This window comes from Paucibacter sp. XJ19-41 (genome assembly GCF_028462495.1).
Classification (GTDB): domain Bacteria; phylum Pseudomonadota; class Gammaproteobacteria; order Burkholderiales; family Burkholderiaceae_C; genus Roseateles_E.
In genome coordinates this window covers 1-46,093 of record NZ_JAQOWX010000033.1, presented here as the reverse complement: position 1 = coordinate 46,093, position 46,093 = coordinate 1, and the positions used below count along the sequence as shown (strand labels likewise).

Sequence of the window (46,093 nt, the reverse complement as noted above, 5' to 3'; positions counted from 1 at the left end):
GTGCGACCGCTGCAGGTGCTGGCTTGGCGGCCGGCGCCGCCGTGCCCGGTGGCAGCGTCGCAACCCAGGGCGTGCCGCGCTCGCGCGCCAGCGCCTGGGCATTGTTTTGCGCCAGCTCCAGCGCATTCCCCTTGCACTGGGCCATGGCCAGGCGCCACAGCGTCTCGGCCTGCAGCGAGAGTTGCTGCTTGTCGGCGGCGGCCAGGCCGGCCGCGCTGTTGCGGAGTTTCTGCGAGTGCTCGCGGGCGCGCTCGAAGGGCGGGGCGCAGAACTCGGCGTTGTGGCCGTCGATCTCGGACTGCTGGCGGCGTTGCTGCGCGGTGGTCTGCTGCTTGCCGGTGCAATGCTCGGCGGCCAGGTCCCACATGGTCTCGGCCTTGCGGTACAGCGAGCCGGCCTCCGGCCAGCGGCGTTCGCCGAAGGCCTGGCGCGCCATCTCCTGCAGCGAGGCGGCGTCGCGATGCGAGAGCTCGCATTGCTGGCCGGCGGCCTGGCGCTCGGCAATGGCGGCGCGTTGCTTCTGGTTGTCGACCAGATGGCGCTCGGCACGCTCCTTGGCGCGCCCTTCGCAGCGCTGGGTCGCCGTGCTCCACAGCGCCAGCGCCTCGTCCAGCAGCCGGGCCTGGCCGTCCAGATCCTTGCCGAGCGACGGCGCGGTGGCCGCGCGCAGATCGGCGGCGATGGCGCGTGTCGTCAGCGCGGTGCAACCGGGGGGCTCGGCGGCCGGCGCCGACGCCGAGGCCGCGGGAGAGGCCAGGTCTTGTGCGCCCGCCGGCAGAGCCAGCATGGCGAGCAGGGAAAGAATTGGTGTGGCGCGCATGGGCTTAGGGCTTGCGGGGGGCGGACTCGGCCGGAATCTCCAGCATCGCGTCGATCAGGCCGCGGGCGAAACGACCACTGCCGGGATCGCCGGGGCTCTCGAAGGAGAAGGTGTCGGGCGCGGAGGCCAGCGGCATGGCGCCGATCTCGAAGCTCAGATCCTCGGGGCGCAGGCCGCGCAGGATCGCGACGACCTCGCTCTCCAGGCCTCTGGCCTGGGCGCGCTTGTTGAGTTCGGTCAGGCGCTCGGCATCGAAGATGAAGGCATTGCCGGTCAGGCTGCGTTCGACCATCTTCTGGTGCAGCGTGAAGCCGGCCAGCGGGTTGGCGCCGAGCTTGGCGGCACGCTCAAAGGCCCAGGCGTCCGCATGGTCGAACACGGTGGCCGCGATGCGGGCGACGCCGCCCAGCGAGCCGCGGGTGACGGCCGCCTGCTGCATCGCGCCGGCCACCTGGGCCTTGGTGAGCTGCGCGGCGGCATCGGTCAGGCCTTCGCGCAGGCGCTGCATGGCCAGGGCCTTGCCCTGTTCGATCAACTGTTGCTTGACGATTTCGGTCGCCACGCTGGCGGCCGCCGACTTGGCTGCATTGACGGCGGCATTGGCCGCCACCGCCGCGCCCTGCAGACCGGAGGCCAGCGTGACCAGGTTGTAGAGCGTGCCGGCGATCTGGGTGCCGTAGTGGTAGGTCTTCATGCGGGCCCCGCCTTCTTCGGACAGCCCTTGGGTCCACAGCACCGCCCACAAGGCCTCGTCCTCGCTGAGGTCGGCCTGCGTGATCTCCAGCGGGTGCAGGCTCAGCAGCCAGTGGTAGTCCTGCAGCTGCGGCGTGTTGGGCGGGGCCAGGCGGGCATAGCCGCGACAGACCTTCAGCGGCGTCAGGGGCACGGTCTTGCCGCCCAGCAGTTGTACGCTGAATGGGCGACCCGCGTCTCGCGCCGCGGCCAGGCGCTGCAGCAGATCGGCGCTGTCCTCGGTCTGGGTGCCGCCCACCTTGATGATCTTGTCGCCCAGCTTCAGCGGCGCATCGGCACTGACGCCGACCACGGTCAGGCGCTCGTCGACGCCCAGCGCGCGCACCCAGGCGACCCTGTCGTTCTCGGCCCAGCCCTGGCTGGTGGCCACGGCGAAAGGCAGCTCCCACTGGCTATCGCAGTGAGCATCCCGGAGCTGGGCGCTGCGCACGATGGCTGGGCGCAGCAGACGCTCACCGGCGCCGTAGGCGCGAATATTGCCCAGCAGGGCCTCATCGACCTTGCGGCCCTCGTCTACCGTGGATTGGGGCGCCGCGCAGGCGCTCAGCAGCACGGCGATCAGAGCGACGGCAACGGTGCGCCAGGGCAGGCGGGAACGGACGACATCCATGAATGGCGGCGGGCTTGGGACAGCGGGCCAGTTTAGGTGCGGGGTACCGCGCCTGCGTCGCTGTTGAGCCTCGCTAATGCAGCCATTCGCGCAGTTTTCACAGGTTTGCGACCGGATTCAAGGGCGCGAATTCCGCCGGCCGCTTGCTCTTCCAGGCCGAGATGGCCTGGCCCATCTCGGCGGTGTCGAAGACGGCGCTTTGCAGCAGGCTCATCTGGGCCAGTGCGGCGGCCGTGCCGTGGTCGCGGGCATGGTTCAAAGCCAGCTTGCTGGTGGCCACGGCCAGCGGCGATTTGTCGGCGATGCTGCGGGCCAGGCCCATCACATGGGCCAGCAGCGCGTCGGCGTCCGGCAGCACGGCATTGACCAGGCCACAGGCCAGCGCGCGCTCGGCACCGAGGCGCTCGCCGGTATAGGCCAGCTCGCGGGCCAGACCGGCCGGCATCAGATGCTGCAGGCGCTGCAGCACGCCCAGGTCGGCGGCCATGCCGATATTGATCTCCTGCACGCAGAAGAAGGCGTCGGCCGTGCAGTAGCGCATATCGCAGACGGCGGCCAGGTCCAGCGCGCCGCCGATGCAGCCGCCCTGGATGGCGCCCAGCACCGGGAAGCGCGCCTCGTCCAGCGCGGTGAAGCAGTCCATCAAGCGGCGCAGCGAGTCTTGAAAGCTCAGCCGGCTGCGCGCGCTGCGCGTGTCCAGCATCGCGTCGTCGGTGGCAAAGGTGTCCAGCGCCATGCCGGCGCTGAAATGCTTGCCGGTCGATGAGATCACCAGCGCTCGGGTCCGGCCGGCGTCGTGCAGGCCGCGCACCGCATCGCGCAGCGCCGGGAAGAAGGGCGGGCTCATGGTGTTCATGCGCTCGGGCCGGTTCAGGCTGAGATGGCTGATGCCCTGGGCATCGGTGGCGAGGTTGAAGAATTCGTTCATCGCGGCCCCTGTGGTGGCGAGTAGCTTAATCAAGGGACAGGCTCTGTCTATCCGATGGGCGACAGCCGATATGGCCCCATGGCTTGCGTACTTTCACCGACCGGGGAAGCCCTGGGGCGGGCGCTCCGGAGCGCTCCCTACACTGCTCGCATGCGAACGCTTCGAACCGATGACGGCCTGCCCTTGCACTGGCGGCAATGGGGGCTGCCCGGGCCGCAGCCCGCGCGCGGCACGGTGCTGATCGTCCATGGGCTGGGCGAGCATATCGGTCGCTACGAGCATGTGGCCGCGCGGCTGAACAGCTGGGGCTGGCAGGTGGTGGGCCATGACCAGCGCGGCCACGGCGCCTCTGGCGGGGCGCGCGGCGATATCGCCGGCCCCGAGCGGCTGATGCAAGACCTGGCCCTGGTGATCGACGAGCTGCGAGCCGATGCCGCCCTGAACAAGGGCCCGCTGCTGCTGCTGGGCCACAGCATGGGCGGCCTGGTGGCGGCGCGCTTCGTCGCCGGCGGCCTGTGCGCCAGCAGCGGCGGCGTGCTGCCGGCCTGGTTCAGGCCGGTTGACGGCCTGGTGCTCAGCTCGCCGGCGCTGGATGCCGGGATGTCGGGCATCCAGAAGGTCTTGCTGACGGTGGCGCTGCCGCTGCTGCCGCATCTGGCGGTCGGCAACGGGCTCAAGCCGGCCTGGATCTCGCGCGATGCTGCCGTGGTCGCGGCCTACGAGAACGACCCGCTGGTCCATGACCGCATCACGCCGGCCCTGGCCAGCATGATTGCCGAGGGCGGCGCCGAGGTGCTGGATCGGGCGGGGCAGTGGCTGCTGCCGACCCTGTTGATGTGGGCCGGCAGCGATCACTGTGTCGACCCGGCCGGTAGCGAGGCCTTTGCCGCCGAGGCACCGGCGACGGTGGTGCAGTCGCAGTGCTTCGAGCGCCTGTTCCATGAGCTCTTCAACGAGCCGGAGCGCGAACAGGTGTTTGCCCGCCTGCAGGCCTGGCTGGACGACAAGTTTTAAGATCGGGGCCTCACCAGCCACAAGCCGGACCCCCATCATGAATGCTCGCGACCCGTCATTGCCCCTGCAACCCGATGAAGCCACCGCGCTGGGCGACTATGCCGCCCGCGTCTGGGACGAGGAAATCGTCCCCGCGCTGACCGACTACATCGCGATCCCGGCCAAGAGCCCGATGTTCGACGCCGACTGGGCGGCGAACGGCCATATCGAGAAGGTGATACGCGACGCCGCGAGCTGGGTCGAGGGCAAGAAGGTCGCCGGGCTGAAGCTGGAGGTCATTCGCATCGAGGGCCGCACGCCCATCATCTTCTTCGAGGTGCCGGCCACCAAGGCCGGCAGCGATGACACCATCGTCGTCTACGGCCATCTGGACAAGCAGCCCGAGTTCAATGGCTGGCGCAACGATCTGGGCCCGTGGACGCCCAAGTACGAGGACGGCAAGCTCTACGGCCGCGGTGGCGCCGATGACGGTTACGCGGTCTATGCCTCGCTGACCGCCATCATGGCGCTGGACCGCCAGGGCATTCCGCGGCCGCGCTGCGTCGGCATCATCGAGACCTGCGAGGAAAGCGGCTCCTACGATCTGCCGGCCTATATCGACGCGCTGAAGGACCGCTTGGGCAATGTCAGCCTGGTGGTCTGCCTGGACTCGGGCGCCGGCAACTACGACCAGCTGTGGCTGACCACCTCGTTGCGCGGCATGGTCAGCGGCGTGTTGAAGGTCGAGGTGCTGACCGAGGGCATTCACTCGGGCGACGCTAGCGGCCTGGTGCCGTCGAGCTTCCGCATCCTGCGCCAGGTGCTGGACCGGCTGGAGGACAGCAAGACCGGCCGCCTGCTGCCCGAGAGCTTCCATTGCGACATTCCCGGCAACCGGATCGCGCAGGCCCAGGCCACCGCCGCCATCCTGAAGGACGAGGTCTGGAAGCGCTACCCCTGGGCCTGCGGCGCCGACGGCGGCGCGGTGCTGCCGGTGACGCAGGATCCGGTCGAGGTGCTGCTGAACCGCACCTGGCGGCCGACCTTGTCGGTGGTGGGCGTCGATGGCTTCCCGGAGCTGAAGAATGCCGGCAATGTGCTGCGTCCCTACACCGCCTTCAAGCTCTCGCTGCGCCTGCCGCCGCTGGTGGACGGCAACGAGGCGGCGCTGCGCCTGAAGGCTCTGCTGGAGGACAACGCGCCCTACAACGCCAAGGTCACTTTTGTGCCCGATGGCCGCGCCGGCGCCTACGGCGCCACCGGCTGGAACACGCCGGACCTGTCACCCTGGCTGGATGCCGCGCTCAACCAGGCCAGCTTGGCCCAGTTCGGCACCCCGGTCGGCTATATCGGCCAGGGCGGCACGATCCCGCTGATGAGCATGCTGCAGAAGGGCTTTCCGAAGGCGCAGATGATGGTCTGCGGCGTCTTGGGCCCGAAGAGCAATGCCCATGGCCCCAACGAATTCCTGCATGTGCCTTATGGCAAGCGGCTGACGGCGGCTGTGGCCCAGGTGATGGCAGCCCATCCTTGAGTACGCGTCAATCGTTCAGGGGCAGGCCGACATAGTTCTCGGCCAGCACCGTCTGGGCGGCGCGCGAGCTCATCAGATAGTCGAGATCGGCCTGCTGGATGCGCTGGTCGAAGCCGTTGTGGTCCGGGAAGTTGTGCAGCAGCTGGGTCAGGCTCCAGGAGAAACGCTCGGCGCGCCAGACGCGCCGCAGCGCCTGCTCCGAGTAGCGCGCCAGCCCGGCCTCGCTGCGGTCGCGGTAGTACTCGGTCAGCGCGCGCGCCAGATAGCGCACATCGGAAGCGGCCAGGTTCAATCCCTTGGCCCCGGTCGGCGGCACCAGATGGCCGGCGTCGCCGGCCAGGAACAGGCGGCCGAAGCGCAGCGGCTCGGTCACATAGCTGCGCAGCGGCGCGATGCTTTTCTCCAGCGAGGGGGCCGGCTCCAGCGCGGCGGCGGTGACCGGGTCGAGCCGGCTTTTCAGCTCGCTCCAGAAGCGCGCATCGCTCCATGCCTCGAGCCGGTCGCTGAGGCTACACTGGATGTAGCAGCGCACCCGCGTTCTGCTGCGCATGCTGCACAGCGCGAAGCCGCGCTCATGCTGGGCGTAGACCAGCTCGTCGGCGGGCGGTGCGGTGTCGGCCAGCACGCCCAGCCAGCCGAAGGGATAGCCGCGCTCATAGCAGTGGTAGGCGCTGGCCGGCAGGCCGGCGCGCGAGACGCCGTGAAAGCCGTCGCAGCCGGCGATGTAGTCGCAGGCCAGCTCGTGGTCCTGGCCCAGATGCTGGTAGCGCACGACCGCCCGGGGCTCGCCCAGGCCATGCAGGCTGACATGCCGGGCCTCGTAGTGCGTGGTCAGGCCGGCGGCCTTGCGGGCGTCCATCAGGTCGCGGCACAGCTCGTTCTGGCCGTAGACCAGCACCGACTGGCCGGTCAGCCCCTGCAGATCGATACGCTGGCGCTGGCCGCCGAAGCTCAGCTGGATGCCCTGGTGGACCAGGCCCTGGGCATGCATGCGCTGACCGACCCCGGCCTCGTCCAGCAGCTCGACGCTGCCGCGCTCCAGAATGCCGGCGCGCACGCGGGCCAGCACCTGTTCACCGCTGTGCAGCTCAAGAATCGTGTTGGCGATGCCGGCCTTGTGCAGCAAGGCGCCGAGCAAAAGACCGGCCGGGCCGGCGCCGATGATGGCAACCTGGGTGCGCTGCATTGTTGTCCCTCCCTGTGTGGATGACAGGCCGGGCAACGGCCTGTCCAGGGACGGAGCTTGCCACCGCTTGACGGCGGCGGGTCCCGTTAACTCTTACAGCAGCATGCGCAGATGCGCCTGGGCCTGCAGCAGCGGCGGCAGGCAGTGCTCGACCAGCTGGTCCATGCTCATGCGCGAGGCATGCACACTGATATTCATCGCCGCCACCACATCGCCGCGGTAGTTCTTCAGCGGCACCGCCACGGTGCGCAGGCCCAGCTCCAGCTCCTGGTCGATGCAGGCATAGCCCAGCGAGCGGGCGCGGGCGATCTCGATGCGCAGGCGCTCGGGATGGACGATGGTGTGGGGTGTCAGCGCGGCGAGCTCCTGGCGGGCGATCCAGGCGTCGACCTCGGCCTGCGGCATGGCCGACAGCAGCACCCGACCATTGCCCGAGCAGTGCGCCGGCACCCGGGTGCCGGGCGGGCGCGTGGGCGAGACGACCCGGCCGGCGCTGGTGGCGGCGATGCAGATCACATCATTGCCGTCCAGCACGCCGGCCGAGCTGGCTTCCTTCAGCGCATAGGCCAGCTTGTGCAGCTCGGGCTCGACGATGCGCGGCAGGCGGGCCGAGTGCATATAGCTCTGGCCCAGGCGCAGCACCTTGGGCGTCAGCGCGAACATCTTGCGGTCCTGCGAGACAAAGCCCAGATGGGTCAGCGTCAGCAGATAGCGGCGGGCGGCGGCGCGGGTCAGGCCGGTGCGGGCCGCCACTTCCGAGATGGTCAGGCGGGGACGCTCCTGGTCGAAGGCTTCGATCACGGCCAGGCCTTTTTCCAGGCCGGCCACCAGATCGCGCTTGAGCGGGCCGCTCTCGGCGGGGCTGGCGGGAGCTGGGGCAGGGACCGCGAGGGCGGCCAAATCATCGAGTGCGCGGGCAGCAGACATGGTGGCGTGTTTTGTGCGAATGGCGCCCAAATCGGCTGGGCGCAAGCAGGGAAACGCCGACTATAGGGAGGCCATCGGGGCCTGTCCAAGCCAAACCTGGCATTTTGGGCGATTGACGCACATCAATGCACTTGTTTGGTGCGTTTCGGATAGGGCTCAGCCCACGGCCTTGGCGAGGCGGGTGTGCGGCAAGGGATGTGCGAACCGAGGTCTCTGAGCGGTGTATTTTGAGGATGGGTGTCGCTGCTTCCCGGGACATCCGGGCGCGGTGCGATATTTGCGCGGTTTTTGCGCGGTATATGTGCGAGTTGCGAAATAAGACTGGATCCAGTATCCCACGCGACGCGCACAAAAAAGGGTGCCTTTCGGCACCCTTGTCCATGACAAATATTCAGCAGGGCTTGAGTTTTTGTCATGGCTGGCCTCGTGGCCAGCGGCAATCCCTGTTGCTCAGACGCGTTCAAGCACCAGGGCGATGCCCTGGCCGACGCCGATGCACATGGTGCACAGCGCGTAGCGACCGCCGCTGCGCTGCAGCTGGTTGACGGCCGTCATCACAAGGCGGGCACCGCTGGCGCCCAGCGGGTGGCCCAGCGCGATGGCGCCGCCGTTCGGGTTGACGCGGGCGTCGTCGTCGGGCAGGCCCAGATCGCGCAGCACCGCCAGGCCCTGGGCGGCGAAGGCCTCGTTGAGCTCGATCACATCCATCTGCGCCAGGCTCAGTCCGGTCAGCGCCAGCACCTTGCGGGCGGCCGGCGCCGGGCCTATGCCCATGATGCGCGGTGCGACGCCGGCGGTGGCCATGCCGACGACACGGGCGCGCGGGCTCAGGCCGTGGCGGGCGGCGGCGACCTCGCTGGCCAGCAGCAGCGCTACCGCGCCGTCGTTGACGCCCGAGGCATTGCCGGCGGTGACCGTGCCGTCCGGGCGCACCACGCCCTTGAGCTTGGCCAGGGCTTCCAGGCTGGTTTCGCGCGGATGCTCGTCCTTGGCGACGACGATGGGCTCGCCCTTTTTCTGTGCAATCGTCACCGGCGTGATCTCGGCATCGAAGACGCCGGCTTTCTGCGCGGCCACGGCCTTCAGCTGGCTGGCCAGCGCCATGCGGTCCTGGGCCTCGCGCTCGATCTTGAAGTCGGTGGCGACGTTCTCGGCCGTCTCGGGCATCGAGTCGACGCCGTACTGCGCCTTCATCAGCTTGTTGATGAAGCGCCAGCCTATCGTCGTGTCATAGACGGCATTGCTGCGCGAGAACGCGGACTCGGCCTTGGGCATCACGAAGGGCGCGCGGCTCATGCTCTCGACGCCACCAGCCAGCATCAGCTCAGCCTCGCCGGCGCGAATCGCGCGGGCGGCGCTGCCCACCGCATCCATGCCGGAGCCGCACAGGCGGTTGATCGTCGCGCCGGGCACGGCAATCGGCAGGCCGGCCAGCAGGCTGGCCATGCGGGCGACGTTGCGGTTGTCCTCGCCGGCCTGGTTGGCACAGCCATACAGCAGATCGGCGACGGCCTCCCAGTCGACCCGGGGGTTGCGGGCCATCAGCGCCCGCAGCGGGATCGCACCGAGGTCGTCGGCGCGCACCGAGGACAGCGCGCCGCCGTAGCGGCCGAATGGGGTGCGCTGGGCGTCGCAGATAAGGGCGTGGTTCATGAAATCTCCGTGGGTTTGTTATCGGTTCAGGGGCGCAGCAGCGGCTGGCCGGTCAGGTCTTGCAGGGTGTCGACGCTCAGGCCCTCGACCAGATCCAGCACCTGCAAGCCCTGGGGCGTGACGGCCAGCACGGCCAGATCGGTGTAGATGCGGCTGACGCAGGCCGGTGCGGTCAGCGGGTAGCTGCACTGGGCGACGATCTTGCTCTCGCCGGATTTGCTCAGGTGCTCCATCATCACAAAGGTGTGCTTGGCACCAATGGCCAGGTCCATCGCACCGCCGACTGCGGGGATCGCGTCGGGCGCGCCGGTATGCCAGTTGGCCAGATCGCCGTGAACCGAGACCTGGAAGGCGCCCAGCACGCAGATGTCCAGATGGCCGCCGCGCATCATCGCGAAGCTGTCGGCATGGTGAAAGAAGCAGCCGCCGGGCAGCAGTGTGACCGGCTGCTTGCCGGCATTGATCAGGTCGTAGTCCTCGGCGCCGGCGGGCGGTGGCGGGCCCATGCCCAGCACGCCGTTCTCGCTATGCAGTATCACTTCGAGCCCGGCCGGGATCTGGGCCGCCACCAGGGTCGGCAGGCCGATGCCCAGATTGACCACCGCGCCCTCGGGGATGTCGCGGGCGACGCGCGCGGCCATCTGCTCGCGGGTCCATTTCTTGTAGCTTGAGCTGCTCATATCAGGCTCCCGGCTTGAAGCCGCCGCCGCGGGTGCTCTGGCGTGGCACCCGAACCAGGCGCTGCACAAAGATGCCGGGTGTCACGACGGCCTCGGGGTCCATCTGGCCCAGCTCCACCACCTCGTGAACCGAGGCCACGGTGATCCTGGCGGCCATGGCCATGATGGGGCCGAAGTTGCGTGCGGTCATGCGGTAGTCCAGATTGCCCCAACGGTCGCCGCGCTCGGCCTTGATCAGTGCGAAATCGGCCCGGATCGGGTACTCGAGCACCTGGCCGCGACCGTCGATGAGGCGGCATTCCTTGCCCTCGGCCAGCGCCGTGCCATAGCCGGTGGGGGTGAAGAAGGCGCCGATGCCGGCCCCGGCGGCGCGGATGCGCTCGGCCAGATTGCCCTGCGGCACCAGCTCCAGTTCGATCTTGCCGCTTCTATAGAGCGCGTCGAAATGGTGGGAGTCGGTCTGGCGCGGGAAGGAGCAGATGATTTTGCGCACCCGGCCGGCGGCCAGCAGCGCGGCCAGGCCGGCATCGCCATTGCCGGCATTGTTGTTGACGACGGTCAGCTCGCGCGCGCCCTGGTCCAGCAGCGCCTCGATCAGCTCCGTGGGCAGGCCGGCCGTGCCGAAGCCGCCGATCATCACCGTCGCGCCATCGGCGACATCGCGCAAGGCCTGGGCGGCGGAGTCTTGTAGCTTGTTGATCATCGGCGGCAAGTCTCGAAAAAGTTCATATATAGAACCCGAGTTCCTGAATTGAACATGCTACGGTGCTGGCTTGGCGGCGGTCAAGCCGATGGCGTGACAATTCGCACATGAAAGTGTTTGTATCGTGTGGCGCCCCATAAGAGGGCCTGTTTTACTTAAGTTGGCGGGTGCATGTGCCGATGCTGGTGGCGAGGGCGCCTCAAAAACAGGGCGAAGGAATCCAATGAAGGACAGATCTTCCGATCCTTTGATCGACGTGGGCCAGTTGAAGGTGGGCATGTTCATCCACCTGGATCTGGGCTGGATGTCGCATCCGTTTCCGCTCAGCAGCTTCAAACTGAGCTCGGAAGATCAGTTGCTGATACTGCGCCGCTTGGGCCTCAAGCAGGTGCGTTGGAGCCCTGGCCGCAGCGAACTGCAGACCGAGGCGACGCCGAGGCAGGCCGCTGTGGTGGACGCCGCCGGCGCCGCTCAGCAAAGCCCCGAGCCGCAGGCGACGGAGGCGCAGCGGCGCGCGCTGGCAGCCCAGCGCGAGGCCCTGTCCTTGTGCGAGCGGCAGTATGGCGAAGCCGCCGGCGCCTTTCGCGAGCTGATGGAACTGCTGCCGCGCGAGCCGCGCAGCACGCGCGACCAGTCGATCGCGCTGACCAGCGCCTTGCTGGACAAGATGCTGATCGAGGGCGACCTGAACATCCGCCTGCTCAATGAAGGGGCGGGCGACCGCAGCACCGCCCATGCGCTGAATGTCGCGATCATCTCCTTGCTGCTGGGCCGGGCCTTCGGCCTGGGGCGCGACGAGATGATGGATCTGGGCGTCGGCGCCCTGCTGCACGATATCGGCAAGACCGAGTTGCCGGCCCGGGTGCGCAATCGTGACGACAGTTTCACGATGGCCGAGACCCAGCTCTACCAGCAGCATGTCAGCAAGGGCGTGGCCCTGGCCCAGGGCATGGGACTGGCGGCCGGCCCGTTGCTGGTGATCGCCCAGCACCATGAAAATGCCGATGGCAGCGGCTTCCCGCAGCGCATCAATGTCGACCGCATGAGTGCGGCCTCGCGCATCGTTGCGCTGGTCAACCGCTTCGATGGCCTGTGCAATCCGCTCTTGGCCTCCAAGGCGATGACCCCGCACGAGGCGCTGTCGCTGATGTTCGCCCAGGGCCGCAACCGCTTCGACGCGACCATGCTGAATGCCTTCATCCGCATGATGGGCGTCTACCCGCCCGGCTCGGCGGTGCAACTGACCGACGACCGTTATGCCCTGGTGGTGGCGGTCAACTCCTCGCGGCCGCTCAAGCCCAAGGTGATGGTGCATGACGCCAAGGTGCCGCGCGAGGAGGCCCTGATCCTGAATCTGGAGCAGCACTCCGACCTGGGCATACGCCGCAGCCTGAAACCCAATCTGCTGCCGCGCGCCTCGCTGGACTATCTGAGCCCGCGCACGCGGGTGGCCTACTTCTTCGAGAGTGCCGTAACGGGTAACGGGGAGTTGGCCGCGTGAGGCTGGTCAGCTTCAATCCGCCCACCGCTCCTCCCGCCGTCGATCTCTACCAGTCCCTTCTCGAAGGGCTGCAGGAGGCGGTCTGGCTGGTGGATGCGGCCACGCTGGAGGTGGTGGCCGTCAATCAGGCGGCCTCGCGCTTGCTGGGCATGGGGCCGGATCAGCTGCTGGGCTGCGGCATGGAGTCGCTGTCCAGCACGGCCGAGGACGCGCTGTTCTGGGCCGAGGCTGCGGGCGGCGGCCGCGAAGGCCTGCATACCGACACCTTGATGCGCCGCGCCGATGGTCAGGCCATCTGGGTGACTCGGCGTATCAGCCATGTGGTGCAGGCCGGCAGCGCCGGCCTGTGGCTGGTGGCGATGGCCGATCTGAGCAAGCAGCGCCAGCACGACGAAGAGCGCGAAACCCTGCTGGCCGAACTCAAGGCCACGCTGGAGTCGACCGCCGACGGCATCCTGGTCACCGATCTGGCCGGCCGCATGCGCAGCTTCAATCAGCGCTTCGCCTCGCTGTGGGGCTTGCCCGAGGACTTGCTGACCGAGCGCAATGACGAGGCTGTGCAGGCCTGGATGCGGCGCAGCGTGGTCGACGGGGCCGCCTATGCGATGCGGCTGAGCGCGATCCAGGAAGCGCCGCTGCTGCAGACCAGCGACGTCATCAAGCTGCTGGACGGCCGGGTGCTGGAGCGGGTTTCGCTGCCGCAGTGGAGCCGCGGCCGGCCGATCGGCCGGGTCTATTCCTACCGCGATCTCAGCGAGAAGCTGGCCGCCAGCCAGCGCATCGAGGAGCTCTCGCACACCGATATGCTGACCGGCCTGCCGAACCGGCGGGCGCTGGCCGAGCGGGCCGAGTACGCCCAGGCGATGGCGCGCCGCGAGGGCACGAGCTTCGCGTTGCTCAATGTCGATCTGGACCGTTTCAAGCAGATCAATGACACCCTGGGTCATGCCTACGGTGACCGAGTGTTGAAAGAGGTGGCCCAGCGCCTGAAGGAGTGTTTGCGAGAGGTCGATACCGTCGCCCGTCTGGGCGGCGACGATTTCGCGCTCCTTGTCCATCAGGCCGACGCGCGGGGCGCCGAACATGCGGCGCGGCGGGTGCAGGAGGCGATGTCGCGCCCCTTCAGCTTCGATACGCTGAGCTTCACCGTCACCTGCAGCACCGGCATCGCGCTGTTCCCCAGCGACGGCGGCAGTGCCGAAGAGTTGATGGTCAGCGCCGAGCGAGCGATGCACTGGGTCAAGGAGAGCGGTCGAGGCACGTTTCGCTTCCATCAGCCGCGCAAGGACGTGGATCTGCTGTCGCGCATGCGCCTGGATCATGCGATGCGCCAGGCCTTGCAGCAGCGCGAGTTCCGGCTGCATTACCAGCCGCAGATCGACCTGGCCAGCGGCGCGGTGATCGGCGCCGAGGCCTTGATACGCTGGCGCGACCCGCTGCGCGGCGAGGTTTCGCCGGCCGAGTTCATTCCGGTCGCGGAGGAGAGCGGTTTCATCGTCGCGATCGGCGAATGGGTGTTGCAGCAAGCGGTGGCGCAAGCAGCCGCCTGGCTGCGCCAGGGCTGGCGCATGCCGGTGGCCGTCAATGTCTCGGCTCTGCAGTTCCAGCAGGCGCATTTCGTCGACACGGTGGCGCTGGCGCTGAAGGCGCATGAGCTGCCGCCGTCGCTGCTGGAGCTGGAGCTGACCGAATCCATCCTGCTGCGCGACGCCGAGGAAGCGCTGCGCCGGCTCGAGGCCTTGTCCGAGCTGGGCGTGTGCATGTCTATCGATGACTTTGGCACCGGCTACTCCAGTCTCGGCTATCTGAAGCGCTTCCCGATCCAGCGCTTGAAGATTGATCGCAGCTTTGTCCAGGGACTGCCGTCGGATGAAAGCGATGTCGGCATCGTCAATGCGGTGGTCCAGATGGGGCGGGCGCTGCGCCTGCAGGTGATTGCCGAAGGGGTGGAGACCGAGGCCCAGCGCGACTGCCTGGCGCGTGCCGGTTGTCATGAGTTCCAGGGCTTTCTCTATGCGCCAGCGCTCGATCCGCGCGCGTTCGAAGAGAAGGTCTGGCGTCCGCTGACGCCCCCGCCACGGCCGGTGGTGCCGCCGATGCGTCTGGTGCGCGGCGGCTGAGACGGCGGTTACATTTCAAACGGCACAATGGTCGGCTCTGACACAAGGAGCATGGCCGTGATCTACAAATTCAAATCTGCGGCTGCGGCCGACGTGATCATGATGGGCCCCAACGGCGAGCAGCTGCTGCGGCTGATGGGGCGCGAGCCCGCAGCCCAGGGCATCGTGACCCAGGCCCAGCTCGGCGCCGCGATCTCGGCGCTGGAGCAGGCGGTAGCCGAGGACGAGGCCGAATTCGCCCGGCTGCAGGCCGAGGCCCAGGCGGCTGGCGAGCCGGCTCCGAAGCGCGAGGGCATCAGCCTGCGCCAGCGCGCCTGGCCTTTGCTGGAGATGATGCGGCTGAGCCTGGCGGAGCGGCACGACGTGGTCTGGGGCGCCTGAATGGGCCTGGACAGCGCCACGACGATTCTGGCGGTACGGCATGGCGAAACGGCCTGGAACCGCGAAAGCCGCATCCAGGGCCAGCTCGACATCCCGCTGAATGCACTGGGTCAGGCTCAGGCGCAGCGACTCGGGCGAGCGCTGGCCGGCGAGCGCCTGGACGCGATCTACAGCAGTGATCTGGCGCGCGCCTGGCAGACGGCCGAGGCCATCGGTGCCGCCACCGGCCTGTCACTGAGGGCCGAGCCGGCGCTGCGGGAGCGCAGCTTTGGCATCTTTCAGGGCCTGAGCTGGAGCGAGATCGAGCAGCAATGGCCGGCGCAAAGTGAGCGCTGGCGGCGGCGCGATCCCGATTTCGCGGCCGAGGGCGGCGAGAGCCTGCAGGACTTCTATCAGCGCGCCGTCACCACCGTCGAAGGCCTGGCCCAGGCCCATCCCGGGCAGACCGTCGTGATCGTCGCCCATGGCGGGGTGATGGACTGTCTACACCGCGCCGGCCGGCGGCTGAGTCTGCAGGCGCCGCGCAGCTGGGTGCTGGGCAATGCCACGATCAACCGCCTGCTCTACTCGGCGGCCGGGCTGAGCGTGGTCGGCTGGAACGACGACGGTCATCTCGAAGGGCTAAGCCTGGACGAGACGGCGGCCTGAGCACAGGGGAAGCGTCGCTAGCGCAAGTGCCAATTCGTACGTTTGCATCTTTACCACAGAACTGTTGCAATTTAGCGTCGCCCGCCACTCGGTCAAACCCTAGGACTTTTATACTGCGGCCACATTGCGAACAAGACCGGATGATCCAGTCCGGCAACTCTTCAACTCCTAAAAGGCAAATGATGAAAAAGATTGCTCTCGTCGCTGCACTGGCCGCCGTGTCGGCCTCCGCTTTCGCACAAAGCTCGGTGACCCTGTACGGTCGTATCAACACCACCGTGGAAAGCCAGAAGGTTGGCAACGGTGACCGTACGGCCGTCGTGCAGAACAACAGCTCGCGCTTCGGCTTCAAGGGCCAGGAAGATCTGGGCGGCGGTCTGAAGGCCTCGTTCAACCTGGAAAGCGGCCTGAACTCCGACGATGGCAAGGCTGCCGGCACTTTCTGGGGCCGTGAGGCCTGGGTGCAACTGGCTGGTTCCTTCGGTGCCGTCCGCCTGGGCAACTTCACACCCGAGTCGTACTTTGCCACCGCTGACTACATCAGCATGCACAACCACGATACCGGCACCTCGTCGGATGCTCTGTACGCCTTCAAGACCTACCGTTCGAGCAACAAGATCGGCTATTTCACGCCGACCGTTGGTGGCTTCAGCGGTAGCGCCTCGGTGTCGGCCGGTGAAGGTGCAGCCGGTAAGGAAAAGCTGTTCGACCTGGCAGCCAACTATGTCGGCGGCCCGCTGCACCTGGGTGCCGGCTTCAGCAAGGAAGGCGATGCCAAGCAAATCGCCGTGCGCGGTCTGTACGAGCTGGGTGCCTTCACCGTGGGCGCCTACTACCAGCGCGCCGACGACGGCGCTCAGAACCGCAACGTCTATCGCCTGTCGGGCATGTACACCATGGGCGCTTCGGAGTTCCACGTGAACTTCGGTGCTACCCAAGGCCGTGGCACTTTTGCCATTGGTCAGAACGACCCGGAAGACCGTCTGGTTGGTGCAGGCAAGACCACCCAGTTCACGCTGGGCTACAACTACAACCTGAGCAAGCGTACCAAGGTGTATGGCTTCTACACCGCTCAGAACGCCAAGGTCGAGTCCAAGGACTTCAGCTCGCTGGCAGCCGGCATCCGCCACAACTTCTGATCTCCGGATCAAAAGCAAAAAAACCACCTTCGGGTGGTTTTTTTACGCCTGTTTGGCGTCGATCTACTCGTCGAACAACTGCCCGGCCTGCTTCGGCGGCGCCACGCCCAGATGCCGGAAGGCGGCCAGGGTCGCGATGCGGCCCCGCGGCGTGCGCTGCAGAAAGCCCTGCTGGATCAGGTAGGGCTCGATCACATCCTCGATCGTGCCGGGCTCTTCGCCGATCGCGGCGGCCACATTGTCCAGGCCGACCGGGCCGCCATCGAAGCGATGCACCACCGCCTCCAGCAGCTTGCGGTCCATCAGATCGAAGCCCTGCGGGTCGACATCCAGCATCGCCAGCGCCAGATCGGCGATCTTCTTGCTGATGCGGCCATCGCCTTTCACATCGGCATAGTCGCGCACGCGGCGCAGCAGCCGGTTGGCGATGCGGGGCGTGCCGCGTGAGCGGCGTGCGATCTCCAGCGCACCCTCGGTATCGATCGGCGCATTCAGCAGGCCGGCCGAGCGGGTCACGATGCGCTGCAACTCGGCGGATGTGTAGAACTCCAGCCGGGCGACGATGCCGAAGCGGTCGCGCAGCGGGTTGGTCAGCATGCCGGCCCGCGTGGTCGCGCCGACCAGCGTGAAGGGCTGCAGATCCAGCTTGATCGAGCGCGCGGCCGGGCCCTCGCCGATCATGATGTCGATCTGGTAGTCCTCCAGCGCCGGGTAGAGGATTTCCTCGACCACCGGGGAGAGCCGGTGGATCTCGTCGATGAAGAGCACATCGTTCTTCTCGAGATTGGTCAGGATGGCGGCCAGGTCCTTGGGCTTCTCCAGCACCGGGCCCGAGGTCTGGCGCAGATTGACGCCCAGCTCGGCCGCGATGATGTGGCTCAATGTCGTCTTGCCCAGGCCCGGCGGGCCGAACAGCAGCACATGGTCCATGGCCTCGTCGCGCTTGCGGGCCGCGCCGATGAAGATCTCCAGCTGCTCGCGCGCCTTGGTCTGGCCGACATAGTCGTCCAGCAGCTTGGGCCGCAGCGCGCGCTCGATCGCCTCTTCATTGGGTGAGCTCGGGGCGGCGCTGACCACGCGCGGCGGCGTAGGGGCGTCGCCGAACTTGTCGGTCTGTATGCTCATGTGAGTTTCTTCATCGCCAGCTTGATGCCTTCGCTGACACCGATCTCGGCCGGCAGCGATTTCAGCGCCAGACCGGCTTCCTTGTCGGAGTAGCCCAGCGCGATCAGGGCCTGCAGGATGTCGCCATGGGCGTCATTGGCGACGCTGACCGGCAGCGCCAGATCGGGGCCGAGCTTGCCCTTGAGTTCCAGCAGCAGGCGCTCGGCGGTCTTCTTGCCGATGCCGGGCACCTTGACCAGGCGGCCGGTCTCCTGCTTGGAGACGGCCTGGGCGAGCTCGCCGACCGACAGGCCGGACAGCAGCGACAAGGCCATCTTGGGGCCGACACCGCTGATCTTGATCAGCTGGCGGAAGGTGCTGCGCTCCTCGGCGCTCAGGAAGCCGAACAGCACATGGGCATCCTCCCGGATGCTCAGATGTGTCAGCAGGCTGGCGCGCTCGCCCAATCCAGGCAGATTGTAGAAAGTGCTCATCGGCACGTCGACCTCGTAGCCGACGCCCTGCACATCGATGAGGATTTGCGGGGGCGATTTCTCCGCGATGACGCCTGTGAGTCTTCCGATCATGAACCGGATTATGTCGGCCCGTACCGACTGCGAGCACGCGACCCGGCCCGATCAGTCTCAGTTCCGACCAAACAAACCCAGGCGCTGCGCCTCCAGCGCAGCTTCCGCGCGTGAGCTGACATTCAGCTTGCGATAGATCTGCTTCACATAGTCGGCAATCGTGTGGCGGCTCAGACCCAGCTGCACGCCGATCTCGGGCAGGGTGTAGCCCTTGGCGACCCGCAGCAGCACCTCGGTCTCCCGGTCGGTCAGCGAGACCTCGTGCAGCAGGGCTGCGGCCTGGGGCCGACGCTGAGCGGCGAAATAGGCGATCACCTTGCGCGCGATCGACGGTGACAGCGGCGGCTCGCCCTGGCTGATGCGCTGCAACTGCTCGGCCAGCAGCTCGCGTGACTGCTCCTTCAGCAAATAGCCGAAGGCGCCGGCCTGTAGGGCCGGGAACAGGTGCTCGTCGTCGTCGTGGATGGTGACGATGACCGACTGCACCTCGGGCTGCTGCTCGCGCAAGGCCGCCACCACGTCCACGCCGGAACCGTCCGGTAGACCCAGGTCCAGCAGGGCCAGCGTGAAGCGCTGGGTCTGCACCTGCTTCAGAGCGTCCTGCACCCGCGAGCATTCGGTGATCTGGGCGTTGACGAAGATCTGCTTGACCAGGGCTTTGAGCCAGGCGCGGATCTCCGGAATGTCTTCCAGCAAAAGAATATGGTTCATGGTTTTGTACGGTGTGGACGGTGGCCCGATGGGGGACAACTTAGCCTTTATCGGCGCAAAAGCCAATGCCTCAATCCTTAGCAGGGGCTGTTCAGAGCGGAATCGTGAGGCGGATCACGGTTCCCCAGCCCGGACCGGACTCGACCAGGCACTGCCCATGCATCTGCTTGGCACGCGATTTCATGCTGGCCATGCCGTGGCCCTTGTCGAGCCGGCCGTCCAGCTCGGTCGTGATGCCCTGGCCGTTGTCCTGGATCACGACCAGGAAATCACCGTCGAGCACCGTGCAGCTGACCACGCAATGGGTGGCGCCGCTGTGCTTGATGATGTTGCTGACGGCTTCGCGGAAGATGCGCGTGGTCTGCACATAGGCGCGCGCCTGCAAGGTGTGGATCACTTCTTCGGCGGGCGCCTTCCACTCGGCCAGGATATTGGCCTGACCCAGGCGCGAGACGACCTCGGCGCGCCAGTCGCCCAAAGCGTCCAGCAGTTGCACCGGCTTGCCGGTCAGGCCGCGCACCGACAGGCGCATCTCCTCCAGCGCCTCACGCGCCAGGGTCGAGATGCGGTCGGACTCGCTGGTGTGCACGATGGTCAGCAGCTTGGCGCCCAGATCGTCGTGCAGATCGGCGGCGATGCGCTTGCGCTCGCGCTCGGTGACCTGCTCCAACTTCTGCTCGGCCATCTCGCTGAAGCTGCGCTCGATATCGGCCACCTTGGCCTGCGCATGCTGCTCATGTTCGAGCTGCAGGTGCTCGGCGTTGACGCGGGCATGGGCGATGTTCAGGATGATGCGCAAGCCCAGCGCCAGCAGCAGCAGCGGCAGCACGATGGTCGCCGGGCGCCACGGCGTCACCAGCTCCAGCAGCAGCGCGATGGCACCGAGCCCGAGCAGCACGGTGGTCTTGAGCCCCTGGTCGCGGCGCTCACGCAGATGCCAGGCCATGGCGGCCAGCACCTGCAGCACCAGCAGGGCCGACCAGGCCTGGCTCAGCATGGCCATCTGCGCCGGCAAGAGCAGCAGGCTCAGCGGCACCAGCACCGCCTGCAGTGGCAGGACCAGGTCCAGCCAGGGCCGCTGGCCACCGGTGGGCCGCAGCAGGAACTGGATCAGACACAGGCTCAGCCAGGGCAGCAAGGCGGTCGACAGCAGCAGGCGCCGGTCCCCGCCGAGCTGCGGCAGCGCGATCCAGTCCAGCGCCGAGCGCAGCACCCACAGCCCCATCAGGGCGGCGAGAAAGACCAGATGGCGCTCGCGCGCATGGATGCGTGACAGCAGGGCCAGGATCAGCCCCATCAGCGCCAGCATCGCGCACAGCAGCTGCGGCAGCAGCGTCTGCCAGAGGGCGGCCACAGGCGCCTGGTCCGGCTGTGCCAGGGCCCAGGTCGGCAGCAGCAGGGCGAGCGCACCGCCGCCCGGCATCAATGGAGGTCTGAATCGCATGGGGCGCGATTGTGCAGGAGGCGGCGGTGCGGCCGCCCTGGGGCATGTCCCGGCGACAATGCGCACCTTGCCTGCAGCTCTTGCGAAAGTCCCGCCTTGATCATCCGTCAGCTCTTCACCCCGACCGACAACAGCCGCCTGTCCCATCTGTGCGGCATGCTGGACGAGCATCTGCGCCAGATCGAGGCCGCCTTGGGCGTGAAGATCACGCGCCGCAACGAGCAGTTCCGCATCGAGGGCCCGAAGGCCGCAGCCCAGCGCAGCCAGCAATTGCTGATCGCCTTGTACGAGCGGGCCCGGCGCGCGATTCCTGCCGAGACCTTGCAGCTGGCGCTGGCCGAGGCCGTCGCCGACCTGGGGCCGGCGGTGAAGGGCAAGCCGGCAGTGGTCGCCACGCCCGCCGCCGACGCCATCGTGCTGCGCACCCGCCGCGCCGACCTGGCCGGCCGCACGCCGCGCCAGCATGAGTATCTGCGTCACATCCTGGCGCATGACATCACCTTCGGCCTGGGCCCGGCCGGCACCGGCAAGACCTTTCTGGCGGTGGCTTGTGCGATCGATGCGCTGGAGCGCTCGACGGTGCAGCGCATCATCCTGACCCGCCCGGCGGTCGAGGCCGGCGAACGCCTGGGCTTTCTGCCCGGCGACCTGACGCAGAAGGTCGACCCCTATCTGCGCCCGCTCTACGATGCGCTCTATGACCTGATGGGTTTTGATCGGGTCAGCAAGGCCTTCGAGAAAGGTCAGCTGGAGATCGCGCCGCTGGCCTTTATGCGCGGGCGCACCTTGAACCATGCCTTTGTGATCCTCGACGAGGCGCAGAACACCACGCCCGAGCAGATGAAGATGTTCCTGACCCGTATCGGCTTCGGCAGCAAATGCGTGGTCACCGGCGACACCAGCCAGATCGATCTGCCCAAGGGCATCAACAGCGGGCTGGTCGATGCCGAGCGCGTGCTGGCCAAGGTCAAGGGCATTGCGATGACGCGCTTCACCTCGCAAGATATCGTGCGCCACCCGCTGGTGGCACGCATCGTCGAGGCCTACGAGAAAGCCAAGTCATGAGCCGCCCCGAACTGAGCTTGTCGCTGCAATTCGCCGACCCGCGCCACAAGGCCCTGCTGCCGCGCCACAAGGTGGCGCGCTGGATACGCGCGGCGCTGGAGTTGCCGGGCGAGATCGCGGTGCGCATCGTCGATGCCGAGGAGGGTCGCCAGCTCAACAAGGACTTCCGCAGCAAGGACTACGCGACCAATGTGCTGACCTTCGACTACAGCCACGAGCCGGTGGTCGGGGCCGATCTGGTGATCTGTGCCGAGGTGGTCGAGCGCGAGGCGCAGGAGATGGGGCTGGACCTGGTCGCCCACTATGCCCACATGCTGGTGCATGGCACGCTGCATGCGCAGGGCTACGACCATGAAGAGGACGACGAGGCCGAGTGCATGGAGGCGCGCGAGAGCGAGATCATGATCGCGCTCGGCTTTGCCGATCCCTATCTGAAGGCCTGAGCGCTAGCGCTGGGTGCCCAGATAGCGCTTGCGCCAGAAGAAGGCGCCCAGCGCCAGGGCCAGCGCCAGCATCAGTCCCAAGGCGATCCACACGCCCTTGGCGTTGTGGATCAGCGGCAGCGCATCGAAGTTCATGCCGAAGATGCCGGTGATCAGGTTCAGCGGCAGAAAGATCGCGGTCAGCACGGTCAGCGTGCGCATGATGGCGTTGGTGCGGTGGCTCAGCGCCGAGAAATGCATCTGCACCGCCGATTCCGATGAAGACTCCAGCCGCCGCACATGGCTGAGCACCCGCTCCACATGCTCCAGCACATCGCGCGAGCGCACCCGCAGCAGCTCGCGCTCGCGCTGGCCCTGCGGTTCGGCCGGCATCGGCCAGTCCTCCAGCGCGTCCAGCCATTCCTGGATCGCGCTGCGCTGGTCCTCGCAAGTGTCTTCCAGCAGATGCAGGCTGTTGCGCGCATCGAGCAGCAGCTGCCAGTCGCTGAAGCGGCTGCGCGGGTCCATCAAGGCCTGCTGCAGGCCCACCAGCTGCCGGGTCAGCTGGCGGCGCAGCTCCAGATAGCTGTCCACCATATGGTTGACCATGCGCAGCATCAGATCGCTGGTGTTGCTGGGCAGGCGGGCCGAGCCGCGGAAGTCCGAGGCTTGCGTGAGCTGGCCCATGCGTGCGGCGAAATACTCGCGCACTGCGCAGTCGTCGGGATGGATGCTGATCAGCACGCGGTCGAACAGCGCAAAGCCGACCGGGCTGGTGTCTATGCTCAGCAGCGCGGGCGGCGAGGCCTCGCCCGCCTTGCCGGCCGCCGCCAGACGACGGAACACCAGCAGGTCGTACCAGGAGGTGTAGTCGTAGTGCGAGGGCAGCTGGCTGTTCAGCAGGTCGGAGACATGCAGATCGACCAGCGGGCCGCAGCCCCAGCCCTGCAGATGCTGCTGCAGGCCGCCGATCCGCTCCGGCAATTCCTGGCGTGCGCAGCCCACCCAGAGAAAGCCTTCCGGCGGCAGGTCCGCCGGCAGCATCTGCAGCTCGATGAACTGCTCGCCATGGATGTGGAAGACCCGCATCAACCCTTCTTCAACAGCCGGGCGGCTTCCAGCGCGAAATAGCTCAGCACGCCATCGGCGCCGGCGCGCTTGAAGGCCAGCAGCGATTCCATCATCACCGCATCATGATCGAGCCAGCCATTGGCGGCGGCGGCCTTCAGCATCGCGTACTCGCCGCTGACCTGGTAGGCAAAGGTCGGCACGCGGAACTCGTCCTTCACCCGCCGCACGATGTCCAGATATGGCATGCCGGGCTTGACCATCACCATATCGGCGCCCTCGGCCAGGTCCAGCGCCACCTCGCGCAAGGCCTCGTCGCTATTGCCCGGATCCATCTGGTAGGTCTTCTTGTCTGCCTTGCCCAGATTGGCGGCCGAGCCGACCGCATCGCGGAAGGGGCCGTAGAAGGCGCTGGCGTACTTGGCGCTGTAGGCCATGATGCGCGTATGGATCGCGCCGCTCGATTCGAGGGCGGCTCGAATCGCTCCGATCCTGCCGTCCATCATGTCGCTGGGTGCGACGATGTCCACACCGGCCTGGGCCTGGACCAGGGCCTGCCGGGCCAGGATCTCGACCGTGCGGTCATTGATGATATAGCCCTGCTCGTCCAGCACGCCGTCCTGGCCGTGGCTCGTGTATGGGTCCAGCGCCACATCGGTCAGCACCCCCAGCTGCGGGAAATTTTCTTTCAGTGCACGCACGACGCGCGGCACCAGGCCGTCGGGGTTGGTGGCCTCCTGGCCATCGGGCGTCTTCAGCGAGGCGTCGATGACCGGAAACAGGGCCAGCACCGGAATGCCCAGTGCGACGCATTCCTCCGCCACGCCCAGCAGCCGGTCCAGGCTCAAGCGCGCAACGCCGGGCATCGAGGCGACCGGCTCGATCCTGTCGACGCCCTCGTGCACGAACACCGGCAGTATCAGGTCGCTGGTCCGCAAGTGGTGCTCGCGCACCAGCTCACGGGTGAAGGCATCGCGGCGCAGGCGGCGCGGGCGGCTGGCCGGAAAAGGGGCGGGAATCTGGGCGCGGGACGACAAGGGCAGGCTCCGAGAATGAGGGGGTGAGGGCCGCCAGCGTGCCAATCTGCTCACTCTACGCAACATCCCGTAGAGACGCGATTGCGACGGCTCTGTTAAAATCGCCAACGGATGATAGCCGCAAGGTGGTCGTCCCCTGCTTTTCCTCCCTGAGCAGGAGCCTTGACGTGATGACAGCGAAAAGGCTTTCCAACCCCGGCTCTTCAGCCGGGGTTTTTTGTGCCTGCGGTTTTTGCTTGCAACTCTGCCATCCGCGCCAGCGGGGCCTCCGGACCCGGGCCGTATGATGGCCCGATGCTCTGGATCAAAGCCTTTCACATCGTCTTCGTGGCCGCCTGGTTTGCCGGCCTGTTCTATATGCCCAGGCTGTTCGTCAACCTGGCCATGGTGCCCGCCGACAGCCACGCCGAGCGCGAACGCCTGCTGCTGATGGGACACAAGCTCTACAAGTTCATGAGCCTGCTGATGATTCCGGCCCTGGCCCTGGGCCTGGTGCTATGGCTTTACTACGGCATCGGCCGCGGCCCCGGCAATGGCTGGATGCATGCCAAGCTGAGCCTGGTGCTCCTGGCCGTCGGCTACCACCATGTCTGCCGCGCTCAGCTGCGCCGCTTCGAGCAAATGGCCAACAAGCGCAGCCATCGCTGGTTACGCGTCTTCAACGAGGTCTCGGTCCTGATCTTTGCCGCCATCGTGATCCTGGTGGTGGTCAAGCCCTTCTGATGATGGCGCGCTGGCTGCCGCAGCCGCTGCCGCGCCGCCGCAGTTCGGCCACGCTGCTGGCCCTGGCCTATGCAGGGTTGGTGGTCTATGCCAGCCTCTACCCGTTCTGGCCCTGGACCCTGCCGCCGACGGTCGATGCTTGGGGGCTGATCGGTCTGCCCTGGCCCAAGTACTGGGGCGGCTTCGATGTGCACGCCAATCTGCTCGGCTATATGCCGCTGGGCCTGCTGATGTTTGCCGCGGCCGTGCGCAGCGGGCTGCGGCTGCGTCGCTGCCTGCTGCTGGGCCTGCTGCTGCCGCCGCTGCTGTCCTTCGGCATGGAGAGCCTGCAGTACTTCCTGCCGCGGCGGGTGCCTTCCCTGGTCGACTGGCTGCTCAATAGCGCGGGCGCGGCGGCCGGTCTGCTGCTCGGCCTGGTGCTTCATCTTGCCGGCGGCCTGACCCGCTGGCAGGGCCGGCGCGAGCACTGGTTTGTGCCGCACAGCGCCGGTGCGCTGGCCTTGCTGGCGCTGTGGCCGGTGGCCCTGCTGTTTCCGGCGCCGGTGCCTCTGGGTCTGGGTCAGGTCTTGCCCCGGTTGCAGGAACTCGCCGCCAGCCTGCTGGAAGGCACGCCCTGGGCGCTGCAATGGGAGGAACTGGCCGAGCCGGCGCTGCAGCGGGCGCTGCCGCCGGGACTGGAGGGCATCACGATTGCTTTGGGCTTGCTGGCGCCCTGCCTGCTGGCCCTGTCGGTGGCGCTGCCCGGCTGGCAACGCCTGGCCCTGGTGTTCGGCGCGGCCGCGCTGGGTGTGCTCAGCACGGCCTTGTCGACCGCGCTGAATTTCGGCCCCCAGCATGCCTGGGCCTGGCTGACCCTGAGCACCTGGCCGGGGCTGGCACTGGGCCTGGGGCTGGCCTGCATCCTCTGCGCGTTCTCGCGCCGTGCCTGCGCGGCCTGGGGTCTGGTGGTGACCAGCGCGCTGATCGCGATGGTCAGCGAGGCGCCCACCGATCCCTACCTGGCGCAAAGCCTGCAAGCCTGGGAGCAGGGCCGCTTCATCAGCTTCTACGGCCTGGCGCAATGGGTCGGCTGGCTCTGGCCATTCGGCGTGTTGGCCTGGCTGCTGGCGCTGCTGGCGCGGCGCGAGACCCAGGGATAAACCCGCACTGCCTACAATCGCGGCCATGAGCTATTTCCAGCGCCACATCTTCTTCTGCCTGAACCAGCGCGACAGCGGCGACAACGCCTGCGCCCAGCATGGTGCGCAGGCCGGCTTCGATCACTGCAAGTCCAGGGTCAAGTCCCTGGGCCTGGCCGGCCCCGGCGGCGTGCGCGTCAACAAGGCCGGCTGCTTGGACCGCTGCTCCGGCGGCCCGGTGGCCGTGGTCTATCCGGACGCGGTCTGGTACAGCTATGTCGATGCCAGCGATATCGACGAGATCGTCGAGCAGCATCTGCAGCAGGGCCGGGTGGTCGAGCGTCTGGTGCTGCCTGACAACGTCGGGCGCTGAAGCAATGAATTCGCGAACCGAGAAGCTGCTGATCGCCGGCCCGGCTGGCGAGATCGAGTGCGCGGTGGATCTGCCGGCCGAGAGTCAGGTCTTGCGCGGCGTCGCGGTGATCTGCCATCCGAACCCGACGCAGGGCGGCACGATGGACAACAAGGTCGTGCAGACGCTGGCGCGTGCCTTTGTGCAGATGGGCTACCGCGCTGTGCGCTTCAACTTCCGTGGTATCGGCCGCTCGGCCGGTGCCTGGGACGAGGGGCGCGGCGAGGTTGACGATGCGCTGGCCGTGATCGCTCACGCCCGCGACGCAGCGCTGCCGCTTGCGCTGGCCGGCTTTTCCTTCGGCGGCTTCGTCGCCTCGCAGGCGGCGCGCCGCCTGGAGGTCGCCGCCGAGCGCCTGTGTCTGGTCGGCCCGGCCACCAGCCGCTTCGACACCGCGCCGGTGCCGGCCGACACCCTGGTGATCCATGGCGAGGCCGACGATGTCGTGCCGCTGGCCGCCGTGCTGGACTGGGCGCGGCCGCAGGCGCTGCCGGTCACCGTCGTGCCCGGCGTCGGCCATTTCTTCCATGGGCAGCTGCCGCTGCTCAAGGACATTGTTCTGCGCGGCTGGCACCCTGCCTGATCCGCCCCTTTCCCTGAGACCCTGTTCCGATGAAGCGATTGATTGCCTTCGTGCTGGCCGCCGCCAGCGCCCTCAACACCTTGGCCCAGGCGCCGCAGCCGCCCGAGATTGCCGCGCGCAATTTCATCCTGTTCGACGTCACGGCCAACAAGGTGCTGGCCGAGCGCGAAGCCGACCAGCCGCAAGACCCAGCCTCGCTGACCAAGCTGATGACGGCCTATATCGTGTTCAGCGCGCTGAAGGAAAAACGCCTGACGCTGGAGCAGACGCTGACGGTGTCCCAGCGTGCCTGGGACGAGCGCAAGGGCGATCCCTCGTTGATGTTTATCGACACGACGATGACGCCCAAGGTCGACGAGCTGCTGCGCGGCATGATCATTCAGTCGGGCAATGACGCCTCGGTGGCGCTGGCCGAGGGCGTGGGGGGCACGGTCGAGCAGTTCGTCGCGATGATGAACCGCCAGGCCCAGGCCTGGGGCCTGAAGAACACCCAGTTCAAGAACGTCACCGGCATGACCGAGCCGGGCCACAAGAGCAGCGCGCGCGATCTGTCAGTGATCGCCGCCAGCCTGATCCGCGACTTCCCCGAGTACTACGGCTACTACTCGCAGCGCGAGTACACCTATAACAAGATCCGCCAGCCCAACCGCAATCTGCTGCTGGGCCGCGACCCCAGCGTCGACGGCCTGAAGACCGGCTACACCGAGGCGGCCGGCTATTGCCTGGTCACCAGCGCCCAGCGCGAGTTCCCGAACGGCAAGCGCCGCCTGATCAGTGTCGTGATGGGCACGGCCTCGATGCAGGCCCGCGCCAGCGAAAGCCAGAAGCTGCTGAACTGGGGCTACTCGGCCTATGACGCAGTGCGCTTGTTCGACAAGGATCAGGCCGTCTCCACCGTGCCGGTGTGGAAGGGCGCCGTGCCCGAGGCCAAGCTGGGCGCGGCGGGAGCGGTTTTCATTGCAGTGCCGCGCGGCGAGGGCGGCAAGCTGCAGACCAAGGTCGAGCGCACCGACCCGCTGGTCGCGCCGCTGGCCAAGGGCCAGCGCGTCGGCACACTGAAGGTGATGACGGCCGCCGGCACGCCGGTGGCCGAGGTGCCGCTGGTGGTGCAGCAGGAGGTGCCGCTGGCCGGCATCTTCGGCCGGGCCTGGGACGCGATCCGGCTCTGGATCAAGTGATTCGGGCGTAAGCTCTTGATGGGTCCGAGGAGAACTCCATGCACGCACTGCCCGATGTCCGCTGTTATCTGAATGGTGAGTACACGCCGCTGGCCGAGGCCAAGATCTCGGTGATGGATCGCGGCTTCATCTTCGGCGATGGCGTCTACGAGATGGTGCCGGTCTATGGCCGGCGCCTGTTCCGCTTCGACTCGCATATGGACCGGCTGGACCGCAGCCTCTCCAAGCTGCGCATCGAGAACCCGCTGACCCGCGCCGAATGGCTGGCGGTGGGACGGCAGCTGATCGCCTCGGTCGATGCCGACGATCAGTGGCTGTATCTGCAGATTACCCGCGGTGTCGCGCCGCGCAACCATGTGATGCCCAAGGACATCGCGCCCACCGCTTTCTCCTACAGTGCGCCGGCCAAGTTGGTGTCGGCCGAGGAGCGCCATCACGGCGTGGCCTGCCTGTCGGCCCGCGACTTCCGCTGGGAGCGCGGCGACATCAAGAGCACCTCGCTGCTGGGCAATGTGCTGGCGCGCCAGATCTCGGCCGACCAGGGTGCGCTGGAGACCATCATGTTCCGCGATGGACACCTGACCGAGGCCTCGTCCTCGAATGTCTGGATCGTCAAGGAAGGCGCACTCCTGGGCGTGCCCAAGAGCGAGCAGGTGCTGGAGGGCATCCGCGTCGAACTGCTGCGCGAGCTCTGCGAGGACTGCGGCATCGGCTACAACCTGCGCCCGATCTCGGAAGCCGAGGTCTTCGCCGCCGACGAGATCATCCTCAGCTCGGCCACCAAGGAAGTGCTGCCCGTGACGACGCTGGACCATGAGCCGGTCGGCCATGGCGCGCTGCGCGGCAAGCCCGGACCGGTCTATGCCCGCCTGTACGAGGCCTACCAGCGCGCCAAGCCATTGCAATCGATCTGAGAAGAGCAGCCATCATGAGTTTCACCCCGCCCGACATCCCGCCCGAGCAGTCGCTGATCGAATACCCCTCGCGCTTTCCGATCAAGGTGATGGGAGCCCATGTCGAGGGCTTTGTCGAGGCCATCGTGATGGTGGCGAAGAACTTCGACCCCGAGTTCGATGCCGCCACCGTCGAGCAGCGGCCCAGCAAGGGCGGCAACTATCTGGGACTGACGATCACCGTCACCGCGACCAGCCGCGAGCAGCTCGATGAGCTGTATCGGACCTTGACTACGCATCCGATGGTGAAGGTGGTTCTCTAGGCGGCTGGCTTCGCTGCCAGGCGCTGATCGAGCTCCTTGAGCTTGGCCGGCGCGGCCTCGTCGCCATTGCGCGCGGCGATGTCGTACCAGTAGCGCGCCAGCCGCAGATCGGCGCTCACCCCCAAGCCCTTCTCGTACATCGACGCGATCAGGTACTGCGCGCCGACATCGCCACCCTTGGCCGCCTCGCGATACCAGTGCGCGGCCTGGGCCATGTTCTTGGCCAAGCCACGACCCAGGTAATAGGCGGTGGCCAGCTGCACCTGGCCGTCCACGCTGCCCGAGGCCGCCGCCAACCCGTACCAGTGCGCGGCGGCGCGCAGGTCGGCCTTGCCTTGCAGCCCCTGCTCATGCCATTGACCCAGCGCCAGCTGAGCCCGCACCAGGCGCTGTGACGCCGCGCGTTCCAGCAGGCGTTTGGCCTCGGGCAGGTCGGGCTGGGGCAGCTCGCTGCGGATATGCATCATCGCCAGGTTGTAGTCGCCCAGCGGCAGGCCCTGGCGCGACAGCTCGGCAAAGCCCTTGGCCGCCGTCTCCAGCTCGCCGCGCTCGTAGGCGGCCAGGGCCTGGTCCAGCGTGTTCGCGTGAACCGGCCCGATCAGGGCCAGCACCAGGACAGCAATGAGTCGCATGAGTGAATCTCCAGGGCTGGATGCATCAACCCTAACTCAACTGCAGTCGCCTGACTGCAGCCAGGCCTTACGGCCCGGCGCTACCATCCCTCCATGCTTGTGAAAACACTGGGCCGGGTGGACTACGAGAGCACCCTGCAGGCGATGCGCGACTTCACCGAGGCGCGCGGCCCCGACACCGAGGACGAGCTGTGGCTGTGTGAGCACGCGCCCACTTATACGCAAGGCCTGGCCGGCAAGGCCGACCATCTGCTGAACCCCGGCGGCATTCCGGTCGTGCAGACGAATCGCGGCGGCCAGGTCACCTATCACGGCCCCGGCCAGGTGGTGGCCTATCCGCTGGTGGACCTGAAGCGCCTGGGCATCTTCGTCAAGGAGTATGTGTTCCGCCTCGAAGCTGCGCTGATCCAGACCCTGGACAGCTTTGGCGTCACCGGCCACCGAGTCGGCGGCGCGCCGGGCATCTATGTGCGGCTCGACGATCCCGGCGCCCATGGCGCGCTGACCGGCCCGGCCGACCCGCTGGATCCCTTCAAGGGTCTGGGCAAGATCGCGGCGCTGGGGCTGAAGGTCAGCCGGCACTGCACCTACCACGGTGCCGCGCTCAATGTGGCGATGGATCTGCGGCCCTTCCTGGGCATCAATCCCTGCGGCTATGTGGGGCTCGAAACGGTCGACCTCGCTAGAATCGGGGTTTCTACGGACTGGCCCACGGTGGCCCAGCGCTTCGGCGAGCGGCTTGCCGCCCAGTTGTCGCGCTGATAACAAGAGCGAAGAAGGCCATGGCAACCGAGAACGTGATTCACCAGGCGCAGGACGCCGCCGACTACGACGCCACCGCGAAGCAAAAGGCCCAGGCCAAGACCGCGCGCATCCCGATCAAGATCGTGCCGGTCGGCGAAATGCTGAAGAAGCCCGACTGGATCCGCGTCAAGGCCGGCTCGCCCAGCACCCGCTTCTACGAGATCAAGCAGATCCTGCGCGAGCACAAGCTGCACACGGTCTGCGAGGAAGCCTCCTGCCCGAATATCGGCGAATGCTTCGGCAAGGGCACGGCCACCTTCATGATCATGGGCGACAAGTGCACGCGTCGCTGCCCCTTCTGCGATGTCGGCCACGGCCGCCCGGATCCGCTCGATGTCGACGAGCCGCTGAACCTGGCCAAGACCATTGCCGCGCTGAAGCTGAAGTATGTGGTGATCACCAGCGTGGACCGTGACGATCTGCGCGACGGCGGTGCCGGCCACTTTGCCGAGTGCATCACCAAGGTCCGCGAGCTGAGCCCGACGACCCAGATCGAGGTGCTGGTGCCCGACTTCCGTGGCCGCGCCGACCGTGCGCTGGACATCCTGAAGGCCGCACCGCCGGACGTGATGAACCACAACCTGGAAACCGCGCCGCGCCTGTACAAGGAAGCGCGCCCCGGCTCGGACTACCAGTTCAGCCTTGATCTGCTGAAGCGTTTCAAGGAAGCCGTGCCTGGCGTGCCGACCAAGAGCGGCATCATGGTCGGTCTGGGCGAGACCGATGAAGAGATCCTGCAGGTGATGCGGGATATGCGCGCCCACAACATCGACATGCTGACCGTCGGGCAATACCTGGCCCCCTCGGGCCACCACCTGCCGGTGCGCCGCTATGTGCACCCCGACACCTTCAAGTTGATCGAGGAAGAAGCCTACAAGATGGGCTTCAGCCATGCGGCGGTCGGCGCGATGGTGCGTTCCAGCTACCACGCCGACCAGCAGGCCCATGCGGCCGGGGTTTCAGCTGCTTAAGGCATAAGTCCAGGCGCGCCGCAGCACGGTCGGCGCGCGGGTCTCCTCCGGGATCAGCAGCAGGCGGGCCTCGCGCAAGCGCGCACCGAGCTTGGCCCGGCTGCTGAACACCGTGATCGGCACGGCCAGCAGCAGCGGCAGCGCCATCGGTGCGATCCACAGCAAGGTGCTCGGCTGCAGCGCGGCCAGCAGCGCGCACAAGCCCAGCACGGCGGTGCCGGGCAGCGCAAAGCTCGCGGCGGCCTCGCGCCAGCTGACGTCGCTGGCCTCGCGCGGGGGCGATTTCCATTCCAGCTTCAGGCCCGCGAATTTTTCAACAAGGGCGCCGATCACGAAGACGGTGTGTGCGGCCATGCGCAGCGGTGCCTGCAGCACCGACATGCCGGCCTCGACCAGCGTGCTGCCCAACAGCGCCGCCGTGCCACCGAACTGCGACTGCTCGCCCTTCAGCAACACCGCCAGCACGCCCAACACGCGCGGCAGCACCAGCATCGCGATCGTGCCGGTCCACAGACCCAGCACGCCGATGCCGAAGCCGCCCGGCGGCACAAAGCTGTCATTGCCACCATTCATCCACAGCACCGCGCCCAGGCCCACATAGAGCAGCCACAACGGCGCCGAGGCATAGGCCATCGCGCCGGTCAGCAGCATCGCGCGGTGCACGGGGTGCAGGCCGGGCTCCCTGATCAGGCGCGCATTCTGCAGATTGCCGCCGCACCAGCGGCGGTCGCGTTGCAGCTCGGCCAGCAGATGGGGCGGCTGCTGCTCATAACTGCCCTGCAGATCGTGTACCAGCCAGACGTGATAGCCGGCGCGGCGCATCAGCGCGGCCTCGACGAAGTCGTGCGACATCACCGGCTGACCGTTCAGCGGCGCGAGGCCGCAATGCTTCATGAAAGGCTCGACGCGGATGATGGCGTTGTGGCCCCAGTAGTGCGCCTCGCCGAGCTGCCAGTACTGCATGCCGGCGGTGAACAAGCGGCCGGTCACGCGGCCGGCGAACTGCTGGGCGCGGGCGTGCAAGGTGTCATGGCCGCAGGCCTGCGGGGCGGCCTGCATGATGCCGGCGCTCGGGTGGGCCTCCATCAGGCGCACCAGGCTCAGGAGGCAGTCGCCGCTCATCACGCTGTCGGCGTCCAGCACCACCATATAGCGATACAGGCGGCCCCAGCGGCGGCAGAAGTCGGCTACATTGCCGGCCTTCTTTTTGCTGCGGCGGGCGCGCCAGCGGTAGTGGATGCGGCCCTGGCCGGCGAAGCGCTCGCGCAACTGGGCCCAGGCCCGCTGCTCCTCGGCGCGCACGGCCGGGTCACTGCTGTCGGACAGCAGGAAGACGTCGAACAAGCGCAGGGCACCGGAAGCCGCCAGCGATTCGCAGGTGGCACGCAAGCCGGCGACCACGGTGGCAACGTTCTCGTTGCAGATCGGCATGATCAGCGCGGTCTTGGCATCGGCCGAGATCGGTTGCAGGCCGGTGCCTTGGCGCGACATCGCATGCGGGTCGCCGTGCAGCGTCACCCAGAAGCCCATCACGGCGGTGACGCAGCCGGCGCTGACCCAGGCGAACAGCAGCGCGAACAGACCCATATGCAGCCAGTGCCAGCCGGACTCGGCCAGCGCCGGTTGCGAACGGGCCAGCACGCTGGTGGCCAGCGCGGTGGCCACCAGCGTGCTGAACATCAGCGCGCGGCGGCGCCGCTGTGCGGCTTTTTCCCAGGGTGCGGCCTCGATCACGGGCGCAGCGGTGGCGGGCTGGGGCTGGCCCCAGGGGCGGGGAGCCATCGAGCCGCGCAGCATGGGCGGGGCGGTCTGGCTCAGCGGCAGCGCTCGGCTGCTCATCAGCGGGGGGGAAGGATGGTGCTCCATGTTTCCGTCAGTACGTTGTCATCGTGTTGCAGAAAGCCGCGCAGCTCGGTGGCTTGCGTGGGGCGGAGTTGCTGGACACGCACGGTCATGCGCCAGGCGCCGGTGACCGGGTTGCGGTAGGCATTGCTCTCGGTGATGCGGCCGTTGGCATCGCTGCTGAGCACGGCCTTCACGGTGGCGTCGGGCGGCAGCTTGGCCAGCGACGGGCCCTGGAAATCGACGATGAACTGCTGCTCGTTGGCGGCCAGCTCGGCGAAGCCGCGGCCGGCCCGGCTCTGCGTCGCCCAGGCGCCGGGCGGGCGCTGCTGGGCCTCGCCCTGCATATGCAGGCGGTAGCTGAAGTCCAGCGCCTGGCCGGGGGCCGGCGTCTTCTCGGGCACCCAGTAGGCGACCACGTTGTCATTGGTCTCGTCCGGCGTGTGCAGCAGCATCAGCTCGACGCGGCCCGGTCCCCAGTCGCCGACCGGTTCGACCCAGGCGCTGGGGCGCTGCTCGTAGCGGGCCTCGGTGTCCTCGTAGTTGCTGAAGGCGCGGTCGCGCTGCATCAGGCCGAAGCCACGCAGACCCTTCATCGCAAACGAGGTGGTCAGCGTGCCAGCCGGGTTGATCAGCGGGCGCCAGATCCATTCGCCTTCGGCCGTGGCCACCATCAAGCCGTCGGAGTCGTGCACCTCGGGGCGGAAGTCGGTCCGGTGCGGCTGGTTCTCGCCAAACATATACATGCTGGTCAGCGGCGCCAGCGCCAGGGTCGCAACCGGGCCGCGCAGGAACAGGCGGCTGCGCACGTCCATCACGGTGTTGCCGCCGGGACGTATCGTGAACTGGTAGGCGCCGCTGGCGCGTGGCGAGTCGAGCAGGGCGTAGACCGTCAGCGACTTGGCATCGGCCTTGGGACGCTCGATCCAGAACTCGGTGAAGCGCGGGAACTCCTCGCCCTTGCCACCGACCGTGTCGATGGCCAGGCCGCGTGCCGACAGGCCGTAGTGCTGGCCGGCGCCGAGCGCGCGCAGATAGCTGGCGCCCAGGAAGACGACCAGTTCGTCCTTGTACTGCGGATTGTTCAGCGCGTAATGGGCGCGAAAGCCGGCAAAGCCCAGATCGCTAAAGCCTTGGTAGGAGAGCTTGTTCTTGCCGTAGTCGAAGTCCTCGCGCTTGAAGCTGACCGGGCGCGCGCCCTGGGGCGTGACTTCGTTGATGCGCACCGGCTGCGTCTGGAACTTGCCCAGATGGAAGAAGGCCAGCTCGAAGGGCAGCTTCTCGCCGCGCCACAGCGCGCGCTCGGGTTTGAAACGGATATCGCGGAGCTGGTCGTAGCTGAGAGTCTTCAGCTCGCTGGGCAGTGTGTCGGCCGGTGCCTGGTAGGGCTTGCCGGCCTGCTGCTTCGCTTGGGCCGCGACGTCCTCGAAGTCGAAAGCCTGGACCGAACCCAGGGCCAGCAGGGCCGACAGGCCCAGTGCGTGGCGTAGGGAAAAGGAAATCTGCATACGGGTCTCTTTGCAAGACCCGTACCAAGGAAAAACCCCTTTTAAATCAACAGCTTAAATTTGCTTGCCCGAAACTGGGCGGCCGATGTGTCGCCGGGCAGCGACAAGACCCGGGGTCTATTCGCCAAGTGATTGATTCACAAGGGAAAAGCGCTGTCGCTATTCAGCGACCGGGCCATCCGTGCGGAACAGGCCCGGCGTCAGCCCATGCTTTTGCAGCAGGCGGTAGAACTCGGTGCGGTTGCGGTCGGCCAGGCGGGCGGCATCGGCCACATTGCCGTCGGTCAGCTTCAGCAGGCCGACCAGGTACTCGTGCTCGAAGCGCTGGCGCGCCTGGGCATAGTTCAGCACTTCCATGCTGGGCACGCGCAAGGCCCGCTGTACCAGCGACAGCGGGATCAGCGGCGTGGTGGCCAGCGCGCTGACCTGTTCGACGACGTTGTGCAGCTGGCGCACATTGCCGGGCCAGGCGGCGGTGCTGAGCGCCTTCAGCGCCTCGGGCGCGAAGCCGTTCAGACGCTTGTCGTATTTGTCGGCCAGCTTGCTCAGGAAGTGCTGGGCCAGCAGCGGAATGTCCTCGCGCCGCTCGGCCAGGGTCGGCAGCGCCAGCGTGACGACATTGAGCCGGTAGTACAGGTCCTCGCGGAACAGGCCCTCGGCCATCGCCGCGTCCAGGTCGCGGTGCGTGGCCGACAGGATGCGCACATCGACCGGGATGGCCTCGCTGGCGCCGACCGGCCGCACCAGCCGCTCCTGCAGCACGCGCAGGAGCTTGACCTGCAGCGGCAGCGGCATGTCGCCGATCTCGTCGAGGAAGAGCGTGCCGCCATGGGCCGCCTGGAACAGGCCGCGGTGATTCGCCACCGCGCCGGTGAAGGCGCCCTTGACGTGGCCGAACAGCTCGGATTCCAGCAGCGGCTCGGGGATCGCGCCGCAGTTGACCGCGACAAAGGGCCGGCCCTCGCGCGGGCTGGCATTGTGGATGGCGCGGGCCAGCAACTCCTTGCCGCTGCCGCTCTCGCCGCGTATCAGGATGCTGGCCTGCGAGGCGGCCACCAGCTTGGCTTCGGCCAGCAGCTCGGCCATCACATTGGAGCGGCTGACGATGGGGGCGCGCCAGGCGGCGCTGTCCTGCTCGGGCGCGTCGACCTCGGGCGCGGCCAGCGCCAGCGCCTGGGCGATGGTGTCCAGCAGCGCTTTGCCGTCGAAGGGCTTGGTCAGATAGGTGTAGACGCCGCGCGCGGTGGCCTCGACCGCGTCGGGGATGGTGCCGTGGGCCGTCAGCAGTATCACCGGCAGCGCCGGGTGGCGTTCGCGGATCGCGTCGAACAGGGCCAGGCCGTCCTTGCCCGGCAGTTGCACATCGCTGAGCACCAGATGCGGGCGCTGCACCGCAATCTGGGCCAGTGCGGCTTCGGCGCTGCCCACCGGCGTGACCTGGTAGCCGGCGGCGCTCAAGCGCATCGACAGCAGCTTCAAGAGGTCGGCGTCGTCATCGACCAGCAGCAGGCGGGCGCCGTGACTCATGGCTTGGTGGCCGCCGGCCGGGTGTTGAGGCTGCGTTCGATGGCCTTCAGCGCCTCGAGCTTTTCATTGAGCTGGTCGAGCCGGCGCTGGTTGTCGCGCTGGCTGTCGCGGGCCTGCTGGTTGAGCTTGTCGATCTGCTCTTCGAGCCGACGCTGCTCGGCCAGACGGCCCTGCAGCAGCCGCGCCAGCGAAAGCCAGGCCTGGGCCTCCAATGTGGGGTCGCGCTGTACTTGGTCGAGCAGGGCTTGTGCGCGCGCCAGATCGCCATTGCTGCGATGCAGGGTTAAGGCCAGGGCCAACTGGGTCGCGGCGGCCGGTGTCAGCTTGCCGTCATCCCGGGGCGCGACTTCCTGAGCCAGCTCTGCCGGGGTTAGCTTCAGCAGGCGCTCGTGATGGGTCAGCAACTGCCGAGCGGCCGCGTCGGCGGGCAGGACCTCGGGTGTTGGCACCGGTACCTCGATGCGCACTTCGCGGATCTCGGGCTTGGGCTGGGCGCAGGCGCCCAGCAGCAGGCTCACGGCGAGGGCGGACAGTAAGCGGACGTCAGGGACTGGCATGCGGTAGCGTGATTCTGAAATGGGCGCCGGGCTCGGTGGGCAGCAGCGTGATCTGCCCGCCATGGGCGGCAATGTATTCCTGCACGATGGACAGGCCGACCCCGCTGCCACGCAGGGCATCATCGGGCTGGCGCTCGCCGCGGTAGAAGGGCTCAAACACCCGGGCACGGTCGGCGGGCGCCACGCCCGGGCCCTGGTCGGTAATGTCGATGCAGACCTGGCCGGCTTGTTGCGACAAATGGAAACGGATGCCCCGGCCCGGCGGGCTGAAGCGGATCGCATTGGACAGCAGATTGCCCAGGGCCGTGCCCAGCTTGTCCGGGTCCACCTCGGCCTCCAGCGGTCCGCCGTCGATCTCAATGAGCAATTGCCGTGCCTGCCACTGCAGGCGCTGGGCTTCGACCAGGGCCTGGATCAGCGCGCCGAGTTCGGTGCGGCGGCGTTGCAGCCGGCCGGCCTCGAAGGCTGCGGCGTTGAAGCGCAGCAAGGCCTCGATCTGCTGCTGCAAGGTGGCCGTGTTGTCGCGCAGGATGCGGGCGACCTCGCGCTGGTCCGGGCTCAGCGTGCCGGTGACGCCGTCTTCCAGCAGCGACACGCCCTCGCGCAGCGCCGCCAGCGGCGTCTTCAGCTCATGCGAGATATGGCGCAGAAAGCGTGCCTTGTCGGCATCCAGCTCACCCAGGCGCAGGCGCAGCCAATCCAGGCGCTGGCCCAGCGAGCGCAAGTCGCTCGGCCCCTGGATGCTGATGGGTTCGGTGAGCCGGTTCTCGCCGAGGCCGACGATGGCCTGCTCCAGCCGGCGCAGCGGCCGGGTCAGCCAGAAGCCGAAGGCCAGCGAGAGCAGCGCCGCCAGCGCGATCGCCCCCAGCACCTGCTGGCCCAGCCGGACCCGGCCCTGCTCCAGCTGCTCCTGCAGGCTGCGGTTGCGCGCCTCGGTGTGCAGGCGCACCTGCTCGGCGATGGCCACGGTCTGCGCCTCGAGCTCGCGAAACTGCGCCGTCAGATCCTGCTCGCGTTTGCGGCTGCGCCAGGCGGCGTCGAGCTGGCGGCGTATCAGATCGAGCTGGGCCCGCCAGGCCTGGGCCTGTTCGGGAATCAGCCGCTGGCCCTGCAGCTCTTGCAGCACGGCCTCGGCGTCGCTGGCCGCCTCGTTGAAACGCCGGCGCAGCAGCGGATCTTCCAGCACCAGGAACTGTCGCGCGGCCCGCTCCATCGCGACGCTGCGCTCGGCCAGTTGCTGCACGGCGCTGCTCAGCTGCACCGCGCGCTCGGCGGCGCTGCGGCTTTGCACCGTCAGGCGCTCCAAGGTGAACAGGCCGCCCAGCGAGGCGGCGGCCAGCAGGCCGGCGATCAGCAGAAAGCCCAGCAGCAGCAGTTGCCGGAAGGAGGCGCGATACAGGCGGTGGGACATGCGGCGGTGCCGCCCGGCTCAGGCTTCGGCCAGCAGCTGTTCCACCAACTGGTGCAGGGCGGCGAAATCGGGCGCGCCGACATAGCGCTTGACGATCTCGCCGCGCTTGTTGATCAGCAAGGTGGTGGGCGTCAGCTGGACGCGGCCGAACTGCTTGGCGATCTCGCCGGTGTTGTCGATTGCGACGCCGAAGGGCAGTTGGCGGCTCTGCGCGAAATTGGCGACGAAGGCCGGCGGGTCGTAGCTCATCGCGACGGCCAGCGTGTCGAAGCCGCGCGCCTTGAACTTCTGGTGCGTCGCGACGATCTCGGGCATCTCGGCCACGCAGGTGGTGCAGCTGGTGGCCCAGAAGTTCACCAGCATCACCTTGCCTTGCCACTGGCGGGTCTCGACCTTGGCGCCGTCCAGCAGCACATAGCTCAGCGCCGGCGCGGTCTCGCGCTGCAGCAGGCTCTGGTAGGCCAGCAAACCGCCGCCGGCCAGGGCGGCCAGCAGCACGGCAGGAGCGAGGAATCGAGGCAGCTTCATGCGCCGCAGTTTAGTGCAGCGCCGCTGCGGGCGGCGTCAGAGGGTCTTGGACAACTCGAACAGCAGCACCGAGGGCAGCGCGTCGGCCAGGTGCTGGCGCGAGATGCGGGCCATGCCGTCGGCGGTGGCGGTGGAGAGCTGGGTCAGGTGCTCGCCGTCCAGCACCTCGATGAAGCTGAACTGCGGCACCTCGCGCAGCAGCTCGGCACGCAGCTGGTCGAAGGCCGCGCCGCGCAGGCCGCTTTCGAACACCAGGCCATGGGGCAGGCCCTCCAGGCAGAACTGCGCGGCCTCGTCGATGCTGTTGACCAGATCGACGATCAGGCCCATATGCCGTACCGCGTCCTGCAGCTGGGCGCGCAGCTCGCGGCGCGGCGAGACGATCAGCAGATGGCTGCCGGCCAGCGGCTTGGAGTTGAGCGAGGGCTGTTGCGTGTCTGCGCCGCGCTCCGGCTCGACCTGCGGGTCCAGCGCCACGGTGCCGGGCTCGTCGCCGACGGTCTGCGGAAACTCCAGCGTCAGCACCGTGATGCCGCTGGCGTCCTCGCGCAGCGGCAGCACGCCCAGGGTCAGCGCGGTCTGCTCGACCAGGCGCCAGGCCAGCGAGTTCAGCGCCGGCGGCAGCTCGGCACTGCGCTGCTCGTCCAGCAGATCGAGCGAACGATGGGCAAAGCGGCAGACCAGGCGGGCCTTGGCCGGCCAGGGCGTCAGATCGAGTTTCAGGTCGATCGAGGAATGGGTGCTGGCCAGCGCCCAGTCCATCAAGGCATTGAGCAGGGCGAACATCAGCGAGCCGTCGGCCATCACCTCGACCGGCTTGAGCACCTGGCGCACCTGGATACCGCGTGCCTGGGTCTCGCGGCTGCGATGGGCCAGCACGCTGCGCAGCAGCGGGGCCAGTTGCAGGCGCTCGCGCGACAGCCGCAGCCGCCCCGAGGCCAACCGGGCCAGCTGCTGCCCCATCATGCCGGCCTCGCGGGCCTGGGTCACGCTCTCGCGCAGCGAGCGCAGGCCCTGGCGATCGATCTGGCCGGTGGCCACCAGATTGTGGATGCGCTCCAGCGCGGCGCTCAGCGGCCCGGCGATCTCGGCGCCCAGCTGCTGCACGATCTCGGCCCATTGCGCATGGCTGGGCCCCTGCGCCGCGTCGTTGGCGGCGCCCGGAGCGGGCGGGGCGGGCGTGTGGCTGGGCATGAGGGCGGGTGAGGGGCAGGACGGGTACTGCAAAGTCGTGTGGGTTCAGGGCCCGGATGGTGGCCGGGAGCGGTCGCCATGGTCCGGGGGCACCGCGGCAGCGTCCATCCCCCGTCTCGGGGGAAACGCGGATGGCTGGCGCATGTTGGCAGCTATTTGGCGACGATTCGAGAACTTTCTCACGCTGATGGCGCCTGCTTCAGCCCAGAACGCCCGCGCTCCGCAGCGCGGCGATCCGGGCGCCGTCCAGCCCGGCCTCGGCCAGGATGTCCTGGCTGTGCTGGCCCAGCAGCGGCGGCGGCCGGCGGTAGCTGACCGGGGTGGCCNGCGACGATTCGAGAACTTTCTCACGCTGATGGCGCCTGCTTCAGCCCAGAACGCCCGCGCTCCGCAGCGCGGCGATCCGGGCGCCGTCCAGCCCGGCCTCGGCCAGGATGTCCTGGCTGTGCTGGCCCAGCAGCGGCGGCGGCCGGCGGTAGCTGACCGGGGTGGCCGACAAGCGCATCGGGCTGGCCACCAGGCGCAGCTGCTCGCTCAAGGGGTGAGCCATCGCCACCGTCATCTCGCGGGCCTGGGCCTGCGGGTCGGCAAAGGCTTCGGCCAGATTGTTGATCGCGCCGCAAGGCACTTTGGCGGCCTCCAGCGCGGCCAGCCAGCTGTTGCGGGTCCGGGTCTTGATGAGGGCGGCGATCTCGGGCACCAGCAGCTCACGGTTGCGGNGCATCGGGCTGGCCACCAGGCGCAGCTGCTCGCTCAAGGGGTGAGCCATCGCCACCGTCATCTCGCGGGCCTGGGCCTGCGGGTCGGCAAAGGCTTCGGCCAGATTGTTGATCGCGCCGCAAGGCACTTTGGCGGCCTCCAGCGCGGCCAGCCAGCTGTTGCGGGTCCGGGTCTTGATGAGGGCGGCGATCTCGGCGAACTTGGCGAACTGGCTGTCATTGCCGACGGCCAGGATCAGATGGCCATCGGCGGCCTCGAAGACCTGGTAGGGCACGATGTTCTGGTGCGCATTGCCCATGCGGCCGGGCGCCTGGCCGGTGCACAGATAGTTGGAGCCCAGATTGGCCAGCATGGCCAGCTGGGTGTCCAGCAGGGCCATGTCGATGACCTGGCCCTCGCCGGTGGCGTCGCGATGGCGCAGCGCGGCCAGGATGGCCACCGTCGCATACAGGCCGGTGAACAGGTCGGCCACCGCGACGCCCACCTTCTGCGGCCCGCCGCCGGGCAGCTCGTCGCGCTCGCCGGTCACGCTCATCAGCCCGCCCAGGCCCTGCACCGCATAGTCATAGCCGGCGCGGTCCTTGTAGGGGCCGGTCTGGCCGAAGCCGGTGATCGAGCAGAACACCAGGCGCGGGTAGAGGGCGCGCAGGCTGGCCGCGTCCAGGCCGTAGCGGGCCAGGTCGCCGACCTTGAAGTTCTCCACCACCACGTCCACGCTGCCGGCCAGCGCCCGTATCAAGGCCTGACCCTCGGGGTGGGCGATGTCTATCGTGATCGAGCGCTTGTTGCGGTTGGCGCCCAGGTAGTAGGCAGCCTCGCTGCTGTCCTTGCCCTCGCGGTCCTTCAGATAGGGCGGGCCCCAGGCGCGGGTGTCGTCACCGCTGCCGGGGCGTTCGACCTTGATCACGTCGGCGCCCAGATCGGCCAGGGTCTGGGTACACCAGGGCCCGGCCAGCACGCGGGACAGATCGAGCACGCGCACGCCATGGAGCGCGCCCGGGGGGAGTGAGGGGGTGGCTTGCATGCGCACATTGTGCGACAGCACCCCTGGATAATGAGGCGATGAGAATCGCCCCTGCCCTGCTGCTCGCCCTGCTTGCCGTTGTGAGTGCCTGCAGCCCGAGCCTGGACTGGCGCGAGCTGCGGCCGGACGGTGCCGGCGTGCTGGCCCTGTTTCCCTGCAAACCCGAGGTCGAACGGCGCGAGCCGGTCCGCATGGGTCTGGCGGCCTGCAAGGCGGCGGGGCTGAGCTTCTCGCTGACCTGGGCCGAGCTCGATGATCCGGCCCAGGTCACTCCGGCCCTGCAACAGATGCGCGAGTCGCTGGCCGCACGGCTGCAGGCCCGTGCGGCGCCGGCCCAGGCGGTGCAGGTCAGGGGCATGACGCCCAATCCGCAGGCCTTGCAGCAGGGGCTGCAAGCCGAGCAGCAGCAGGCCCGGGTCGCGGTGTTTGCGCGCGGGATGCGGGTCTACCAGGCGGTGATGCTGGGGTCCCGGCCGGATGAGGCGGCCTGGGAGGCCTTTCTGACGGGCTTCAGGCTCGACATCTAGACCCGCCTCGGCCCGCTGCCGGCGAAGCCCTGATAATGGGGCCATGTCCGGCCTCCTGCTGATTGCCCATTCCCCTCTGGCTTCCGCCCTCAAGGCGGTAGCCGAGCACACCTTCCCCAACTGCGCGCCTCAGCTCGCGGTGCTGGATGTGACGCCGGAGATGTCGGTCGAGGCGGTGGAGGCCCAGGCGCGCGCGCTGCTGGCCGCCGCCGGGCATGAGGACTCGCTGGTGCTGACCGATGTGTTCGGCGCCACGCCCTGCAATGCGGCCCAGCGCCTGCTGGATGTGCAGGGCCATGTGCGGGTGATCGCCGGCGTCAATGTGCCGATGCTGTGGCGTTCGCTGTGCTATGCGGCCGAGCCGATCGACGCCTTGGTCGAGCGCGCCAGCGAGGGCGGATCCAAGGGCATTGTGCTGGGCCATGCGCCCGACCCCATCAACGACAAGACAAGCTAGTGCCGATGCTCAAATCGACCCTCACCATCAGCAACAAACTGGGCTTGCATGCCCGCGCCTCGGCCAAGCTGACCAAGCTGGCGGGCGGTTTCCAGTGTGAAGTGTTCATGAGCCGAAACGGGCGCCGGGTCAACGCCAAGAGCATCATGGGGGTCATGATGCTGGCGGCCGGCATGGGGTCCCAGGTCGAGCTGGAGGTCGAAGGCCCCGACGAGCAGGCCGCCCAGGATGCGATCACCGCCCTGGTGAACGACAAGTTCGGCGAAGGGCAGTAAGGCTCGCCGGCTCGTCCCGGATCAGCCGAGGAAATGCCGGCGATAGCGCGCCGGCAGGTCGGCGATGCGCATCATCATCGGCAGGTCGGCGGTGTTGAAGTCCGGATCCCAGGCCGGCGCACCAAGGATGCGGGCGCCGCAACGCAGATAGCCCTTGATCAGCGGCGGCGCCTCGGCCACCGTCTCGCTGCGGTGCAACTCGTCGACCGGTAAGGGCAGACGTGGCCGCACCTGCCACTCGATGCCGGCCAGATGGCTTTGCTCCAGCTGTTTCCACAGCGCTGCGGCGTAGTGGCCGCCATCGCGCATGCTGACGCTGGCGCAGCCTATCATCGTGTCCAGTTCATTGCGCACCATGAACTCTGCCAAAGCGCCCCACAGCGCCATGATGGCCCCGCCGGAACGGTGCTCGGGGTGCACGCAGGAGCGGCCCAGTTCCACCATACGCGAGCGCAGCCCGCGCAAACGCGTCAAGTCGAACTCGGTCTCGCTATAGAGCCCGCCGGCGCGCTTGGCCGCCGCCGGAGTCAGCACCCGGTAGGTGCCGATGACCGGACCGGGGCGGCCGTCGACTTCGACGCTGCGCACCAGCAGGTGTTCGCAGAAGGGGTCAAACATATCGATGTCGTGACCGGCCGGCGCGCCCTTAGGGACGCTCAACCGGGCCCCCATCTCATCGACGAAGACCTGATACCTCAGGCGCTGTGCTTCTCGGACTTCGTCCTCCGTGCGCGCCCAGGCCACGTCCAGGCGAGCCCGTGCAGAAGCTTGAGGCTCCAGTGGAAGTGACCTCCGTTCCGCCGGGGGCGGGCGCAGATCCGAGAAGGGCAGGGTGGGCAGCGGAAGATCCCTCATGGATGGCCTCGTCGTTGGTTGACGAGCCCCATGCTCGGGCCTGGCGGTGACGCGCCGGTGACGATCGAATGACGAATCCGTGACCCGCTTCCTCGCTGCTACAGTCGACGCATGAGCTTTCAGGTCTTCGGCATTCCTGTCTCACGCGGTGTGGCGATCGGCCGCGCCGTGCTGGTGGCATCCAGCCGCGTCGATGTGGCGCATTACTTCATCGACGCGGCCAGTGTCGAGAGCGAGATTCAGCGCTGCATGCGCGCGCGCGACGAGGTTGCGCAGGAGCTCGAGACGCTCAAGCGCGATCTACCCGACGATGCTCCGCATGAGTTGGCGGCCTTGCTGGACGTGCATTTGATGCTGATGCACGACGAGGCGCTGACCGGTGCCACCAAGCAATGGATCATCGAGAGACACTACAACGCCGAGTGGGCGCTGTCGGCCCAGCTCGAGGTGCTGGCACGCCAGTTCGACGAGATGGAGGACGACTACCTGCGCGAGCGCAAGGCCGATCTGGAGCAGGTGGTCGAGCGCATCCTGGGCGTGCTGGCGCGCCAGCAGGGCAAGGCGGGCGGTGCGGCCAGCGTTGTGCAGCGCGACTTTGCCGGCGAGGACCCGCTGCTGCTGGTGGCGGCCGATATCGCGCCTGCCGACATGATGCAGTTCAAGCGCAGCGTGTTCCACGGCTTCATCACCGACATCGGCGGCAAGACCTCTCACACGGCCATCGTCGCGCGCAGCATGGACATCCCGGCGGTGGTCGGCACACGCGAGGCTTCGCGCCTGATTCGCCAGGACGACTGGGTCATCATCGACGGCGATGCCGGTGCGGTGATCGTCGATCCGTCACCCATCGTGCTGGAAGAGTACCGTTTCCGGCAGCGCCAGAGCGAGCTGGAGCGTGCCCGGCTGGCGCGGCTGCGGCACACGCCGGCCGTGACCCTGGACGGCGAGCGGGTCGAGTTGCAGGCCAATATCGAATTGCCGGCCGATGCGCCGGCAGCCGTCGAAGCGGGCGCCACCGGCGTTGGGCTGTTCCGCAGCGAGTTCCTGTTCATGAACAGAGAGGGCGAACTGCCTGGCGAGGATGAGCAGTTCGAGGCCTACCGTGCGGCGGTCGAGGCGATGCGCGGCATGCCGGTGACGATTCGCACGGTGGACATTGGGGCCGACAAGCCGCTGGACCGGATGTCGGCCAGTGAGCTCCGACATGAGCATGTGCTGAACCCGGCGATGGGTTTGCGGGCGATCCGCTGGAGTTTGGCCGAGCCGAGTATGTTTCGTCAGCAATTGCGCGCCATCTACCGGGCCAGCGCTTACGGCAAGCTGCGCCTGCTGATTCCGATGGTGGCGCACCTGGGCGAGATTCGCCAGGTGCTGGAAGCCGTCAAACGGGTGCAGCAGCAACTGACGGATGCCGGCCAGGCGTTCACGCGAGTCGATATCGGCGTGATGATCGAGATACCGGCCGCTGCCGTCATGCTGCCGCTGCTGCTGCGCCATGTGGACTTTGTATCCATTGGCACCAACGACCTGATCCAGTACACGCTGGCCATCGACCGGGCCGATGAGGCGGTGGCCCATCTCTACGACCCCTGGCACCCGGCGGTGCTGCAGTTGATCTCGACCTCGATTGCGCAGGCGACAGCAGCCGGCAAATCGGTCAGTGTCTGTGGCGAGATGGCGGGCGACGCGGCCTTCACCGATCTGCTGCTGGCGATGGGCTTGCGCAATTTCTCGATGCACCCCTCGCAGATCCCCTCGGTCAAGCAACGCATCCTCAGGGCCGACGCGGCGCGTCTGGCCGCTGCACTACCCGAGGTACTGAGCAGCGAAGATCCGCAGCGCGCCGCGGATCTCGCCTTCTCGGCGAGCAAGCTGTCTCACCTGATGCAGTAGTAGCAAGCCGCCGTTGGTACTCGCTTCACAAGAAATTGCCGCCGAGTACTTGCAAGTCCTAAAAAACCTGTGCTACAGTCGAGGGCTTCGCTGCTAGCAAGTTTGTTCGAGACGAGAGTCTGAA

At 67.7% G+C, this 46,093-nt stretch carries 46 protein-coding genes; 22 read left to right on the top strand and 24 right to left on the bottom strand.

Features of this window, described 5'->3' with window-relative positions:
• The 3 genes from PO768_RS11040 to PO768_RS11030 form a co-directional block, all read right to left on the bottom strand.
• Window positions 1–820 (bottom strand): hypothetical protein (locus PO768_RS11040; protein ID WP_272646105.1); only part of this gene is annotated, 820 nt, incomplete at its 3' end.
• Between the two features lie 4 nt (window positions 821–824).
• Window positions 825–2,183 carry a hypothetical protein gene (locus PO768_RS11035; protein ID WP_272646104.1) on the bottom strand — a complete coding sequence of 453 codons (1,359 nt, stop codon included), beginning with the start codon at window positions 2,181–2,183 and terminating at the stop codon, window positions 825–827.
• 97 nt (window positions 2,184–2,280) lie between these two features.
• Entirely contained in the window at window positions 2,281–3,111 is an 831-nt protein-coding gene (locus tag PO768_RS11030; RefSeq protein ID WP_272646103.1) for an enoyl-CoA hydratase-related protein, read from the bottom strand.
• 150 nt (window positions 3,112–3,261) lie between these two features.
• Between PO768_RS11030 and PO768_RS11025 the strand changes: the two genes are divergently transcribed.
• Complete coding sequence (locus tag PO768_RS11025) at window positions 3,262–4,125, top strand: alpha/beta hydrolase (protein WP_272646102.1); 864 nt, start codon at window positions 3,262–3,264, stop codon at window positions 4,123–4,125.
• A gap of 37 nt (window positions 4,126–4,162) precedes the next feature.
• Window positions 4,163–5,638, top strand: a complete 1,476-nt coding sequence (locus PO768_RS11020; protein WP_269839099.1) for a M20 family metallopeptidase — start codon at window positions 4,163–4,165, stop codon at window positions 5,636–5,638.
• A gap of 7 nt (window positions 5,639–5,645) precedes the next feature.
• On the opposite strand, the gene pobA is transcribed toward PO768_RS11020, so the two are convergent.
• The 5 genes from pobA to PO768_RS10995 all read right to left on the bottom strand — a co-directional run bounded on the left by pobA (window position 5,646) and on the right by PO768_RS10995 (window position 10,787).
• The gene (gene pobA, locus PO768_RS11015; RefSeq protein WP_272646101.1) at window positions 5,646–6,824 is read right to left on the bottom strand and encodes a 4-hydroxybenzoate 3-monooxygenase; all 1,179 of its coding nucleotides are present in this window, start codon (window positions 6,822–6,824) and stop codon (window positions 5,646–5,648) included.
• A gap of 93 nt (window positions 6,825–6,917) precedes the next feature.
• Window positions 6,918–7,751, bottom strand: a complete 834-nt coding sequence (locus tag PO768_RS11010; protein WP_272646100.1) for an IclR family transcriptional regulator domain-containing protein — start codon at window positions 7,749–7,751, stop codon at window positions 6,918–6,920.
• 450 nt (window positions 7,752–8,201) lie between these two features.
• Window positions 8,202–9,404 carry a 3-oxoadipyl-CoA thiolase gene (pcaF, locus tag PO768_RS11005; protein WP_272646099.1) on the bottom strand — a complete coding sequence of 401 codons (1,203 nt, stop codon included), beginning with the start codon at window positions 9,402–9,404 and terminating at the stop codon, window positions 8,202–8,204.
• A 26-nt stretch (window positions 9,405–9,430) separates the two neighbouring features.
• Window positions 9,431–10,084: a 3-oxoacid CoA-transferase subunit B gene (locus PO768_RS11000; protein WP_272646098.1), complete on the bottom strand. Its 654-nt coding sequence runs from the start codon at window positions 10,082–10,084 to the stop codon at window positions 9,431–9,433.
• A gap of 1 nt (window position 10,085) precedes the next feature.
• Window positions 10,086–10,787 (bottom strand): 3-oxoacid CoA-transferase subunit A, encoded by a 702-nt coding sequence (locus PO768_RS10995; RefSeq protein WP_272646097.1) that lies wholly within the window; start codon window positions 10,785–10,787, stop codon window positions 10,086–10,088.
• Between the two features lie 223 nt (window positions 10,788–11,010).
• Between PO768_RS10995 and PO768_RS10990 the strand changes: the two genes are divergently transcribed.
• The 5 genes from PO768_RS10990 to PO768_RS10970 all read left to right on the top strand — a co-directional run bounded on the left by PO768_RS10990 (window position 11,011) and on the right by PO768_RS10970 (window position 16,576).
• Window positions 11,011–12,288: an HD-GYP domain-containing protein gene (locus tag PO768_RS10990; protein WP_272646096.1), complete on the top strand. Its 1,278-nt coding sequence runs from the start codon at window positions 11,011–11,013 to the stop codon at window positions 12,286–12,288.
• The gene (locus PO768_RS10985; protein WP_272646095.1) at window positions 12,285–14,408 is read left to right on the top strand and encodes a putative bifunctional diguanylate cyclase/phosphodiesterase; all 2,124 of its coding nucleotides are present in this window, start codon (window positions 12,285–12,287) and stop codon (window positions 14,406–14,408) included. The genes PO768_RS10990 and PO768_RS10985 overlap by 4 nt, the downstream gene beginning before the upstream one ends.
• A 57-nt stretch (window positions 14,409–14,465) precedes the next feature.
• Complete coding sequence (locus tag PO768_RS10980; protein WP_272646094.1) at window positions 14,466–14,789, top strand: DUF1840 domain-containing protein; 324 nt, start codon at window positions 14,466–14,468, stop codon at window positions 14,787–14,789.
• Window positions 14,790–15,437: a histidine phosphatase family protein gene (locus PO768_RS10975; protein ID WP_336297761.1), complete on the top strand. Its 648-nt coding sequence runs from the start codon at window positions 14,790–14,792 to the stop codon at window positions 15,435–15,437.
• A gap of 182 nt (window positions 15,438–15,619) precedes the next feature.
• Window positions 15,620–16,576 carry a porin gene (locus PO768_RS10970; RefSeq protein WP_272646106.1) on the top strand — a complete coding sequence of 319 codons (957 nt, stop codon included), beginning with the start codon at window positions 15,620–15,622 and terminating at the stop codon, window positions 16,574–16,576.
• Between the two features lie 63 nt (window positions 16,577–16,639).
• Here PO768_RS10970 and ruvB read toward each other — a convergent pair whose 3' ends face one another.
• The 4 genes from ruvB to PO768_RS10950 form a co-directional block, all read right to left on the bottom strand.
• Entirely contained in the window at window positions 16,640–17,701 is a 1,062-nt protein-coding gene (gene ruvB / locus PO768_RS10965; protein ID WP_272646093.1) for a Holliday junction branch migration DNA helicase RuvB, read from the bottom strand.
• Window positions 17,698–18,267: a Holliday junction branch migration protein RuvA gene (ruvA, locus tag PO768_RS10960; RefSeq protein WP_272646092.1), complete on the bottom strand. Its 570-nt coding sequence runs from the start codon at window positions 18,265–18,267 to the stop codon at window positions 17,698–17,700. Before ruvA ends, ruvB begins: the two co-directional genes overlap by 4 nt.
• Window positions 18,268–18,324: 57 nt before the next feature.
• On the bottom strand, window positions 18,325–18,978 hold the full coding sequence (locus PO768_RS10955) for a response regulator (RefSeq protein WP_137944150.1): 654 nt from the start codon (window positions 18,976–18,978) through the stop codon (window positions 18,325–18,327).
• Window positions 18,979–19,069: 91 nt separating this feature from the next.
• Window positions 19,070–20,422 carry a sensor histidine kinase gene (locus PO768_RS10950; protein WP_272646091.1) on the bottom strand — a complete coding sequence of 451 codons (1,353 nt, stop codon included), beginning with the start codon at window positions 20,420–20,422 and terminating at the stop codon, window positions 19,070–19,072.
• Window positions 20,423–20,518: 96 nt separating this feature from the next.
• Between PO768_RS10950 and PO768_RS10945 the strand changes: the two genes are divergently transcribed.
• Window positions 20,519–21,487 carry a PhoH family protein gene (locus PO768_RS10945; protein ID WP_272646090.1) on the top strand — a complete coding sequence of 323 codons (969 nt, stop codon included), beginning with the start codon at window positions 20,519–20,521 and terminating at the stop codon, window positions 21,485–21,487.
• Window positions 21,484–21,930: an rRNA maturation RNase YbeY gene (ybeY, locus tag PO768_RS10940; RefSeq protein ID WP_262969130.1), complete on the top strand. Its 447-nt coding sequence runs from the start codon at window positions 21,484–21,486 to the stop codon at window positions 21,928–21,930. The genes PO768_RS10945 and ybeY overlap by 4 nt, the downstream gene beginning before the upstream one ends.
• 3 nt (window positions 21,931–21,933) lie before the next feature.
• Here ybeY and PO768_RS10935 read toward each other — a convergent pair whose 3' ends face one another.
• A complete protein-coding gene (locus PO768_RS10935; RefSeq protein ID WP_137944147.1) occupies window positions 21,934–22,998 on the bottom strand; it encodes a magnesium transporter CorA family protein in 1,065 nt (354 codons plus the stop codon).
• A complete protein-coding gene (gene hemB / locus PO768_RS10930; RefSeq protein WP_272646089.1) occupies window positions 22,998–24,014 on the bottom strand; it encodes a porphobilinogen synthase in 1,017 nt (338 codons plus the stop codon). The genes PO768_RS10935 and hemB overlap by 1 nt, the downstream gene beginning before the upstream one ends.
• A gap of 294 nt (window positions 24,015–24,308) precedes the next feature.
• Between hemB and PO768_RS10925 the strand changes: the two genes are divergently transcribed.
• The 7 genes from PO768_RS10925 to PO768_RS10895 are packed head-to-tail and all read left to right on the top strand — an operon-like array spanning window position 24,309 to window position 29,244.
• Entirely contained in the window at window positions 24,309–24,737 is a 429-nt protein-coding gene (locus PO768_RS10925) for a CopD family protein (protein ID WP_272646088.1), read from the top strand.
• Window positions 24,737–25,876, top strand: coding sequence for a VanZ family protein (locus PO768_RS10920; RefSeq protein ID WP_272646087.1), 1,140 nt, complete (start codon window positions 24,737–24,739; stop codon window positions 25,874–25,876). The genes PO768_RS10925 and PO768_RS10920 overlap by 1 nt, the downstream gene beginning before the upstream one ends.
• A gap of 25 nt (window positions 25,877–25,901) precedes the next feature.
• Window positions 25,902–26,228, top strand: a complete 327-nt coding sequence (locus PO768_RS10915) for a (2Fe-2S) ferredoxin domain-containing protein (protein ID WP_272646086.1) — start codon at window positions 25,902–25,904, stop codon at window positions 26,226–26,228.
• A gap of 4 nt (window positions 26,229–26,232) precedes the next feature.
• Window positions 26,233–26,850, top strand: a complete 618-nt coding sequence (locus PO768_RS10910) for an alpha/beta hydrolase (protein ID WP_272646085.1) — start codon at window positions 26,233–26,235, stop codon at window positions 26,848–26,850.
• Between the two features lie 29 nt (window positions 26,851–26,879).
• Window positions 26,880–28,028, top strand: a complete 1,149-nt coding sequence (locus tag PO768_RS10905) for a D-alanyl-D-alanine carboxypeptidase family protein (protein ID WP_272646084.1) — start codon at window positions 26,880–26,882, stop codon at window positions 28,026–28,028.
• A gap of 38 nt (window positions 28,029–28,066) precedes the next feature.
• Complete coding sequence (locus PO768_RS10900; RefSeq protein ID WP_272646083.1) at window positions 28,067–28,942, top strand: D-amino acid aminotransferase; 876 nt, start codon at window positions 28,067–28,069, stop codon at window positions 28,940–28,942.
• Between the two features lie 14 nt (window positions 28,943–28,956).
• Entirely contained in the window at window positions 28,957–29,244 is a 288-nt protein-coding gene (locus PO768_RS10895) for a DUF493 family protein (protein ID WP_262969136.1), read from the top strand.
• On the opposite strand, the gene PO768_RS10890 is transcribed toward PO768_RS10895, so the two are convergent.
• Window positions 29,241–29,876, bottom strand: coding sequence for a tetratricopeptide repeat protein (locus tag PO768_RS10890; protein WP_272646082.1), 636 nt, complete (start codon window positions 29,874–29,876; stop codon window positions 29,241–29,243). The genes PO768_RS10895 and PO768_RS10890 overlap by 4 nt on opposite strands.
• Window positions 29,877–29,969: 93 nt before the next feature.
• On the opposite strand from PO768_RS10890, the gene lipB reads away from it, so the two are divergent.
• Window positions 29,970–30,638: a lipoyl(octanoyl) transferase LipB gene (lipB, locus tag PO768_RS10885; protein WP_272646081.1), complete on the top strand. Its 669-nt coding sequence runs from the start codon at window positions 29,970–29,972 to the stop codon at window positions 30,636–30,638.
• A 20-nt stretch (window positions 30,639–30,658) separates the two neighbouring features.
• Window positions 30,659–31,651, top strand: a complete 993-nt coding sequence (gene lipA, locus PO768_RS10880; protein ID WP_272646080.1) for a lipoyl synthase — start codon at window positions 30,659–30,661, stop codon at window positions 31,649–31,651.
• Here the strand turns inward: lipA and mdoH are convergent.
• The 8 genes from mdoH to PO768_RS10840 all read right to left on the bottom strand — a co-directional run bounded on the left by mdoH (window position 31,640) and on the right by PO768_RS10840 (window position 41,962).
• Window positions 31,640–33,490, bottom strand: coding sequence for a glucans biosynthesis glucosyltransferase MdoH (gene mdoH, locus PO768_RS10875; protein ID WP_272646079.1), 1,851 nt, complete (start codon window positions 33,488–33,490; stop codon window positions 31,640–31,642). The two genes, lipA and mdoH, sit on opposite strands and share 12 nt — an antisense overlap.
• Window positions 33,490–35,001, bottom strand: coding sequence for a glucan biosynthesis protein G (locus PO768_RS10870; protein ID WP_272646078.1), 1,512 nt, complete (start codon window positions 34,999–35,001; stop codon window positions 33,490–33,492). Before PO768_RS10870 ends, mdoH begins: the two co-directional genes overlap by 1 nt.
• A 159-nt stretch (window positions 35,002–35,160) precedes the next feature.
• Complete coding sequence (locus PO768_RS10865; protein WP_272646077.1) at window positions 35,161–36,528, bottom strand: sigma 54-interacting transcriptional regulator; 1,368 nt, start codon at window positions 36,526–36,528, stop codon at window positions 35,161–35,163.
• Window positions 36,525–37,046, bottom strand: a complete 522-nt coding sequence (locus tag PO768_RS10860; protein WP_272646076.1) for a hypothetical protein — start codon at window positions 37,044–37,046, stop codon at window positions 36,525–36,527. The genes PO768_RS10865 and PO768_RS10860 overlap by 4 nt, the downstream gene beginning before the upstream one ends.
• Window positions 37,047–37,071: 25 nt before the next feature.
• The gene (locus PO768_RS10855) at window positions 37,072–38,496 is read right to left on the bottom strand and encodes an ATP-binding protein (protein ID WP_272646075.1); all 1,425 of its coding nucleotides are present in this window, start codon (window positions 38,494–38,496) and stop codon (window positions 37,072–37,074) included.
• 18 nt (window positions 38,497–38,514) lie between these two features.
• Window positions 38,515–39,024: a TlpA disulfide reductase family protein gene (locus PO768_RS10850; RefSeq protein WP_269839078.1), complete on the bottom strand. Its 510-nt coding sequence runs from the start codon at window positions 39,022–39,024 to the stop codon at window positions 38,515–38,517.
• A 36-nt stretch (window positions 39,025–39,060) separates the two neighbouring features.
• Window positions 39,061–40,218 carry a hypothetical protein gene (locus tag PO768_RS10845; RefSeq protein ID WP_262969145.1) on the bottom strand — a complete coding sequence of 386 codons (1,158 nt, stop codon included), beginning with the start codon at window positions 40,216–40,218 and terminating at the stop codon, window positions 39,061–39,063.
• A gap of 367 nt (window positions 40,219–40,585) precedes the next feature.
• Window positions 40,586–41,962 carry a CaiB/BaiF CoA transferase family protein gene (locus PO768_RS10840; protein WP_272646074.1) on the bottom strand — a complete coding sequence of 459 codons (1,377 nt, stop codon included), beginning with the start codon at window positions 41,960–41,962 and terminating at the stop codon, window positions 40,586–40,588.
• 38 nt (window positions 41,963–42,000) lie between these two features.
• Here PO768_RS10840 and PO768_RS10835 point away from each other — a divergent pair, with 38 nt between their 5' ends.
• Genes PO768_RS10835 through PO768_RS10825 form a run of 3 tightly spaced genes read left to right on the top strand, consistent with a single transcriptional unit; the run spans window position 42,001 to window position 43,221 of the window.
• On the top strand, window positions 42,001–42,489 hold the full coding sequence (locus tag PO768_RS10835; protein WP_272646073.1) for a hypothetical protein: 489 nt from the start codon (window positions 42,001–42,003) through the stop codon (window positions 42,487–42,489).
• 43 nt (window positions 42,490–42,532) lie between these two features.
• Window positions 42,533–42,946 (top strand): PTS sugar transporter subunit IIA, encoded by a 414-nt coding sequence (locus PO768_RS10830; RefSeq protein WP_262969148.1) that lies wholly within the window; start codon window positions 42,533–42,535, stop codon window positions 42,944–42,946.
• A gap of 5 nt (window positions 42,947–42,951) precedes the next feature.
• Window positions 42,952–43,221 (top strand): HPr family phosphocarrier protein, encoded by a 270-nt coding sequence (locus PO768_RS10825; protein WP_266009180.1) that lies wholly within the window; start codon window positions 42,952–42,954, stop codon window positions 43,219–43,221.
• Between the two features lie 21 nt (window positions 43,222–43,242).
• On the opposite strand, the gene PO768_RS10820 is transcribed toward PO768_RS10825, so the two are convergent.
• Window positions 43,243–44,076, bottom strand: a complete 834-nt coding sequence (locus tag PO768_RS10820) for a GNAT family N-acetyltransferase (RefSeq protein WP_272646072.1) — start codon at window positions 44,074–44,076, stop codon at window positions 43,243–43,245.
• A gap of 111 nt (window positions 44,077–44,187) precedes the next feature.
• On the opposite strand from PO768_RS10820, the gene ptsP reads away from it, so the two are divergent.
• A complete protein-coding gene (gene ptsP, locus PO768_RS10815; protein WP_137944124.1) occupies window positions 44,188–45,969 on the top strand; it encodes a phosphoenolpyruvate--protein phosphotransferase in 1,782 nt (593 codons plus the stop codon).
• Window positions 45,970–46,093 lie beyond the last annotated feature (124 nt).

Bases quoted from the DNA above. Each gene is read 5' to 3' on its own strand.
- PO768_RS11035 (WP_272646104.1), bottom strand. From the start codon at position 2,183: ATGGATGTCGTCCGTTCCCGCCTGCCCTGGCGCACCGTTGCCGTCGCT.
- PO768_RS11030 (WP_272646103.1), bottom strand. From the start codon at position 3,111: ATGAACGAATTCTTCAACCTCGCCACCGATGCCCAGGGCATCAGCCAT.
- PO768_RS11025 (WP_272646102.1), top strand. From the start codon at position 3,262: ATGCGAACGCTTCGAACCGATGACGGCCTGCCCTTGCACTGGCGGCAA.
- PO768_RS11020 (WP_269839099.1), top strand. From the start codon at position 4,163: ATGAATGCTCGCGACCCGTCATTGCCCCTGCAACCCGATGAAGCCACC.
- pobA (WP_272646101.1), bottom strand. From the start codon at position 6,824: ATGCAGCGCACCCAGGTTGCCATCATCGGCGCCGGCCCGGCCGGTCTT.
- PO768_RS11010 (WP_272646100.1), bottom strand. From the start codon at position 7,751: ATGTCTGCTGCCCGCGCACTCGATGATTTGGCCGCCCTCGCGGTCCCT.
- pcaF (WP_272646099.1), bottom strand. From the start codon at position 9,404: ATGAACCACGCCCTTATCTGCGACGCCCAGCGCACCCCATTCGGCCGC.
- PO768_RS11000 (WP_272646098.1), bottom strand. From the start codon at position 10,084: ATGAGCAGCTCAAGCTACAAGAAATGGACCCGCGAGCAGATGGCCGCG.
- PO768_RS10995 (WP_272646097.1), bottom strand. From the start codon at position 10,787: ATGATCAACAAGCTACAAGACTCCGCCGCCCAGGCCTTGCGCGATGTC.
- PO768_RS10990 (WP_272646096.1), top strand. From the start codon at position 11,011: ATGAAGGACAGATCTTCCGATCCTTTGATCGACGTGGGCCAGTTGAAG.
- PO768_RS10975 (WP_336297761.1), top strand. From the start codon at position 14,790: ATGGGCCTGGACAGCGCCACGACGATTCTGGCGGTACGGCATGGCGAA.
- PO768_RS10970 (WP_272646106.1), top strand. From the start codon at position 15,620: ATGAAAAAGATTGCTCTCGTCGCTGCACTGGCCGCCGTGTCGGCCTCC.
- ruvB (WP_272646093.1), bottom strand. From the start codon at position 17,701: ATGAGCATACAGACCGACAAGTTCGGCGACGCCCCTACGCCGCCGCGC.
- ruvA (WP_272646092.1), bottom strand. From the start codon at position 18,267: ATGATCGGAAGACTCACAGGCGTCATCGCGGAGAAATCGCCCCCGCAA.
- PO768_RS10955 (WP_137944150.1), bottom strand. From the start codon at position 18,978: ATGAACCATATTCTTTTGCTGGAAGACATTCCGGAGATCCGCGCCTGG.
- PO768_RS10950 (WP_272646091.1), bottom strand. From the start codon at position 20,422: ATGCGATTCAGACCTCCATTGATGCCGGGCGGCGGTGCGCTCGCCCTG.
- ybeY (WP_262969130.1), top strand. From the start codon at position 21,484: ATGAGCCGCCCCGAACTGAGCTTGTCGCTGCAATTCGCCGACCCGCGC.
- PO768_RS10935 (WP_137944147.1), bottom strand. From the start codon at position 22,998: ATGCGGGTCTTCCACATCCATGGCGAGCAGTTCATCGAGCTGCAGATG.
- PO768_RS10925 (WP_272646088.1), top strand. From the start codon at position 24,309: ATGCTCTGGATCAAAGCCTTTCACATCGTCTTCGTGGCCGCCTGGTTT.
- PO768_RS10920 (WP_272646087.1), top strand. From the start codon at position 24,737: ATGATGGCGCGCTGGCTGCCGCAGCCGCTGCCGCGCCGCCGCAGTTCG.
- PO768_RS10915 (WP_272646086.1), top strand. From the start codon at position 25,902: ATGAGCTATTTCCAGCGCCACATCTTCTTCTGCCTGAACCAGCGCGAC.
- PO768_RS10910 (WP_272646085.1), top strand. From the start codon at position 26,233: ATGAATTCGCGAACCGAGAAGCTGCTGATCGCCGGCCCGGCTGGCGAG.
- PO768_RS10905 (WP_272646084.1), top strand. From the start codon at position 26,880: ATGAAGCGATTGATTGCCTTCGTGCTGGCCGCCGCCAGCGCCCTCAAC.
- PO768_RS10900 (WP_272646083.1), top strand. From the start codon at position 28,067: ATGCACGCACTGCCCGATGTCCGCTGTTATCTGAATGGTGAGTACACG.
- PO768_RS10895 (WP_262969136.1), top strand. From the start codon at position 28,957: ATGAGTTTCACCCCGCCCGACATCCCGCCCGAGCAGTCGCTGATCGAA.
- PO768_RS10890 (WP_272646082.1), bottom strand. From the start codon at position 29,876: ATGCGACTCATTGCTGTCCTGGTGCTGGCCCTGATCGGGCCGGTTCAC.
- lipB (WP_272646081.1), top strand. From the start codon at position 29,970: ATGCTTGTGAAAACACTGGGCCGGGTGGACTACGAGAGCACCCTGCAG.
- lipA (WP_272646080.1), top strand. From the start codon at position 30,659: ATGGCAACCGAGAACGTGATTCACCAGGCGCAGGACGCCGCCGACTAC.
- mdoH (WP_272646079.1), bottom strand. From the start codon at position 33,490: ATGAGCAGCCGAGCGCTGCCGCTGAGCCAGACCGCCCCGCCCATGCTG.
- PO768_RS10870 (WP_272646078.1), bottom strand. From the start codon at position 35,001: ATGCAGATTTCCTTTTCCCTACGCCACGCACTGGGCCTGTCGGCCCTG.
- PO768_RS10865 (WP_272646077.1), bottom strand. From the start codon at position 36,528: ATGAGTCACGGCGCCCGCCTGCTGCTGGTCGATGACGACGCCGACCTC.
- PO768_RS10855 (WP_272646075.1), bottom strand. From the start codon at position 38,496: ATGTCCCACCGCCTGTATCGCGCCTCCTTCCGGCAACTGCTGCTGCTG.
- PO768_RS10850 (WP_269839078.1), bottom strand. From the start codon at position 39,024: ATGAAGCTGCCTCGATTCCTCGCTCCTGCCGTGCTGCTGGCCGCCCTG.
- PO768_RS10845 (WP_262969145.1), bottom strand. From the start codon at position 40,218: ATGCCCAGCCACACGCCCGCCCCGCCCGCTCCGGGCGCCGCCAACGAC.
- PO768_RS10835 (WP_272646073.1), top strand. From the start codon at position 42,001: ATGAGAATCGCCCCTGCCCTGCTGCTCGCCCTGCTTGCCGTTGTGAGT.
- PO768_RS10830 (WP_262969148.1), top strand. From the start codon at position 42,533: ATGTCCGGCCTCCTGCTGATTGCCCATTCCCCTCTGGCTTCCGCCCTC.
- PO768_RS10825 (WP_266009180.1), top strand. From the start codon at position 42,952: ATGCTCAAATCGACCCTCACCATCAGCAACAAACTGGGCTTGCATGCC.
- PO768_RS10820 (WP_272646072.1), bottom strand. From the start codon at position 44,076: ATGAGGGATCTTCCGCTGCCCACCCTGCCCTTCTCGGATCTGCGCCCG.
- ptsP (WP_137944124.1), top strand. From the start codon at position 44,188: ATGAGCTTTCAGGTCTTCGGCATTCCTGTCTCACGCGGTGTGGCGATC.